This is a genomic window from uncultured Sneathiella sp., assembly GCF_963973085.1.
Taxonomy (GTDB): Bacteria; Pseudomonadota; Alphaproteobacteria; order Sneathiellales; family Sneathiellaceae; genus Sneathiella.
The window spans coordinates 567,972-625,642 of record NZ_CAXAXA010000001.1 but is presented as its reverse complement, the minus strand read 5'-3'; the positions used below and the strand labels follow the sequence as shown (position 1 = coordinate 625,642).

The following is a 57,671-nucleotide window of genomic DNA, read 5'->3' as shown; positions in this document are numbered from 1 at the left end:
AGGATAATAAGAATTCTGTTCAGTTCTTCGGTGAAAAATATGCTGTACTGAAATACGAAACGACCAACGACGTTTATGATCGTGTTCGCCGCCATCAGGATGACGCCAAGAGCCAGTATCAAGGCTTCAAACTGGCTGATAAAGGTATCGATGGTTCCCAGAAAACCCGGTAATGTCGATTTGTATCGCTGGTTTTCGCCGTCTTCTGATGACGCCATATCGCTCTCCCCCTTGAAATAATAAATAGCTGCCCGCGGTCAGATTTCCCAGACAATGCGGGCAGCTATTTTGCAGGTCGATATATTAATTCATCGCGGCCTTCAGGTCGGCTTTCATCTGATCGAGAATTGCTTTTCCGCTATCTCCGGTCATTTCGATGAATTTTTCTTCGACGGCCGATGCAGCGTCCTTGAACGGAGCGCGTTCTTCCTCAGACAGAACGACGACCTTCATATCAGGCTTGGCTTTCTTGATGTTTTCAATAGCCTCTTCTCCCAATCCTTTCTGATAAGCGAGAATATGTTCGAAGGCAGCGTCGGTTGCGGCCTGGATGGCTTTCTTGTCCTCATCACTCAGGCCGTCATAAAACTCCTTATTGGCCATGACAGCGGTCGTGAAATTATTGTGACCAGCGTAAGTGATGACTTCCGTCACTTCATACATTTTCGTTGAATCAACAAAGAACAAAGGGTTTTCCTGGCCCTGAATGATATTTGTCTGCAGAGCACCGTAGACTTCACCCCATGGCAGCGGCGTTGGCGTTGCCCCGAATGCCTTGTATGATTCAACCAGAAGCGGGTTCGTCATGACACGAAATTTCACCTCATCCAGATCTCCGGGGCTGCGGACTTCTTCCTTCGTGGTCATAACCACTTCCCCTTCCGGGAACATTGTCAGAAGTTCAAGATTCTGCTCTGCATAAAGTTCCTTGAAGTCTTCATGAATAGCTTTGCTGTCGCGGAAGAATGAACTCAGCTCTTCCGGATCAGAGGGCAGAAGATAGGGGACAAAGAAAACCTGAGCTTCGGGGATCAGGGAACCAGTGAATCCCGGCGACTGGTCCACGAATTGCAGGATGCCGGCCTGAGCCTGCTCCATAATATCTGCGGACTCACCCAACGTGCCATAAGGGTAGAGCTGGATTGTATGGTCTGTGTTCTTCTCTATCTCTTCCTTGAACTTGGTGGCATAGACACCCTGAACATCCGTGATTGCTTCCTCGAATGCATATTTCCAGTTATCCGCTTTTGCTGATGTGATACCTGCCGCAAAGACGGCCGCAACGGCGATGCCGCTCAAGTAATGACGTTTGAAAAGTTTCATTATAGATCGCTCCCTTTTCGAAGGTTTTCGAAATTTAGCCTGCTTTTTGGTTACGGGGTCGCAAGCGGTCCCGTTTTAAGTAGAACTCAAGTCGACAGAGGGGATTGCTTATTAAAAGCCTCCCCGAAATCAGCCACTGTTTGGGTAAGAATGATGCATTATTGTACTGCTCGTCAATGAAAGTATTGTAGCAGTACAATTACAAACTATGCATAAAAGGCTCCGGCGCCCGCCGCAGAAGATTGCGTATTGCTGACAGACCACGGCGAAATCTTTTCGTGTCCTGTGTTCCGGCGACCGCAATTCGGACAGCGTCTGCTTTTTGCATAGTTGGGGTCAGAAAAGGTTGTGTTGGCGCGATGGCAATACCAAGGGAGTTAGCATGGTTGACATAGGTTGTGGTGTTCCAGCCGTCCGGAAGTTCCAGCCAGAAGTGTAAGGAATGGGGGTGCCCGCGCCAGGACAGGCCAGCCATCTCTTCCTTTATGATTGTGTAGCGTTCCGCCAGTGCCTGCTGTTGCCAATGGACAAGCTCGTCGGCCGTTCCATCCTTGATCCATCGACTGGCAATTTCGGCGACGAGAGGCGTGCCCATCCAGCTGAAAGCAATTAGCCGCCCCGTTATCGCCGGTATCAGGCTATCCGGGGCGACAATATATCCTGTGCGCAGACCTGCCATCGTACATTTCGTAAAGGATGTCAGATAGATCGTCCGTTCCGGGGCAAGCGCCGCAATCGGGAGAGGACGGTCTTCAATCAAAGGCCCCCAAGCGTCATCTTCGATGATGAACACATCGTATCGACGGGCAATATCGATGAGCTGGCGCCGGCGTTCCTCCGACATCATGGTTGCCATGGGATTGGCGACGGTAGGAACGCTGAAATATACTTTTACGTTCTGATTTTTACAAGCAACTTCAAATGCTTCCGGACTAAGTCCCTGATCGTCAAATTCCAGCCCCTGAAGCCGCAGGCCGAGGTATGAGCATTGTGATATAATGAGATGATGGACAATTGATTCCGTGACAACAATATCTCCTGGCCGTGTCACAGCGGAAAGCGCGACAGCCATGCCATGTGTCACGCCGTTCGTGATAATGACGGACTCCGGTGAAATATCGAGCTGGCAACGCGACAGCCAGTCCACCCCTGCCTCTCGGTGGGATCGCAGGCCGACATTGGGTCGGCAAGCGAGATACGTATCATGATCCAGCCCTATGGAGAGGTTATTCAGGACGGCGTCCATCCTGTCGACATGTATATGGTCTATCAGCGGTCGGGAGATCGAAAGGTCGATTGTTCCATTGGTTCCCCGTTCCATCAAATAAGGTTGATGTGACGGGAGGGTTGGGGCCAGGACATATGTGCCACGTCCGACATGTCCGTCAATAAGCCCCAGTCGTTTGAGTTCATCATAGGCTTTACCGACGGTATGCACGCTGATTTCCAGTTCATGCGCCAGAGTTCGATGGGGAAGCAGTTGCGTACCGACGGGAAGCCGTCCGTCCGCGATGGCCTCCTTGAACGCTGAAACTAGACTTGTATGGAGGGGGCGAGATAGATTATCGTAACGCGGGGTCCAGATTGTCATGTTTTAATATAAGGATTTACCGTTTTTATATGCAAGACAATTCTGGGAAATCACTTCTGGCAAACTGGACATTCATATGGCGCCTCCACTAGACGAGCGGGACTTGAAAATTCTGTCTGTCCTGCAGAAAAATGGTCGAATGACCAAGACGGAGCTGGCGGCGCATGTCAATCTGTCGCCGACGCCCTGTTGGGAGCGGCTGAAAAAACTGGAACAGTCCGGGATCATCGAAGGATATAGCGCCAATATCTCCTTGAAAATCCTCGGTTCGATTTCCGTTATTTTCATGGAGGCGGAAATCAATAGCCATCGTGCGGCTGATTTTGAAAGGTTTGAAAAGGCCGTTCTGGAAATCCCCGAGATTGTTGAGTGCTGGGCCGTGGGCGGTGGCATCGACTATATTGTCAAGTTTCTTTGTGCTGACGTTGATACCTACCAGAGGCTTGTCGACAAACTGCTCAACTCCGATATTGGCCTGCGGCGCTACTATTCCTACGTCGTGACAAAGCCGGTGAAATCCAGCCAAATTCCGCCGCTGGATTTATACGAGCGTCGTGATGGAAGGTGAAACTCTCTCCTGATCTGCAGTTTTTAAGAGAAAACCTCTGCTTTGGCTGGATAATTCAAACGCACCTTCTACGTCAAAAGGAATAGTGTGAAATCTAACCTGTTGAACGATCGGAGGTGTTCTCATGGGAGCCAATGTGAAGAAAAAGGAGTTTGTCGAGGAGTTCGATCTTCTGTCGGATCCCGGCCTGGTGAGGGAATTCGCCTATATTGACGGAAAATGGTGCGCGGCGAAAAATGGGGCGACGTTAGGCGTGTATAACCCCGCATCCGGACAGCAGATTGCAACCGTCTCCAGTCTGTCCGCGACTGAAAGTGGAGAAGCGGTAGATGCCGCCGCAAAGGCATTCCCGGCTTGGTCAAGCCTTTTGCCGCAAGAACGTGCCTCCCTGATCAGCGAATGGGGACGCCTGATGATGGCGCATGAGGATGACCTTGCCGTCATCATGACCCTTGAGCAGGGCAAACCTCTCTCTGAAGCCCGGGGTGAAATCGGCTATGGTGCGTCCTTTGCGGAGTTTTTCGCCGAAGAGGCGAAGCGCGCGGATATCATCGGTGTCACCTCACATCTTCCAAATGCTGAAATTGAAGTCTGGCTGGAACCGATCGGTGTTGCGGCGCTGGTAACGCCCTGGAATTTCCCGATAGCCATGATTACGCGCAAGGCCGCGGCGGCCTTGGCGGTTGGTTGCACTGTCGTTGTCCATCCGTCCAAGGAAACACCGCTTTCCGCTCTGGCCCTTGCCGAACTTGCGCATCGTGCCGGTATTCCGCCAGGAGTGTTCAATGTTGTTATAGGGGAACCGGCTGAAATTGTCGGAACCTGGACAAAAGATCACCGCGTTCGGGCGCTGTCATTTACCGGATCAACCGAAATTGGCCGGTTGCTGTACGAGCAATGCGCGCCGACCATAAAACGTCTCAGTCTGGAGCTTGGGGGGCATGCTCCCTTCATTGTGTTCGCAGATGCGGATATTCCCAAGGCCGTTGACGAGGCTATCAAGGCGAAATTTGCGACCTCCGGTCAGGATTGCCTCGGCGCCAACCGCTTTTTTATCGAACGGCCCGTGTATGAGGAATTCTGCGCCGAATTTGTCCGCAAAACGAAGGAGCTGGTCGTTGACATTGGAATGAATGATCCGGACATCGGGCCGTTGATGAATGAAGCCGCCATCGCCAAACAGAAAAGTCATATTGAGAACGCCGTCGCCTGCGGGGCAACACTTGCCTGTGGCGGTGACGTGTTGGCCGATATGTGGCCGCTTTTCTTCGAGCCGACGGTTCTGGTAGATGTTCCGGCCAACGCTTTGATAATGCGCGAGGAAACCTTTGGTCCCGTCGCAGCAATCGCACCATTCGATAATGAAAAGGACGTTGTGGCGACTGCGAATGACACGGAATACGGCCTGATGGCCTATCTGCACACAAAAGACCCGTCCCGCATTTACCGGATGAGCCGGGCGCTGGAATTTGGCATGGTCGGTGTGAACCGGACAAAGATAACCGGCGCTCCCATTCCCTTTGGCGGGATGAAACAGTCCGGCCTCGGCCGGGAAGGGTCACGCCATGGCATCGAAGCCTTCTCAAACATCAAATATATATGCCGTGATTGGGCATAACCCCTTTTTAGTCAGGAGAGACAAATGCTTACAAATGATCAGCTCAGCCTATGGGACCGGGAGAATTTCTTCCACCCGTCAACGCATCTTGCACAGTTCGCGCGCGGGGAGGTTCCCAATCGTATCATTACTACAGGTGAGGGGGTCTATATAACAGATCGGGACGGAAACAAGCTTCTGGACGCTTTCGCGGGACTGTACTGCGTGAATGTCGGCTATGGACGCCAGGAAATCGCCGAGGCAATTGCCAAGCAGGCGAGGGAACTCGCCTATTATCATTCCTATGTCGGCCATGGTACCGAGGCCTCCATTACGCTGTCGAAAATGATCATGGACCGGGCGCCGGGGAACATGAGCAAGGTCTATTTCGGCTTGTCCGGATCCGATGCGAACGAGACCAATATCAAGCTTGTCTGGTACTATAACAACATCCTCGGACGGCCGGAAAAGAAGAAGATCATTTCACGTTGGCGCGGCTACCATGGCTCCGGGCTGATGACCGGTTCGCTGACGGGGCTTGAGCTGTTTCACAAAAAATTCGACCTTCCTCTCGCGCAGGTTATCCATACGGAAGCGCCTTACTACTTCCGCCGTGCAGACCAGACGCAGTCGGAAGAAGAATTCACGGCGCATTGCGCGGGCGAGCTTGAAAAGCTCATTCTTGCCGAAGGGCCGGAAACCATCGCTGCCTTTATCGGGGAGCCCGTGTTGGGGACTGGCGGGCTGGTGCCGCCGCCGCCCGGCTATTGGGCGGCGATTCAGGCTGTCCTGAAAAAGTATGATATTCTGTTGATCGCGGATGAGGTCGTAACCGGCTTTGGCCGTCTCGGAAGCATGTTCGGGTCCGATCATTATGGCATTGAGGCGGATATCATTACCTCGGCCAAGGGTTTGACGTCCGCTTATGCGCCACTCTCCGCCTCAATCATCTCCGATAGGGTCTGGAAAGTCCTTGAAGACGGCACGGATGAGTTCGGGGCAATCGGTCATGGCTGGACCTATTCTGCCCATCCGATCGGCGCCGCGGCGGGGGTTGCCAACCTGAAACTGATCGACGAGATGGGTCTTGTGGAAAATGCCGGCAAAGTCGGTAGCTATTTCAAGACGGCCATGACAAACGCCATCGCCAATCACGCAAATGTCGGCGATGTCCGGGGCGAAGGATTGATGCTCGCGGTTGAGTTCGTCGAGGACAAGGAGGCACGCAGCTTCTTTGACCCCTCAAAGACGATGGGCGCCAAGGTTGCCGGGGCATTGCTGAAGCGCGGCGTCATTGCCCGGGCCATGCCGCAGGGCGATATCATCGGCTTTGCACCGCCTCTTTGCCTGACCGAAGCGGAAGCCGACAAGATTGTGGGCGCGATGCAGGAAGCCGTAGAACAAGTCTTTGCTTAAGGAAGTATAGACACCGCCAGCAAGGGCGTGAAACCGGAAGATATTTGATCGGGTCTGCCCTTGCCGCATCGGCGGAACCGGCATTTACCCCCGGAATTAGAGAAAGTTTCGCTGATGGACAGACAGTCGGGTGGGTTATCTATCGTCGATCGGCTGTGCCCGGGGGTGACCCGGCCCTCTCTCGTCTGTTGACAGATGCAGCTTAATTATCGAATGTAATATAAAACAACCAAGAATGAACTTGGCTTGACGGGAGATAATCGGATTTCAAACATCTTTGTGCGCTTTAACCTCCAACTGGAGGGCATAGTAGGCGTCATGTGGTTGTTTACAGGGAGGAAGACATGAGCCGGGTTGCCTTAAGACAAGAAGATGCGGTCGCCGTTGTTTCCTTTTCCAATCCGCCGGATAACTATATGGATGGGGAAACGGAAACCGAGCTTTCCGCCGTCCTTGATGTGATTGAAGCCGACGCCTCCATTCGGGTTGTTGTTTTCACGGGCGGGGAGCCGGATGTCTTTATCCGCCATTACGATGTCGGTATCCTTCTCGATCGAAGCAAGATCATGCGGTCAAAAAAGCTGATTTTTGATCCGGCGCGCCCGGTCCCGGCCTCTCTCATCCATAAATGTTATGACCGGATAGAGACAATGCCGAAACCCTTCATCGCCGCGATAAATGGCACGGCCATGGGCGGCGGGTTTGAGCTTGCATTGGCTTGCGATATACGCCTTGTAAAAGATGGCCCGTATGATCTTGGACTACCGGAAGTGAACCTCGGTATTCTGCCAGGGGCCGGGGGGACGCAACGGATGACTCGGCTTATCGGAGAGGCCAAAGCGAAAGAACTGATGCTTTTGGGCCGGACAATGAGCCCGCGTGAGGTTAAGGATGTTGGCCTCGCCAGTCTCTGTGTGGAGGGGGATGTCCTTGCACAGGCGATGGAAATTGCACAAACGCTTGCGCGCCGGTCGCCCCGCGCGGTCGGGCATATCAAGGATCTGATAACCGGCGTTTCAGTCCGATCAGGTGAAGAAGGTTCTGCGAGGGAAAGAACCCTTTTCTGTGACCTTATGGTGGATGATCGTGCCTTCGAGGAAATGTCGGATATGGCAGAAGGGAAACGGGATATTCGTGATCCAGAGTTAATCAAGAACAAGAAGAAATACTGGCCAGATGAAAACGATTGATGATGCGCAAGTATACCTGCCCGAGCTATGGGCAACCCATGCCCGCTTTTCTCCAGACAAGGAAGCCGTTGTGTGCGGGGATGTGCGGCGCAGCTGGCGGGATTTCAATAATAACCTGAACCGTATCGCGAATGCCGTCAGGGCACATGGACTGGGACGGGGAGATAAAATCGCGGTTCTGATGGGCAATGCCGTCGAAACGCTTGAAGTGATGTATGGCATCGTCAAGGCCGGTGCCTGTGTCGTCCCGCTAAGCGGTCTTCTGACGGCAAAGCAGATTGAGGGGCTGATCAATGACAGCGATTCCAAGCTGGTTATTGCATCCGACGGAGTGCGCGAAAGGCTGGAGACGATACGCGGAAATCTCAGTAATATTCCAGAGAATGGGTTTATCTCCGCGGGATTTGACGGCGCTGGCTGGCTGTCTTTCGAACAGTTCGTAGAGAATGCCGATACCGGAACCCCTTCGGTTACTTATGCCATGTCCGATGAGTTTAACATTATCTATAGCTCGGGCACGACGGGCTTGCCAAAAGGGATCGTCCAGACGCACCGGGCGCGTCAGCACTGGTCCTACAGCAACGCCATAGAGATGCGTTTTCATGCGAATACGAGAGCATTGACGACGACGGCGCTATACTCCAACGGGACCTGGCTTATGATCCTCCCGGCGCTGTTCGTGGGCGCGACCGTGCATATCATGCCCGAATTCGGCGCGAAAGCTGTTCTAAAGACCATTCAGGATGAGGAAATCACCCACACCTTCATGGTCCCGACCCAGTTTATTCAGACCCTGGCGGATCCGGCAATGAATACCGCCGATTTGAGCAGCCTTGAATCGGTTCTTTGTGCGGGATCCCCGCTTCGTGCCGATACGAAAACCGACGTCATCAGGCGCATCACCCCCAATCTGTACGAGCTGTATGGCTATTCGGAAGGGTTTGGGTCCATGAACCGGCCGCATCAGCAGAGCGCAAAGCCCACGTCCGTCGGCACGCCCGTCATGGGTTTCGATGTCAAGATTATCGATGATGACGGGAACGAGCTTGGCGTCGATGAGGTTGGAGAAATTGCCGGTACCGGCGCCGGCATGATGAAGGAGTATCATAACCGGCCCGACGCGACGGATGCTATTGTCTGGAAGGATCATGAAGGGCGCTGTTTTCTGCGCTCTGGCGATATCGGGAAACTGGATGCGGACGGGTTTCTGTATATTCTGGATCGCAAGAAGGACATGATCATCTCTGGTGGCCTGAATATTTTTCCCGCCGATATTGAGACGATTATCGGTGAGAATGACGGGGTGCTGGATGTGACGGTGATCGGAATACCGCATGAAAAATGGGGGGAGACTCCGGTTGCCCTGGTCATCCCCAGGTCAGGCGCCACTGAACAAGCCGTACTTGACTGGTCAAACGAAAGGCTGGCGAAGCATCAGCGCATCGCAGCTGTCCGCTTCTGTGACGAGTTTCCGAGAAATGCTCTTGGCAAAGTCTTGAAGCGTGAGTTGCGGGATAGCTGGCACGCTGAAAATAAACCCTGAACGTTTTTGGCGATCCGGGATCAGGAAGTAATCCGGAGTTGCCGTTTAATGCGATAGAGCTTCTGTATCCGTCATGGGTCTGGAATCTTTACTCGCTTCAAGCTTACCTTTTTTTCGGTTGCGGGCCAGCAAGCTGTATGCCGTTGGCACGACGAACAGGGTCAGCACCGTCCCAAATGTCATACCGCCGACGATCACCCAGCCGATTTCCTGCCGGCTTTCGGCGCCCGCGCCCGATGCGAGGGCGAGGGGGATGGCGCCGGACACCATGGCGCCGGTCGTCATCAGGATCGGCCGCAGGCGCAGGGCGGCGGCCTCGACCACCGCGTCATGAATAGATTTGCCCTCGTCCTGAAGCTGATTGGCGAACTGCACAATCAGGATGCCATGTTTGCTGATCAGTCCGATGAGCGTTACCAGTCCGACCTGGCTGTAAATATTCAACGTACCGCCACTTAAATTGAGCGCGAGCAGGGCGCCGGTCATGGAAAGCGGGACAGTAAACATGATAATCAGCGGATCGACAAAGCTCTCGAACTGAGCGGCGAGCACGAGGAAGATAAAGCCGAGCGCTAGCAGGAACACGAACAGAAGGCTTGTCCCCGCGGCCTTGAACTCGCGGGATTCACCGGCGAAATCATACCGCGCTGTCGGGGGAAGAACCTGTCTTGCTGTTGCCTCCAGCGCGTCGAGACCCTCGCCAAGGGAATAGCCGGGCGCAATATTGCCGGTAATTGTCGCCGCACGAAACTGGTTAAACCGATTCAGTTCCTTTGGCGCCACCGTTTCACGCACTGAAACAAGATTGGAAAGCTGGATCGGCGTTCCATCACGGCCACGGACATAAATGTCATTCAGGTCGCTCGCCGTCCGCCGGTCGTCGGGAGCCATTTGAACAATAACGTCATATTGCTCGCCATTCTGGTTGAACCGGGTCACCTGACGACCGCCGAGCAATGTTTCAAGTGTTCGCCCGACATTCAGGACACCGGCACCTGTATCGGCAACACGCTCCCGATCGACTTCAACATCAAGCTGAGGTTTGTTGAGTCTGAGATCACTGTCAAGATTCATGAGCCCCGGATATTTTTCTGCTTCCTCAAGAAATGCCTGCACATAATCATCCAGGGTTTCATATGTCTCGGGTGTCTGGATAACGAATTCAATCGGTTTGCTGCGGGCACTCTGGCCAAAGGAGCCGGGATTATTGGCAAAGGCACGAACGCCTGTAATCTTGCTGAGTTCGGGCTGTAGGCCACGCACGATTTCCATCTGGGTACGTTCGCGCTCTTCCCATGGTGTCAGCTGGGAAAAGGAGATGAGCTCCGTCACCGCGCGGGAGCCGACAATCGCGAAGTAATGTTGCACCTCCGGTATCTTGTCGAGCAGGGATTCAAACTCTTCGGCATAGCGTGCCGTGAAATTGACGGTTGAGCCTTCTGGCGCATTTCCTGCGGTAAATATAACGCCCCGATCTTCAATCGGCGCAAGCTCGGATTTCAGTCCGGTCAACAGGAAGTAGCTCCATCCGGCGACAAGAAGAGCTACGATAACCACAACGGGTCGTATTCGAAGCGTTGCCAACAGCACTTTCTTGTAACCATTGTTCAGGGCCAGCAAGCCGCGTTCCAAGAAGTTGTAGAGCCAACCGTGCTTCTCATGAGCTTTCAGTAGCCGGGAGCACATCATTGGACTCAGTGTCAGGGCGACAAACCCGGACACCAGCACTGCTCCGGCCAATGTCAGCGCGAATTCCGTGAATAATGTGCCCGTGCGTCCGGGCGCAAAGGCGACGGGGACATATACAGCGGCCAACGTCAGTGTCATTGCGACAACGGCGCTCGATATCTCCCTGATGCCGACAATGGCGGCTTTGACCGGCGCCATGCCTTTCTCGACATGGCGATGGATATTTTCAAGCACGACAATTGCATCGTCGACCACCAGACCAATGGCCAGCACCATCGCCAGCAAGGTAAGCGTATTAATCGAGAAGCCGAGCATTTGCATGAGCGCGAAAGCCCCGATCAGTGAGACCGGTATCGTCACAAGTGGAATGATTGTCGCCCGGATCGTGCGGAGAAAGAAGAAAATCACTATGACAACAAGAGCAACCGCCTCAGAGATTGTTGTATAAACCGCCTTGATCGACCGGTCGATGAAGGTCGATTTATCGTAGGCGATCGTTACATCCATCCCATCCGGAAGGTCGCCGGTGAGGGCAGGCAGGACTTCCTGCATGGCCGTCGAAACATCCAGCGGATTAGCTGTTGCCTGCTTGACGATACCGAGGATCACTGCATTATCCCCATTAAACCGGGTGACCCGTCGTTCATCCTGCGGACCGATTTCAACGCGCGCGATGTCCTTGATCCGGATCAGGAGGCCGCCAATATCCCGGATGACAATTTTCTCAAACTGTTCCGGCGTTACCAGTCCGGTCCGGGACAGGACTGTGAATTCCCGGTCAAGGCTTTCAATGCGACCTGCTGGCACTTCGACATTCTGCTGGCGCAGGGCTTCCTCTACATCCTGTGCGGTGAGCTTGTAGGCCGCCAGCCGTGCCCGATCGAGCCAGATACGCATGGCATAGCGCCGCTCTCCGAAAATACGGACTTCCGCGACGCCTGGAATATTTTGTAACCGGTCCCGGACATATCGATCCGCATAATCGGAAATTTCAATCGGGGAGTGCCGGTCGCTGGTAAAGGCAAGATAAATAATTGATTGCGCGTCCGCCTCGACCTTGGCAATGACAGGTTCCAACACTTCCGCCGGAAGCCGGCCGCGGACGCGAGAAACGCGGTCGCGCACATCACTCGCCGAGACGTCCGGATCGACGCCTAGGCGGAATCGCACGGTTATACGGCTCTCTTCCGGCTGGCTGCTGGAACTGATGATCTCGATCCCCTCGATCCCGGCGATTGATCCCTCCAGTACCTGGGTTACCTGTGTTTCGATAATTTGCGCACTGGCGCCGGGATAGTCTGTACGAACGGAGACAATCGGTTCATCGATATTCGGATATTCGCGGACAGTAAGCTGCATGTAGGAGACGAGCCCGATCAGCATGACAATCAGGCTCATGACCGTTGAAAATACCGGCCTCCGGATGAAGAATTCGAAAATGTCCATCTCAGCTATCTGCGCCGATCTTGATAATCTCGACGCGCGTGCCGTTATTGACCTGCTGGTGACCGGCTGTCACAACGACCGCATCGCCCTCCAGCCCCTTCGTCACTTCCGCCTGACCGGAGAGGCGCTGACCCAGCTCGATCTCTGTCAGGACCGTGCGGTTATCGACAACCGTGTAGACATAATGCTTACGGTCGCGGGCGAAAATCGCGGATTCTGGGACAATAACCGAGTTGTCACGGCGATTGACGATAATCTGAACGCGGGCGAACAGGCCCGGAAAGAGAATCTGGTCCGGGTTCGGGATGCGGGCGCGAAGCCTCACGGCGCGCCCGTTTTCATCGACGATCGGATCAATGACATAGATTTCGCCCTCAAACGTCTTGCCGGGACGGGCGTCAACCGTGACCCGGATTGCCTGTCCGGGATGAAGGCTTGAAAGCGAGAGTTCCGGTACCCGGAAATCTACTTTTATCGGGTCAATATTGACAAGTTGGACAAGATGGTCTCCTGGCGTCACATAGGCCCCAATACTGACGGATCGAAGTCCGATCACGCCGGAAAAAGGGGCAGCAATCGTCGCTTTTTCAAGCCGGGCGCGCGCCAGGGACAAATTGGCTTCCGCGACCTGATTGGCAGCCACGGCCTCATCCCGGGCGCGTAATGTCCCGGTTCCCTGTTTCGCCAGTTTATTGGCCCGCTCCAGATTTGTTTTGGCAAGTGTCAGGTCCGATTGCACCTTGACCAGCTCGGCCCTTAAAATACTGTCATCCAGTTCTACAAGTGCATCTCCGGCGGTGACGTTGTCACTTTCATCAAAGCGGATTTTCTCGACCCGTCCTGCGATTTCCGATGAAATGATGACAGCCTCATTCGCTTGCAGCGTGCCGACTGCCCGAATATCTTCTATCACAGGACCTATCGTCACTTTTTCTGCTTCGACGGTGACGGTTTTCTCTGCTGTGCTATTGGCGGCATTTGCGGCAGGGGCAGCACTCATGCCCTGCTCGGTGAGGTAATAATATCCTCCGCCGATGGCGATTGCGGCAAATACCAACACCGCCCAGAATGCTTTGCTGTTCATTCAATATGTCCCGGTTTCCGGTTCTCGCAAATTGGAACCAGACAAAAGTATTTTATGTTTTCTTCGGGCAACCGTCAAATTCAATTGTTGGTGCTGAATGTTGAAGATTTACTTCCGCGAGGAAAATCGCGCCGGGCTCAAAGCAGAGATGATATTTGGCGATAACGCACTGGATTTTTCAAGGCAAAGCGCTGCGGTAAGAGAGGCGAGGGCCGGAGCCGTCTGCATACCATAGCCCCCTTGACCGGCCAGCCAGAAAAAACCGTCCGCTTTGGCATCGAAGCCGACAACCGGTGTTCGGTCGGCAACAAAACTGCGAAGGCCCGCCCAGCTTTTCTCTACACGGGTCACAGGGACTGTCACCGCCTTTTCAAAGCGGTCCAGTCCTTCGGCCATCACCATATCGTCTGGCCAGGCGTCATGGGGTTCCACCGGGTCTTCATCGGCGGGGGAAACAAACAGTTTGCCAGCTTCCGGTTTGGCATACCATTGCTCGGATGCAGTGACAAACAGGGGCCAGTTTGTAATATCATGATCCGGCGGGGACGGGAGCAGGATGGCACTGCGGCGCATCGGCGACAGGCCAACCTTCCGAACGCCAGCCATTTCCGCAACGTTATCGGCCCAGGCTCCGGCTGCATTGATCAGGATGGGGGCCTGAAAATTGCCTGCAGGGGTTTCAACAGACCAGAGACCTTTGGAAAAAGTGATATTTCTGGCTGGAGCATTCGTGATGATCTTGCCGTCGCGCTTTCGCAATAGCCGGGCATATCCTTGCAGCATTCGGTCCACATCGATATCCTGGGCGTTCCGTTCAATTGCGGCGGCAGCAATTTTTTCGCGGCGGAGGATGGGAACGAGGATTACCGCTTCGTCCGGACTTATTCTTTCCATCCCTTCCGCACCTTCAAGATAGCTTTCCAGCGCCTCAAGTTCGTCTTCATTCGCAATCATCAATTCACCGCGCGGAGACAGCAGGGAGTTTTCTGAAATCCCTGCGGGTTCTTTCAAAACAGGTTCCGCCACGGCATTGAGGGCGCGCAAGGTTGCGTTTCCATAGTTGCGGATAAAGATTGCCGCGGATCGGCCGGAGGAGTGGTATCCAATTGCCTCTTCCGTCTCCAGCACCGTCACTCTGGCGTCTGCGGAAAGTTCTGCCGCCGCGCTGATCCCGGCGATCCCGCCGCCAATCACCAGAATGTCGCTTGTCGCTGTCATTACGCCTCAAATCCGGTTAGAAAACTTGTCAGGTTCTCGCCGAGCTCCTTGGAGAGATATCCTCCTTCTTGTACCAGAAGCGTGGGAAGTTCCAATGTCGAAATGGCGTTTCCCAGTCGGGCGAAACCGGGCGTTGTGATCGACAGGCCCTGAAGCGGGTCATTTTCGTATGAGTCGAGCCCGAGCGCGATAATAACGCAATCGGCGCCAAAGGCCTGAATTCGTTCAAACGCCTTGTCGAGGGTTCTTAGATATTCATCATCGCCAGTTCCACGCGGGAGCGGAAGGTTGAGGTTATAGCCTTGCCCCGCGCCGTCGCCTCGCTCTTGAGATCCTCCCCAGAAGAAGGGGTAGAATCTGTCCGGATCGGCGTGAAGGGAGACCGTCAGCACGTCGCCCCTTTCATAGAAAATACCTTGCGTCCCATTGCCGTGATGGACATCCACATCCAGAATTGCAGGCTTTTTGCCGGCCCGCAGAAGATGCTCCGCGGCGATAGCGGAATTATTCAGGAAGCAGAATCCCCCGGCGTAATCGCTGAAAGCGTGATGGCCGGGCGGACGGCTGAGCGCGTAGGCGGCTTTCTCTCCGGCCAGCAGCACATCCGCTCCCGTCAGGGCCGTTTGTGCGGACCAATAGGCGGCTTCCCATGTCCCGGCCGCGATGGGGCAAGCGGTATCGGCCTGATGATATCCGGCCTGACCGACGGCTGACTTGGGATAATTTGCGCGCCGTCTGTCGGGATGAACATTGGGGATAACCTCTGCCGAGGCACCGTCAATCCGCCGCCAGCGCTCATAAATATTGCGAAGGAACACGAGATATTCGGCCGTGTGGATCGCTGCAATCGGCCCAGCGCCATGATCCTCGGGCGTTTGAAAACGGCATCCGGCGGCGATCGCGCCCTCTTTCAGGACTTCAATCCGCCGGGGCTGCTCCGGGTTGGGATGCGCAACGCCGCTGGACATGAAATTTTTGGGGTCGTGAGCCCATTGCCGGTCGTCGAGAATTGCTTTCATGATTTCCCTCAGTCAGTTTGGCTATAACTTGAACAGGTAAGTTTCAGGCGGCGTTAGAATGCGCAGGCAAGCCTGTTTCCGCCGCAAAGGCATCGAGGGCGGAGGTCAGGAGATCCATTATTTCCCCGACATCTTCGGCCGTCGTGATCATAGGCGGACAGACGAGAAAATGATCACCGTCATGACCGCCTCGCGTTCGCCGTGAATAGATAATCAGGCCTTTGTCATAGGCAATATCCACCAGCCTCTGAAATGCGTTCAACTCTTTCGGCAGTGGTGCCATGCTTTGGCGGTCCGATACCAGCTCGAACGCGAGAAGCAAACCCATGCCGCGCACATCGCCGATAAAAGGATAGCGAGTCATAAGCGTTTCAAGCTCGGATTTCAGCACGTTCCCGACTTTTGTGGCGTTACCGATCATCCCCTGTATTTCAATTTCCTCAATAACAGCGAGACCGGCGGCGCAGGCGAGCGGATTTCCCGCGTAGGTGTACCCGTGCTGAAACCCGCCAGCAGCCAGCACAGGTTCGACAATCGCGTCATCCGCAATCATGGCTCCGAGCGGCGCATATCCGGCGGCAAAGCCCTTGGAAATAACAAGAATATCCGGTTTGACATCCCAATGCTCCGCCGCGAAAAAACGTCCCGTCCGTCCGCCGCCGGTCATCACCTCGTCATGGATCAGTAAAATGCCGTAGCGGCTACAGATTTCCCGGATTCGCTGCATATATCCTGCGGGAGGGACCAGCGCCCCGGTCGAAGCACCACCCACCGGCTCGACAATAAAGGCGAGGACGGTTTCCGGCCCTTCCTGCAGAATACGCTCTTCCAGCATATCGGCATAATGCTGGCCGGTTTTTTCTTGGGTCATATCCAGCCCGTCGAGGTAGGCGCGGGGTGCCGGTATTTTCGGCATCTGGTGCATCATTGGATCGAACGGTGCGGTCATCGGGGCATAACCTGTAAGAGCCAGTGCGCCAAGAGTGCTGCCGTGATAACTCGGGTATCGCGAAATGATCTTGTAGCGCTGGCCCTCCCGGATCGCGAGGGCGTATTGGCGGGCCAGTTTGACGGCGCTTTCCACGGCTTCGGACCCGCCGGAGACGAAAAAGACCTTCTCAAGCCCATCGGGGGCAAGTGCGGCTGCTTTCGTCGCCAGCCGTTCGGAGGGTTCTGTCTCGAAATGAAGGCGATAGCCGAAGGTCGATTTCTCCATCTGTCGGCGCATGGCTTCCAGGACATGCGGATTCGAATGGCCGATATTGCAAACCATCGCACCGGAAGATCCGTCAAGATAGCGCTTGCCATCCACATCCCACATATAGATGCCCCGCGCCTGGGCAAGGGCAGGACGGCGCAGGCGGGTCTGATAGAATAGATTGCTTTTGGGCCGTTCGGTCATACGGTCTCTCCCGGTAGGACGACGCAGTCCACAGGGCGAACGCGGATGGAAACGGTTTCACCGACGGAGAAGGGCCTGGTCTCGATCATATTGATGGCCTGCAATTGCGTGTTTCCAACACGCAGAAAATACCGTGCGGCCTGTCCCTGATAATCGACGGTTTCGACGGTTCCCTCGGTGGCAAAGCGATCGTCCGCGGTGGCGGACTGAGGAAGCAGGTTGAGCTTTTCTGCACGGATCACGAGCTTGACTTGCTCGGCTTCATGAACGTCCCGGCTCCGGTCTTTGGGCAGGGTAATTGTGCCCATTTCTGGGACATCCAATGTCACGCTATTCTCTGAGACCCCCGTGCAACGGGCGGCCAGTATATTGGAGGTGCCCAGAAAGCGGGCAATGAATTCACTCGCCGGATTGTTGTAGACTTCCTCCGGCGGGCCCACCTGTTCGACCCGGCCTTCGGACATGACGATCACAAGATCGGACATGGCTAGGGCTTCGGATTGGTCATGGGTTACAAAAACGGTGGTGATCCCCGTCTGTTGCTGAATGCGCTTAAGCTCAATCCGCATATCCTCACGCAGGTTTGCGTCGAGAGCGGAGAGCGGTTCGTCCAGCAAGAGGACATCGGGCTCAATGATGATCGCGCGGGCGAGGGCGATCCGCTGCTGCTGACCGCCGGACAGCTGAGCGGGGTATCTGTCTCCGACATCGGGCAGTTGGACAAGTTCCAGCACATCTTTGACCCGCTTTGTGATATCCGCCTTTGAAACGTCGCGGTATTTGAGACCAAAGGCGACATTCTGAGCAATCGTCTTATGGGGAAAGAGTGCATAGTTCTGAAACACGATCCCGAGGTTGCGCTTATGAATTGGAAGATCGTTCACCCGCTCGCCGCCGATGGTGATGTCCCCTTCGGTCGGGTCAAGAAGCCCGGCAATCATGCGAAGGGTTGTCGTCTTGCCGCAGCCGGACGGTCCGAGAAGTGTGATAAAGCTTCCCTCCGGTATCTCCAGCGACATGGGATGAACGGCGGTAAAGGCCCCGAAGCGCTTGACGATATTTGTTAGGCTGACGACACTCACGAACAATCTCCTTGACTGAGAATGAAGGGCTCCCCGCCCGCCGGAGCGGATGGGGAGCGATTGGGCTTAGTAGCCTTTCTGAATACGACCGAACTGCTTCGACCATTCCTGTTCATGGTCATTCCAGTAGGTCGGATCGGCAAAGGTGAGTCCGTCCAGCGTGCCGGTTGGATCGAACGCCGGCAGTTTCGGGATTTTCTCGCCAAGATCGACTTTATTCGGGTCGAGTGCCGGCGGATAGTTCTGGCCCTCTGCGACCGCAATGGAGGTTTCCGGCGCCAGCATGAAGTTCAGAAGTTCCTCGCAGGCCTCCATGGGAGAACCCTTGATGACGAACAGGCATTCCTGCCAGCCGAACCCGTTGGGCGGATCCATATAGCCGATGTCATGCCCCTGTTCCTGAAGGGCATAGACCCGTCCGGACCAGGCTTCCGTCGCGTAGATTTCTTCTTCCGCGAGCAGGCTCATCAGTTCCGCACCGGAGCTCCAGTATTTGAGCAGCAGGTCGCGGTTCGTGCGGATGGCATCCCAGACAGCATCCATATCGGTTGCGTTGTTCGGATCCTGCCCGGTCTGCAGGGAGGCGTACCAGATCCGTGTCCGCCAGTCGCCCCAGGCACCAAGCTTTCCCTTCAGATCCTTGTCGATCAAAAGTTTCGCGCCTTTTTCCTTGGCTTCTTCGTCCGAGATATGCTTGCGGTTATAGGCAATCCCGGTCGTGCCATAGTCATAGGGAACGCAAGACAGTGTTCCGTCTGTCACCTTGCGGAACACATTCGTCAGCTTCGGAATGACATATTCAAGGTTCGGGATGTTTTTCTCGTTCAGCACACTGGTCAGGCCGAGATTATCGTACCGGGCGTAGTCGAATACGCCGGACAGATGGGCAATATTGTATTCGCCCGGCTGACTCGCCTTGATACGGGAAATATATTCATCGCCGCTGCCGAAGGTGCCGTCGACGACCTTGATCCCGGTTTTCTTTGTGTAGGGGTCAAACGCATATTTGCGGAAGGCCTCGGAAACCACACCGCCCCAGCCGTCGAAGCGGACCTGTTCCGTTGCCGCCAGGGCATGTCTTGCATAAGGTGTGGCCACCCCGTAGGCGAGACCGGCCGCCCCGATCAGGCCGAGAAAAGAGCGTCTGCTCAGGTCTCCATTATTATAGCGTTCCAGTAATCTTTCGTAGCGTTTTGAATTATCCATTTGATACCTCCTGGGTTGTAAAAAATTTCGGTACGTGTGTTACCCACCACTCTTCGTTGACATTTTCCGGACAATCGCAATTCCGATCAGTGGAAGACCGACTGTCAGGAAAATCATGACGGTGCCGAGCGCGTTGATCTCCGGCGAGATCGAGTTGCGCAGCATCGCAAAAATCTGGGTTGGAACGGTCTCGACACCCCCCGGTTTCCAGAACAGGGTGCCGGTAATGTCGTCAAAACTGATGGTAAAGGCGAACAGCATGCCGGCGAAGACGGCCGGGGCAAGCAGCGGCAAGGTGATCTGGAAGAAGGTTTGCCGCGGACTGGCGCCGAGACTCATGGCCGCCTCCTCCACGTCGCGGCGGATGTTGACCAGCCGGGCCTGAACCACAAGGACGACGAAGGGGAGCGTAAAGATTACATGTCCCATCAGAAGCAGGAAAAAGCTCTTGTTGATGGAAAGGGCATTCAGGAATAGGAGCAGGGCGACCGCCAGCACAACTTCGGGCACCAGGATCGGTGCGATCAGCAGGGTCGAGATCATATTCTGCCCCGGCACCTTGTAGCGGATAAGTGCGAGGCTGGCGAGGACGCCCAAGGTCGTCGAGATGATGGCGGTCAACGCACCCAGAAGGAGCGATGTCTCGAAGGCGCGCAAGATCGCGTCATTGTTCGCCAGCTTGACAAACCAGCGGAACGAGACGCCGGTAATCGGAAAGCTCCCGAACTGGTTCGCGTTGAAGCTGAGCAGAATGACAACGCCGATCGGGAGGAACAGGAACAGATAGACCAGAATTGTCCAGAACCGGAGGAAAAACCAGCTCATTTGCCCAATCCTTTCATTAACTGGCCCATGCCGAGGAAATGGTTATAGACAATGACCAGTGCACCCAGCACGGCGAGTAGCATCAGGGAAAGGGCCGAGCCAAGCGGCCAGTCAAGCTGGGTGATGATGGCTTCGAAGACCAGGTTTGCGAACATGGCATCGGACGGACCACCCAGAATGATAGGCGTGATATAGGTTCCCGCAGCAAGGACAAAGCAGAGCAGGCCGCCCGCCGCAAGCCCGGCGATGGAAAGCGGCAGTGTAACCTCAAGAAAGCTCTGCCACCCCGTCGCGCCGAGGGACCGGGCCGCATCTTCCAGCGTCGTATCGATCCCCTCAAGGCTGACATAGATATTCAGGATCATGAAGGGGAGCAGGAAATGCACGAGACCGAGAACAATGGTCACCTGATTATAAAGCATCTGGATCGGCTCGTCGGTAAGTCCGAGTGTTATCAACAGCGTATTGACCGCGCCGGAAACTCCCAGAATGTTGATCCATGACATGGTGCGGATGATATAGCTGATCCAGAACGGCAGCATGAGCAAGAGCAGCAGCAGGGCCTTGTTGCCCTTGGATCGCGCAATGAAATAAGCCGCCGGATAGCCGAGAATGGCGCAAACCACCGTGGTAATTGCCGCAATCTTCAGGGTGTAGAAAAGAATATCCCGGTAGAAGGGATCGGTCAGCGCTTCTTGCCAGTTATCCAGATAAAAGCCAACCTGATCCGCGCCGGTCGAGGTGCGCAGCCAGAAAGAGTAAACGACAATGAACATGAGAGGGATAATGAGCAACAGCGTGACCGCTGTCAGCGAGGGCGCCAGCAATTTCCATGGTTGCCGTGCTTCGCGCGTCTCGATTGTCATCAGGTCTCCCCATACCCTCTATAAATCTTCTGGATAAAAAGGTTACATAGCGGTTAGTATTGATCAAATAGATAATGGCAATGTTCAATATTGATGAAATTTATGGCCTATGGAAAAATCCGACCCGATAGAGCGCCTCGCCCGTGAACTGGACTGGAATCTGCTCCGGACTTTTATCGTTATTGCGAAGTCGAAAAGCTTGACGGAAGCGGCGGAGGTTCTGCGCTTGAAACAGCCGACCCTGTCGAGTGCCCTGAAACGGCTTGAAAGCAGGGTCGGCAAACGCCTGATTGACCGATCACCGGGAAAATTCCGCCTGACAACGGCAGGGCAGGTGCTGGAACGGGAGGCCATTGAAATCCATGGGGCGATCCTCCGCCTTGGTACCTTGATGCGGGAGGTAACGGATGAGGTGAGGGGGCATGTCCGGATTGCCATGGCCAGCCATGTGGTCAGTCCGCTGTTCAACGATACGCTGACGGAATTTCATGCGACCCACCCCCATGCGACCTTGTCGATTGATGTAACCGCAAGCCGTTACGCGATTGAGAACCTGACAGCGCGTCATGCGTCGCTGGCGGTTTGCCTGGTTCATGATCGCAGTCCGAAACTGCGGTATCGGCGCATGTTTCAGGAATATTTTGGTCTTTTCTGCGGCCCCTCCCATCCGTTGTTTGGTAAGGAAAATCTGACAATTGCGGATCTGGCAGGGCACTCGTCTGTTAGCTTTGTCACTGATCAGATGGACGATGCGTTGAGGCCCGTTACCCTGATGCGGGCAGAGGCCCATTTAAGTGATCGGGTGGTCGGGACGTCCGCCCATCTGGAGGAGGTGCGGCGGATGATTATCGCCGGTCTCGGGATCGGACCCTTACCCATTCATGTGGTGCGCCGTGACCTGGAGGACGGACAGCTCTGGCAGTTACCTCCCTATGAGGATTTGCGGAAGATCGACGTCTATGTAGTCTGGAACCCAAAGGTACAGCTTAACCGCGCCGAACAGGCCTTTCTGGAAGCGCTCATTGCGCGGATCGATCGAACTGATATTGGTGAGCGAACATATCGTTGAGCTTTCAAACGAGGCGAGGGAAACTGCAAAAAAGGCCGGAAGACAATCTCTGTCAACCGGCCTTTTTCAAAGGTGGTGCCTGCCTTTTTATTGTGCGGTCATTTTCTGCGAGCCGTCGAGATATTCATTTGTATAGGCGTCCGCCGGATCAAATGGTTTCTCCATACCAAAATAGGTTTCGATCAGGTCATAGGTGTTCTGGATACGCTCTCCATCGAAGAAGCCCAGCCCTTCCGTCGTCGTGGTTTTGTCAGCCATCAAGTCCTTGACCCGCGTCCATTGATCATACATTGCTTTCTCATCGAGGCCGCTGGCCGCGGCCATCAGGGCGTCAACGCAAGGCTTCGGGTCTTCGACACAGGCGCTATAAGCACGCTGGGTGACCGAAACAAACGTTGCGACAGCTTCCGGGTTTTCCTTCATGTAGGCTGTATTGACGATGAATGAGTTGCCATATGGGTTGATGCCGTATTCACTCCAGCGGAGAAACGCCAGATCATCACCAAAGGCGGCAACCTTCGCATCATGACCATTATAGAATTCACTGATAATATCAACGCGATCAGCGGCAAGGGACGGATTCTTTGCGGGTGGCGCGAGGTTGACAAAGCTGACCGAGCCATCCTCAAGGCCGACGGCTTTCGCGAAAGCCGGCCAGAGAACACGCGCCGCATCTCCCGGAGGGTTGCCGAGAGTGTGACCCGCGAAATCTTTCGGACCTTTCATACCGGAGGATTTCTTCCAGTAGAGTGTAAGGGGCGAATTCGCGTAGAGGACCATGATGGCGGTCAGGTCCGCGCCTTTGGACTTGGCAACAAATGCCGTGCCAAGTTCGGCAATGCCGAATTCAGAGGAGCCTGTCCCGACGGTCTGTGCGGCGAGACCGGACCCTTTGCCGCTGTTCGCCTTCAGGTCGAGGCCCGCATCGGCATACCAACCCTGTTCAAGTGCATAATATATGGGAGCGTGATCCGCGCCTGGTGTCCAGTTCAGGATCAGATTCGCTTCCTCTGCCCAACCGGCAGTAGCGGAAATACTCAGGAGTGCTGTGCCGGCAATCCAGGATTTTAAAAGGTTCTTCATCGCTCTCTCCTGTTGTAGAAATACATGGCGCATAGGCTAAACAGTCTTTGGAGGCCACGGGCAATCAAATATGGTTGCAATGGTCATTATCAGTTGTCAGATCGTTCAATAATGTTATCTATGTCATAATGTAAGTCAATATATATCCAACTGGTTGGTTGATTTAGAGGGAAGATGGCCAAGTTATCAACGACACAGACAGACGCATTGATGCAGACAGAGGCGTTGCCAGAGGATGAGAAGGTAGTAAAGAAGCGTGTGCCGGGGGCGACGCGCAAGAAATTGTTGGCGGCGGGGCGTAAAGAGTTTGCCAATCGGGGCCTTGAAGGTGCGCGTGTCGATGAAATCGCAAAGCGTGCGGGGGTAAATAAACAGCTTGTCTATCATCACTTTGGCAACAAGGATGAGTTGTACCGCCATGTTCTTGAAAGTATCTATTTTGAAATCCGCAAGCGGGAGCAAGGGCTGAAACTTGATACTCTCCCGCCGCTTGAGGCAATACAGAAGCTGGTTGAATTTTCTTTCGATTATACGGCTAAGAACCGTGATTTTACGGCAATGCTCATTGATGAAAATGTGCATAAAGGCCGCCATATGAAAGATATCAAGGATCTGGAACTCCTGCATTCGCCCCTTATAACCGCTATTGAGCGCATACTGAAAAGGGGAGAGAAGGAGGGCGTGTTTCGCAGCGGTCTCAACCCCGAGCAGCTTTACATGTCAATTGCAGGGCTGGGCTTTTTCTATTTCAGCAATATCTACACACTATCAGCGATCTTTGGACATAAGCTGGATACACCAGAGAATATTTCAGAGCGAAAGGCGCATGTCGTCAAGCTCATAACCGATGCGGTTGTTCGATAAGTTGCTGGTAAAAAAGGGTGTCGGAAAATGGTGAAAGAGCCGCATTTCCATTATTGACAGGCGGTATTCATCTATTTAATAATCATCCAAACAGTTGGTTGATTGTTTCCTGATTTGGATTGGGGATGCGAATGGGCGAGGCAAGTGCGAAATCGAATCCTGATAACGACATGCCGACCTTGCGGCGCCCGGTTGGTTGGTTTAGCAGGAGCTGGCCTCACTTTGTGACCAACCTGCCACGTTACTCGGTCGTTGCATTTGTCCATATAATGGTTGTTGTTCTGTGGTACGCGGTTACGGCAACAGGTCTTGTTCACAAGTTAATTCTGCCATCACCGGGCGAGACATTTGCAACGCTTGCGCAGCCGCAATACCAGTGGCTGGATAACACCATGATCACGGCATGGGAGATAGTCGCGGGATACTGCCTGGCAGTGGTTGTCGGTGTTTTGCTGGCTCTGTTGTTCTCTTGGTTCCGGAGTTTGCAGACGACCTTATTTCCCCTGTTTGTCACCTTTAGTATGATTCCAAAGATCGCCCTGGGGCCGCTACTCATTGTCTGGTTTGGCTATGGGATTGGAACGAACGTGTTTTTTGCCTTCATTCTTTCTTTCTTTCCGATCCTGATAACTTCCGGGCGTGGCCTGCGCGAAGTGGAGCCGGACCTGCTGGACTTGGTCCGCGCATTAAAAGGCACGCGCTGGCAGATATTCCGCAAAATTCAGCTTCCGGGTGCAATGCCCTATATCTTCTCATCCATGAAAGTCGGTGCCATTCTGGCGCTTGCTGGCGCGATTGTCGGAGAGTTCGTGGCGTCAAGCCAGGGGCTTGGTTATCTGATGATCCAGGTTCAGTCAACGCTGGATACGGCGGCGATGTTCATGGCGGTTTTGCTCCTGAGCGTACTGGGCATCGGCCTGTTTAGCTTTGTCACATTGCTTGAGAGTATTTTCGTGCCGAAAGATGCGCGACTGGAAGGCCAGTCATGAGTTCCGATCTTCACATGACGGAAGAGCTTGCTTTCAGGTCCGCTCATAGCCTTTCAAGCGCGTTTCGGAGCGGGGAGCTTTCCCCGGTTGACGTGACGGAGAACCTGTTTTCAAGAATTGAGCAGCTGGAACCCGTTCTGAATGCCTTTTGTGTGCTGGATCGGGATGCGGCGCTGGAAGCGGCAAGGGCGTCCGAAAGTCGATGGAAAGCGGGCCAACCATTAAGTCCCATAGACGGGATTCCGGTCTCCATCAAGGACATTATCCTGACAAAGGGCTGGCCGACTTTACGGGGGTCGCTGACGATCAGTCCGGACCAGCCGTGGAATGTTGACGGGCCCGCAGTGGCAAGATTGCGTGAAGCCGGCGCGGTCATATTCGGCAAGACAACGACGCCGGAGTTCGCCTCAAAACCAGTCACCAACAGTGCCCTGACAGGCATTACCCGCAATCCCTGGAACCCGGCACTCACTCCGGGGGGCTCCAGCGGCGGCGCGGCCGCCGCCGTTGCGTCGGGTCTCGGGCCGCTCGCCCTTGCCACAGATGCGGGCGGATCCATTCGAATTCCGGCGAGCCTGTGCGGTGTTTTTGGGCATAAGCCAAGCGGCGGGCGCGTTCCGATGTTTCCGCCAACCCCGTATGCAAGTCTTGCCGGATTCGGGCCGATAACCCGGAATGTGACCGATGCGGCGATGATGCTGAGTGTGATCTCTGGCCCCGATACACGCGATTTCGGCGCCTTGCCCTATGATCCAATCGCCTATGAGGAAATGCTGGAAGAATGTGATTTATCGGGCCTGCGCATTGCATACAGCCCGACCATGGGCTATGCGGAGGTTGACGAAGAACTCGAAGCCATTGTCAGGCGTGCTGTTGATAAACTCGCCGCCAATGGCGCACATGTTGACCATGTAGTGAAGGTTATGGATAGTCCTCTCGACTCTCTGGAGCGGCTGAAGAAGGGTTTTGCCGACTATGCCTTTCGCAATCTTGCGCCAGAAGACATGGCAAAAGTGGATCCGATGATCGCAGAGGAGATACAGGCCTCGCGCGGTGCCGATCTGACAACGCATTTTGACGCTGAAATGGAGCGGGCTGAGCTGCACCGGCAGATGGCTGAGTTCCACAAAACATACGATATTTTGCTGACCCCTGCGATCTCAGCACAAGCATTCCCTGCTGAACAGGACGCACCGGAAGGCGGCGGTCGGTATGACTGGATACCTTTTACCTCTCCGTTCAATATGACGCGTCAACCTGCGGCGAGCATTCCTTGCGGATTTTCAGTCAGCGGAATGCCGATCGGCATGCAGATCGTCGGGCCACAGTTCGCCGATTTGGCGGTTCTTCAGGCTGCGCGGCAATTTGAGAAAATCCTCCCTTGGGAAGATATCAAGCCACGATATGGAAAGCCGGGTGCCGCGATATCATGACATCCGTTGACGCGCTTACCTTCGATGATCTGACGCCCGACGATATGGAGGCGGTCCTCAATCTTTCGGGGGAAGCGGGCTGGACACAGGTAGCGGATGACTGGCGACTGATGATGGGCCTCGGCTATTGCGCCGGATTTCGCGATCCGTCGGGTGTCCCAATCGCATCCGGTGTCGCCCTGCCAATGGATGACAGATATGGCTGGGTTAGCATGGTGCTGGTCACACGGGACTGGCAGAGAAAAGGGCTGGCCACGAGAATAGTGGATAAATGCTGCGAATGGCTTGAAGAGAAGGGAATAATGCCCTTGCTCGATGCCACTCCCGATGGGCGCACCGTGTATTCGCAGATGGGCTTTCACGATTTACTGAGCATTTCCCGGTGGCGGCGAGAGGGCGGCGATTTCGGCGGCGAGGTGACGGCATCTCCCGCACGGGCAGAGGCTCTGACCTGGATTGCGGATTATGATGCGAAGGCGTTCGGGGCGCATCGTCCCTCCATTCTCGGTGATTTGATGACGCGCGGCCCAGCATTTGTTGTCGATCATGAGGCGGGATTTCTTCTTGGCCGGGAAGGGCGGGGCGTAACCCAACTCGGACCAGTGTCGGCGAATGACGAAGCGATAGCGAAAAGCCTTCTCGATACAGCTGTTGCCTCGATCTCCGGCACGATAACCATTGATGCCTTTGATGCGCAAGAGGGGTTTGCCTCTAATCTGACAACCTGTGGGTTCGCGGTGCAACGTGGCTTCACGCGAATGATACGCGGGCCGGTCAGAACGATGGGCGATCCGACCCTGGCCTATGCCGCCGCCGGGCCTGAACTTGGGTGATTGAACTGAAAGTTGAAAATGATGTCTGCGAACACGATAATTAATCTTTCCGGTATCAAGAAAATTTATCGCACCAAGGAAAAGGAAACGGTCGCTGTTTCCGACGTCAGCATGGAGATTAACGCGGGGGATTTTATATCACTTGTTGGGCCCTCCGGTTGCGGAAAATCGACGATCCTGAAAATCATCGCGGATCTGATCCCGGTCGAAGCCGGAACCATCGAAATCGGCAATGCAGAACGACCGATTGATCGCAGCCGTGACATCGGCATGGTGTTCCAGCAGGCGTTGCTGCTGAAATGGCGCAAAATTATGGATAATGTTCTGCTGCCAGCCGAAATACTTGGGCTTCCCATGAAGGAGGCACGAGGCCGAGCAAAAGACCTCCTTGAAATGGTCGGCCTGCGTGGCTTTGAGGATGTCTACCCCTATGAGCTTTCTGGTGGGATGCAGCAGCGGGCGGCCATTGCCCGCTCCCTTGTGCATGATCCCGAAATCGTTCTGATGGACGAGCCGTTCGGTGCGCTGGATGCGCTGACGCGGGAGAAAATGAATACGGAGCTTCACCAGATCTGGCGAAGGTCAGGCAAGACGGTCCTGTTTGTAACACACAGCATTCAGGAGGCGGTCTTCCTTGGTACCCATTGCGCCGTATTGACGGCAGGCCCCGCCCGCATGGCGTCCTATTTCCCCATCGAGCTTGACGTGCCGCGGCATCTTTCCATGGTCACCGAACCGGAATTCGGTATCTATACCCGCAAGATTTATGACTTGCTGGGTGTTGAATAAAACGCGCTCTGTTTGCGGTTTTATGGTGATTTGAATCACTGTTATTTAGCACCGCACTCTTCTTCCCTGTTCTGTTTAAAATTGCTTCCACCCAGCGTGACCGGGCATTCATTCGCGGCTGCCAGCTTGTCTGTTTTTCCCTCAAAGACTCCATAGCATATGACTTAAAGTCCAAAAAAACGCTAATTTCTGGTGGTTCTTCGAGTATTTTTCACACCTATATTTGACGACATAATTGCAAATTATATTGTTGACAATATTATCGGCAATACATATCGTTTTAAGAACAGGGAATAAACTCGAAAAAACGAAGCAAAAATGACCAGCAAAAATGTCACCAATTTTCGGGGCGTGGAATCCTCCTCCAAACCGCCGGTCTCCGACACGGACCGGCTAGTGGATGAGCTACGTCGACGCATTGTCACCAACCAGATGCCGCCCGGCTCCCGCATTCGCGAAAATGAACTGGCGGAAGAGTTCAACGTATCCCGGTCCCGCGTCCGCGATGCGTTCGGCATTCTGGAGGAACGCGGCCTGATCGAGCGGATTCCGAACAAGGGGGCCGTTGTCATGCGGCTGGAGGCAGACAGCTTTCTGGAGCTGTTCGATGTTCGCGAGGTGCTGGAGGGCCTGATGGTCCGGCTGGCAACACAGAATACCGAGCCTGACTACTGGGACGACCTGATTGAGCTGTTCGGGGATGATCTGGAGAAGGCCGTCGCAGAAAATGATTTTAATGCCTATATGGCGGCCATCGCGGAATTTCGTCAAAGCTGCATTGATGCCGCCGGCAGCGGGACGCTCCGCGGGTTGCTGGACGATATCTATGACCGGGTGTTGAGTATGACAAGGCGCTTGATGCTGGTGCCGGGCCGCGCCAGTGAGGGATTTCGCCAACATCGGGAAATATTGCAAGCCATGCGCGCCGGTGATGTTGAGCTTGCGGAAGACCTGAAGCGCAATAACATCCGCAGCGCCCGTCAATGGTTTCTCAAATATAACGATTTCCTCCTGTGAGAGCGGTCCGGCTATGACAGCAGATGACAACAACAAGAGGAATGGCGTGGGCCCACTGAAGGGGCTACGCGTCATTGAACTCGGATCTACAGTTGCCGGGCCGTTTTGCACAAGATTGATGGCCGACTTCGGCGCGGATGTAATCAAGGTGGAACAGCCAGAAGGCGATGCGGTGCGCTCCATGGGGACGCGCCGCGACGGGCAGTCGCTCTACGGGGCATCTATCTTCCGCAATAAGCGGCTTGTATCCATCAACATGCGACAGGAAGAAGGGCGAAAACTCGTTCGTCGCCTGTGTCTGGGCGCGGATATTGTCGTCGAGAATTTTCGTCCCGGCACGTTGGAGCGCTGGGGCCTTGGGTATGGTGATCTCAAAGAAGACAATCCTGGTCTGATTCTCGTGCGGATCAGTGGCTTCGGCCAGTCCGGCCCCTATAGTAATCGGAGCGGTTATGGCGTAGTTGGCGAGGCTGTTAGCGGTCTTCGGGAGATTACCGGAGACTCCGACCGTCCTCCGCCCCGGGTTGCCACATCTCTCACCGATTATATTACCGGTCTCTATGGCGCCTTCGGCGCGATGATGGCCGTGGTGGAGCGCCATAACACGGGCGTTGGTCAGGTAGTGGATGCGGCTCTTTATGAGTCAGCCTTCAGCTTTATGGAGCCGCATGTTCCGGCGTTTCAGCAGCTCGGCAAGGTGGCAGAGCGGGCCGGATCGAGGCTTCCCGGCAATACGCCGAACTCAATATATCCCACGCAGGACAATCGCTTCGTCGTGATCGCGGCAGCATCCGATCCGGTTTTCTATCGGCTGGCCGATGTTATCGGAAAACCGGAACTGGCCGAAGATCCAAAGTTCAAGTCAGCCGTTGCGCGGGCTGAAAATGAAGATGCGTGCGACCGCCTTGTTGGCGACTGGACGCGGACAAAATCGGTTGAGCAAATAGAAGAAGAGCTTCTGGCAGCCAATGTTCCGGCAGCGCGCATCTACAAGATGGATGATATTTTTGACGATCCGCACTTTCAAGCGCGTGACATGCTTGTCGATGTGGCGGATCCGAAACTCGGCAATGTAACGGTTGCCGGGGTAGTGCCAAAGCTGTCGGGAACACCGGGTGCGTTATGGCGTGCGGGGGCACAGTGCGGTGAGGACACATATGATGTGTTGCACGGTGAACTTAACCTCTCCCATGGCGAGATAGAACAGCTGGAAAAGAACGCGACCGTAAAAGGCGCGGCAGCATCAATCGGCTCGGAAAACAAACAAGAAGAAAATTCAGTTGGAGTGAGTAAATGAGTGAGGATGCAATCCCGGAAACCCTCGACGAACGCCTGAAGCTCCTGCGCGAGCGCGAAGAGGCGGCGCGTCAGATGGGTGGCAGGGAAAAGATCGCGCGACGTGAGGCATCGGGAGTTATGAACGCCCGGAGCCGGATAGATAAGCTCCTTGATCCCGGAACTTTTTCGGAAAACGGACTCCTGGGCGTTTCCACCGTCTTTGAAGAAGACAGGAATAGAACGCCTGCGGACGGCAAGGTTGCCGGGTTCGGCTTGATAGACGACCGGATGGTCGGTGTGGTCTCCAACGATTTCACCGTCAAGGGCGCCTCGTCCAGCATGACCAATATGAAGAAGATCGGCCATATCAAGCGCACGGCGACCGACCGCGGCTTTCCGCTGGTCTTCCTTGGCGAATCTTCCGGTGCCCGGATGCCGGATAATATGGGATCCGAAGGCATGGGCACGATGCTCGGCAATGATCCGCACCAGTATGCGCGGGAGCGAGAGACGCCATGGGTGTCGGCGGTTCTGGGGCAGTGCTTTGGTTCGTCTGCGTGGTACTCTTGTCTTTCTGATTTTACGGTTATGCGTAAAGGAGCGATTTTTGCTGTCGCCAGCCCGGCGCTGGCCTCTCTCGCCATCGGGCAGACGGTTGAACCGGAAGATTTGGGTGGTTGGAAACTCCATAGTGAAGTTACCGGCATGGTCGATCGTGTCGTCGAAACGGATGAAGAAGCGGTGGCTGAAATTCGGAAGTTTCTATCCTACATGCCCTCTCACAATGGCGAAACGCCGCCTCTCGCACCGGTGCCGGAAGGGAGCGATGAGGAGGCGGAGAAGATTACAAAGATTCTGCCGGACAGCCGCAAGCGTGGCTATGATGTGCGCAAGATCATTAACTGTATCGTCGATCTTGAAAGCTTTTTCGAGTTCAAGCCGCGCTTTGGACGGACGGCTGTTACCGGTTTGGCCCGTCTGGATGGGGGCGTCGTCGGTGTGGTGGCGAACAATCCGATGGCAAAGGCCGGTGCGCTGGATGTCGACGGATGCGAGAAGGTCACGCGCTTTCTGGTGATGTGTGATTCCTTCAATATCCCAATCGTCATGCTGGTCGATACGCCGGGGTTCGTGATCGGTATTGAGGGGGAGAAAAAGAAAGCGCCAGGAAAGATCATGAACTTCATGACGGCACTTCAAATGTGCACGGTTCCAAAACTTTCAGTGATCATGCGTAAGAGCTATGGGCAGGCATATCTCAATATGGGGGGCGGCCGGAACTCCGATTCCGTTGCCGTCTGGCCGACAGCTGAAGTCAGTTTCATGGACCCGCAATACGCAACCGAAGTTGTCACTTGGGGACGCGATGTCGGTGAAGACGAGAAACAGAGTATCCGGGACGAAATGGAGCGGAACAGCACTTATCTCGGCCTCGCCCAGATTTTTGCGGCACAAAGCGTCATCGCCCCGCAGGATACACGCAGATACCTCATTGAGGAACTCAAGATTCAGCAGTTAAGAAAAAGTCGCGGTATTGGCCGCCATAAACTGGCCAACTGGCCGACAACCTTTTGAACACCGCAAATTGGAGAGATTTGTATGACTATCACGAATGTTGCTTCCGAGGTAATTGGCTCGGTCTGGAAAGTGGAGATGAAAGTGGGCGACGCGGTGAAAACCGGCGACACCATCATGATTCTGGAATCAATGAAAATGGAAATCCCGGTTGAAGCGCCGGTTGACGGCACGCTTGCCGAGTTGAAAGTGCAACCCGAAGAATCGGTGGATGAGGACCAGGTGCTATGCACGATCGAGAGTTGAAATCTGATAATAGCAGCGCCGGTGAGGGCAAGGACGCCGGAAGTGCCATCAATGAGGAACTCCATTTCCGCCGAGTTTCCGCCCTTGAAATGGGCGGGCCCGCGGCGATTGAGCGACAACATGCCAACGGCCGACTGACGGTTCGCGAACGATTTGCGAAGCTCATTGACGAGGAAAGCCTTCGCGAGATTGGAACCCTCGGCGGTTCCGGTGAATATGACGAGAACAACAAGTTGATGCGGGTAACTCCGGCACCCTATGTGGCCGGCATGGCGCGCGTCAACGGTCGCCCTGTTGCCTTAGGCGGTGAGGACTTTACCGTGCGCGGCGGAACCACCTTTGGTGCCGCGCGGCGCAAGGGCGGGCAGGGTGGCTTTATTGAAGATCTTGCCCATTACTATAAAATTCCTCTGGTCAACCTCATTGACGGGGCCGGGGGAACGGTGACTTCGGCCAAGAAGCGCGGCTATGTTGCGTTTCCGGGCGTTCACGGCTTTGAACGTTCGGTTCAGCTTCTTGGGGAGGTCCCTGTCGTCTCCGCTGTGTTGGGAACTGCGGCCGGGGGGCCGGCGGGACGCGCAATTCTATCGCATTTTTCGATCATGGTGCGCGGAACGAGCCAGGTGTTCGCGGCGGGTCCGCCCGTTGTGAAAAGATCCCTGGGGCGCGATATCACCAAGGAGGAACTTGGCGGTGCGGCGGTGGCCGTTGACAAGGCGGGGACAATTCATAACGCGGTTGACTCAGAGGAAGAAGCATTTGAGCAGATTCGCCGCTTCCTCAGTTTCATGCCACAGAATGTATGGGAGCTGCCACCTGTTATGACGTGCAATGATCCGGTGGACCGGTGCGAACAGGCGTTGCGCGATATCGTTCCCGAAAAGCGCACTCAGCCTTATAGCATGCATGATCTCATCGAACTTGTTGTTGATAAAGGCTCGGTTTTTGAAATCCAGCCGACCAATGGGAAGTCAGTTATCACCTCTCTGGCGCGACTTGATGGTCGTCCGGTTGGGATCATCGCGAATAATCCGAAATTCTATTCCGGTGCGATGGATGCCGCCTCGGCCCATAAGCAGATACGGTTTATGGAGCTGTGCGATACATTTCACATTCCGCTGGTCTTTCTTGTAGATGTGCCCGGCTTCATGGTGGGGCTAAAGGCGGAACAGGAAGCAACCTTGCGTGAGGGAATGCGGGCAGTTTATGTGGCCGGTCAGTTGACCGTGCCAACGCTCACAGTGGTCATCCGGAAATGTTACGGTATGGCGGGAATGGCCACCTGCAACAAGAATGATATCGATCTGAAAATAAGCTGGCCGACGGGGGAATGGGGTTCCCTGCCTGTGGAAGGCGGTGTTGCCGCCGCATTCCGACGTGACATCGAGAGTGCCGACGACCCCAAAGCCAGGGAAAAAGAACTGGAAGCGGAATTGAGGGCTTATGCCTCGCCGTTTCGGACAGCAGAAGCGTTTGCGGTCGAGGAAATTATCGACCCGAGTGAAACCCGCCCGATCCTTTGTGAATTTATTGCGCTCGCAGAAGGTCGCCTCAGGGCCAATCTTGGTCCGAAAGGAAAGGCGGGCGTATCACCCTGACGGGTGCCATGCCGGTGACGGTGGAAACGAAATTACCGAAAGCGGATTAATTCTTCTAACAGGGAAGGAAATAACAATGAAAATACGTAACAGTTTCGCGGCCATCTGCGCCGTCTTTATGGTAGCCGGAGGCGCACAAGCCGCCGACCGGATTGCCTTTGGTACAACGGCGCTTAAATCAGTTCATTACACATATGCAGCTTCGGCGGCCAAAGCGATTAACGAGAAGTCAGGCGATGCCGTCGATATTACCGTTATCTCCACCGGTGGTGCCGTCGATAATCTCAAGCGGATCGGACAGGGCCAGATTAACATGGGCCTTGGAACATACGCCACGATCTATCAGGCCTATAAGGGTATCGGGAAGTTTGACGGTAATGCCATGCCGAAACTGCGTGGCCTCTGGGTTCATGCGCCGGCGCTTCAGGCATGGGTTGTGCGTGAGGATTCCGGTATCAAGTCCATCTCTGATCTGGCGGGCAAGGAGTTCACGCCCGGTCAGCGCGGTTCTGCAACGGAGCAGTTGGCGATCCAGATGCTGGAGGCTGTTGATGTGAAACCGGAACTCTACCGGGCCAGTCTGGCGGATGCCGTGGCGGCGGTGAAGGACAACCGCTCGAACGGCTATGTGAAGGCGGGTGGCACAGCGGTTCTTGACGGGACGACCCTTGAGCTGATGGCCTTCACGCCCATCCGTCTTCTCGGATTTACGGATGATGAAGTCACCAAGGTGAAGGAAAAATTCCCCTTCATCAATTTCCAAAAATACAAAAACAATGAAGTCGAGAATTTCCCGGCCTTTACATCACCTGTCCAGGTTATTGGCCAGTTCGCCCTGTCGGACAGCATGACGGACGAGCAGGTGATCGCCATCCTTGAAGGCGTTGTCGATAATCCCGGACCGCAGGTCGCGGCGTTTCCGTCGTTCGGCAAACTGGATGTGATGCAGGATTCTCTGAACCTGATTACCATTCCCCTTCACAGTGGCGCGGTGAAATTTTATCGCTCTCGTGGGCTGGATGTGCCCGAACGCCTTGTCCCGCCGGAAATGAAGTAAGAAAGCGGAAGCTGTAGATACCAGTCCGGCGCGTCACAGGCGCGCCGGGCTTCTTCATAACGCCAGATGAACGGCGGATATGACAGGCGCATATTCATCCAATAATCAGCTTAAAAAGTACGGCAGGGATAAGGCAAATGAGCGTGGGAGACGTACTAAAAGACGAAGACGAGGAACGTGGGCTTGACGCATTACCCCGGCTTTACCGCCCTGTAATGTGGACTTTATGCATGATCCTCATCGTATTTCAGCTCTATACTGCGGGCTTCGGGCAACTGCCGCCACTGTCGCAGCGGGCTGTTCATGTCGGGCTGGGTCTCGCCATTGTTTTTCTGGGTTTCGTCCGATATTACAGTTCGTCCGGTGCGCGCGTTAATTTTGCTTGCGCGATAGACATAATTTTTGCCGTTCTGGCAATTATCACGACTGTCTATATTCTGACCCAGGAAGCCAGAATTACAGAATCCTTCATTCTCACCGTCAAGCCGGTTGAGCTTGTCCTCGGCTCAATCCTGACAATACTCCTGCTCATCGCCGCATGGCGAACCACCGGACCGGCGCTTCCCGTTCTCGCGATCGTCATGCTGCTCTATACATTGTTCGGGCAGTATATCCCGGGGACATGGGGGCATCCGGGTTTTGACTTTGTCTATCTGATAGAGCATCTGTATCTTGGCACCGAGGGGATATGGGGAACGGTTACGGGCCTTTCCGCCAACCTCATTGCCATATTCATCATTTTTGGCGCTTTTCTCATGGCAACCGGCGCGGCGCAGACATTCATGGATATGGCACTGATCGCCGCCGGGCGGTTCCCGGGCGGCGCGGCCAAGGTCGCAACGGTGTCGAGTGCGCTTTTCGGTATGCTGAACGGAGCTGCCGTCGCCAATGTTGCCAGCACCGGCGCCTTCACCATTCCGGCAATGAAACGACTTGGATACAAGGCCCGCTTCGCCGGTGCGGTTGAAGCGACGGCCTCTTCCGGCGGACAGATTACACCTCCCATTATGGGGGCAGGGGCCTTCGTGATGGCGGAACTGCTCTCGGTTCCGTATCTTGATATTGTTTATGCCGCGATTATTCCGGCGTTTTTGTTTTATGCTTGTGTCTGGATGTCGATTGACGTTGAGGCCCGGCGTGAAAATATGCGTTCCTTTGATGAGAAGGATATCCCGACAAAAAAGGAAGTTCTAGCGCCGGGACGCGTTGGCCCGCTCGTTTTAACACTGGGCGTGCTGCTGACTAGCATGTTTTCCGGGAATACGCCTACTCTGGCGGCATTCTATGCAATCTGCACGAATGTCGGGTTGTATCTGCTGATCGGCCTGTTTGGCGGCAATGACCTAAAGGAGAGGATTGCAAATCTGCAAAAGGCCGTCGTCTCCGCCGCCTTTGGCATTACGGGCATTCTTGCCTTGCTGGTAACGGCGCAGATTGCTCTCTCCCTTATCGGGCTGACTGGCTCCGGTATCAAGCTGTCGGAAACAATCGTCAATATCGGGGACGGCCAGATTTTCATCGGCGTTTTGCTGTCTATGCTGGTTGCGCTGGTTCTTGGGATGGGGATGCCGACGACTGCAGCCTATCTTCTGGCGGCGGCTGTTGCCGCTCCCGCCCTTATCAGTCTGGACATTGACCCGCTGGTCGCGCATTTCGTTGTCTTTTATTCTGCCTTGCTGTCGGCCCTGACCCCGCCTGTTTGTACTGCAGTGTTCACGGCGGCGGTTATTGCGAAAACTGACTGGTGGTCTGTCTCCGTCGTTTCGATACGACTTGCCTTGATGAAGTATATGATGCCACTGTTCTTCGTGTTCAGGCCAGCAGTCTTGCTGGAAGCGAGCACCGTTGAAATCGTCTGGTCGCTTATTATGGGCCTTATTGCCTCCATGTTGATGGCAATAGGCGGCGGGCGGTTCTATCGTCAGCGGATATCCCTTCCTGTGGCTATCTTTCTGGTTGCTGTAGGGGCGGTTGTGGCGGCAAATCTGTGGTGGCTTGATGTGGTTGCGATACTTGTTCTGGCAACTGTTGTCATCACACAGAGGCGCGCTGTATGGTTAGACAAGAAAGCCCAGACAGAATAATATGGAATGGCTTCTATTCGGTCACAATAATCAGGGTCAGTTTCCTGAAAAAAGCAAAAATAAGTGAAAGAAGATTATGAAATCCGTTGAGAAATTGTTGATTGCCAATCGCGGCGAGATTGCCTGCCGTATCATCCGGAGCTGTCAGGAAATGGGAATTCCGACGGTCGCCGTTCATTCCGAAGCGGATAAGGAAGCGCTTCACGTCCGGATAGCGGATGAGGCGTATGAAATTGGCCCGGCTCCGGTGAGCGAGAGTTATCTCGATATCAAGGCGATCCTGAACGTCATGACGAAGAGCGGCGCAAATGCGGTTCATCCCGGATATGGCCTGCTCTCGGAAAATGCAGGATTTGCACGCGCGGTGCAGGACGCAGGGCATATCTGGATTGGCCCGGCGCCCGAAACGATTGACGCCATGGGTGATAAGGAGCGTGCGCGGGAACTCGCGATCAGTCTGGATGTCCCGGTCCTGCCGGGCAGCGGCCGGTTCCGTCCCGGTGATGACGGAGACCCATCGAAAATTGCGGAAACGATCGGATATCCGCTGCTGGTAAAGGCGGCGGCAGGCGGCGGCGGTATTGGGATGCGCGCGGTCAACTCTCCGGAAAAGCTGGCGGCGCAAATAGAGACGACGCAAAAGCTGGCCGAACGGACTTTTGGTGATTCTTCGATTTTTCTGGAAAGATATGTGGCCAATGCCCGTCATGTCGAAATACAGGTGTTCGGCTTTGGCAACGGGGAGGGGATTCATCTTTTTGATCGCGACTGCACCATTCAACGGCGGTTCCAGAAAATCATTGAAGAGGCACCTGCGCCCGCATTGCCGGAAGGGATTCGCGAGCGGATGCAGGAAGCGGCGCTGGTTCTGGTCCGGCATCAGTCGTATCTCGGCGCGGGAACAGTTGAATTTATCTATGATTGTGACCGGGAAGACTTCTACTTCCTCGAGATGAATACCCGCATTCAGGTTGAGCATGCCGTCACAGAGATGGTGACAGGTGCCGATCTGGTGCGCTGTCAGATCGAGGCGGCCACCGGCCAATACACCTCTGCCAGACAGGAGGATATCACGCTGTCCGGCCATGCAATCGAATGCCGTATCTATGCGGAGCGGCCAGAGAAAAAATTCATGCCCTCGCCGGGAACCCTTGAAGTTCTCAAATTTCCGCCAAATTCCGAAGGATTGCGGATTGATACCGGGGTCACGCAGGGGGACAAGATCACACCTTACTATGATCCGATGATCGCGAAAGTCATTGCCTCCGGCAAGGACCGAGCGGCCGCCATAGAAAGAATGCGCGAGGCCCTTATGGAGACCAGAATCGAGGGTCTTGGCAATAACCGTGAGTTCCTGCTTGAGGTTCTGTCGGACCCGGATTTCGAGAATGTCCGGATTACCACAAATTATATAGATAAGCTCTCCAAGTAGGAGGATTTCTCCCAATAACCTTGAGAGATTGACTTGGATCTTGGGCGGCGATTCGCGCCGGATGCCGCGCTATGTGCCTTTATCCTTAGCCTTCTGAGACAAGCCCGGACGTCGTTATTTATATATTACAATACCATAATGTTGGGAAAAAAGGGTTCTTGACAAAGCGCCTGTATTGTCCATATCTTCCCCTTAAGTATCCAGCAGGTTACTTATTCCTTCAGGGAGATATAATAATGAAACTCATCTTAACAACACTTGCCGCGCTGGCCCTGTTCGCCGTGCCAGCCAAGGCAGAAGACTATTCCTGGAAGCCTGAAAAGCCGGTTACAATTATTGTTCCATGGTCGGCGGGTGGCTCCACTGACAGCGTGACGCGCGTTCTCGCAGGCGAGCTTGAAGATGCACTCGGCCAGACAGTTGTGATCGTCAACCAGCCGGGCGCTGCGGGGTCGGTCGGCACGACCAATGCCTGGCAAGCGGAGCATGACGGCCTGACATGGGCAGCGGGCGCTGCGATTGACGCGGGTGCCTATCAGGTTCTCGGCATGCTCGACGTTCCGGCAACGGACTGGCAGATGTATTTGCATATCGCCAATGTTGCGGTCGTTGGCGCTAACCCGGACGCGGGGTACAATGATTTCGGTGATGTGCTCGCCGCGATGAAGAACGATCCCGACAGCGTGACGGTGGCAACGGCCGGTGTTACTTCCGGTGGCCATAATGCGATGGAATCGATCGCCCAGACGGCCGGCGGTAAATACCGGCATGTCAGCTACGATGGCGGCAAGCCGGCCGTTCTCTCGACTGTATCCGGCGAAACCAAAGTCACGACGCAGCTAGCTTCCGAGCAGGCCGAAATGATCCGTGCGGGCCGTCTGAAGCCACTTGCTGTGCTGGCAGACAAACCGCTGGTTATTGAAGGCTACGGCGAAATTCCGTCGATCAAGCAGTGGATTCCAGACATCAAAACGGCCAACAACTATTTTGGCATCTGGACCCCGAAGGACGTTCCGGCGAATGTTATTGAAACCATGAACGCCATTTGGGCAGACAAAATTGCCAATTCTCAGGCACTGGCAGAATATGCAGCCAACCGGGGTGCGATCCTCGATCCGTCCTCAGGTGAGGCGGCTCAGGAAGCGATCAAGCCGGCGCTGACCCAGAACGTCTTCCTGCTGTTTGACGGTGGCAAGACGGAGAATGATCCGACAAAATACGGTTTCACGCGCCCATAACGCTAGAACCTGCCACAGCGCCCTTGACGCACAACGCGTCAAGGGTACGCCATCTTTTGCCCGATTACTGCTGTCGGGACAGGGATCAGGAAAGTTAATTCATGGACGGCTTGATTTCATTTGCCAACTCTGTGGCCGCGATTCTTACGAGTTGGTCTGCCATTGATGTGGTCTGGGCGACGTTGCTCGGCATTGTCGTTGGCATGTTGCCGGGGCTGACTGCGACGCTTGGCGTTGCGCTCCTCACCACCCTGACATTCAAGATGGAAGCCGATCAGGCAATCCTGATCCTGATCTGTATGTATGTCGGCGCGATTTACGGAGGTAGCCGGAGCGCCATCCTGCTCAACATTCCGGGAACACCGGCAAATGCGGCAACGGCGCTGGACGGTTTCCCGCTCGCCCGGGCCGGTAAGGCGGGCACCGCCATGGCCATCGCAACGACCGGCTCTGTTTTCGGGGGCATGGTGGGCATGGTCGCCCTTGCCGTTATTGCGCCGATCCTCGCAGAATTTGCCTTGTCATTCGGCGCTTTTGAATTTTTCTGGCTCGCGGTTTTCGGCGTCCTCATTTCCGGTCAATTAACCTCGCTTGATGACCCGATCAAGGGCTGGATCGCGGGCTTTCTGGGCTTGTTTATCGCAACAATCGGCCAGGAAGGCATTTATGCGGTCCCGCGATTTTCCTATGGATCGACGGATCTTTCTGGCGGCATTGGGTTGCTGCCCGCGATGGTCGGCGCGTTCGGCCTTGCGGAAATCCTCACCGTTATGCGCCACGAAGCCTATGAAGCGGTGCGGGCTAAAACCGACAGCATTTGGAGCGGTATCCGAGAATCATATAAGTATAAATTCACTGCGCTCCGCTCCGGCCTCATCGGTACCCTGATGGGCTTGATCCCGGGTGTCGGGGAGGATATGGGGTCATGGGCCTCCTACGCTGCGGCGCGGCAATCATCCAAGAACAAGGAAGAATTCGGTAAAGGATCTGTCGAAGGATTGTTGGCGGCAGAAACCGGGAACAATGCCGCCGTCCCCGGCGCCCTTATTCCGGTATTGACGCTGGCAGTTCCGGGTTCCGCGCCGGCGGCTGTCCTGCTTGCGGCGATGATTATCCACGGAATACGCCCCGGCCCGCTGATCATGATTGAATCACCAGGGTTTGTTTACTCTGTTGTTGCCATGGTTTTCCTTGCAACCATCGCCATGGGGATTTTCGGACTGCTCCTGACGAGGCCATTGGTGCTTGTCCTGAAAGTGACGCGGGAACGCTTGATGCCGATTATCTTCGTTCTGTGTACGGTCGGCGCCTTTGCGATTGCGAGCCGGACATTCGATGTCTGGGTAATGCTGTTCTTCGGCGTTTTCGGCTTCATCCTGCGCGAGCTTAAGTATCCGATGGCGCCGCTTATTCTCGGGATTGTGCTCGGGGATATTCTGGACAAGAGCCTGCGGCGGGGATTGGTCCTGTCTGATGGGGACCTGACCCAATTTTTCAACCGGCCGGTCAGCATGGTGCTGTGGATTTCGGCCCTTCTGTTTATCTTGCTGACAATGCCATCGATCCGGCAGTTCGTCGGTCGTATTTTCAAGCGGAAAATAGAAGGGGGTGCTCCATGAGTTCACCTTCCATGAACAAGGCTGATTTCATTTCATCGATTGTCCTGACGCTCTTTGGTGTCGGGGTCTTGGTCGAAAGCCTTCGCTTGCCCCGACTTGAGAACCTGAATGTCAACGCCTATACCGTGCCGGGTATTGTTCCCGGGTTCCTCGGGCTGTTCCTGACGCTTGCGGGTTTGTTTATCTTGATCCGTTCGATAAAACGTGGCGGTTATAAAATGAGCCTGAATAAAGAACAGGCAGTTGGCTGGCTGGGCTCTGCCATGGTAAAGCGAACGGCCATAACCATCGCCATTACATTAGCATATGCAATCCTGCTGTTTCCACATGTGCCGTTCTGGCTTGCGACGCCGATATTTATTTTCGTCTTCGTCGTCGCAACGGAAGCGATGAAATATGGCAGGCTACCCGCTCCGGTGAGATTGCTGACAGCGCTCGTGCTCGCCGTCGTCGCCGGCCTCGTCATCAATTATGTTTTTCAGGACTTGTTTTTCGTCCGTCTGCCGGGAGGCTGATACAGAATGTTACTAAGCCTGTGCAATGAAGTATTGCGGGACTATCCGTTTCCGGACCAATGCAGGATTGCCGCTGCCTTGGGATATAAGGGGCTGGAGGTTGCGCCCTTTACGATCTCCGATGATCCGTTTTCCATTACTGACGCCGATGCGGCCGAACATCGTCGGATTGCCGCAGATCATGGAATCGAGATCACCGGTCTGCATTGGCTCCTGGTGGCGCCGGCGGGATTGTCGCTGACAACTGATGACAAGGAACTGAGAGGGAAGACCCTCTCTTTGTTGCAGCATTTGATAGAGTTATGCGCAGGGATGGGCGGCTCGGTTCTGGTCCATGGATCCCCTAAACAGCGGTTGCTTTCACAGGCAGAAACACCGGAAGCGGCGCAGGAGAATGCGACAGAGTGCCTTGAACGGATTGCCAGCTGGGCAAGGGCCGCAGGCGTCACCTATTGCCTTGAGCCCTTAAGCCGGAACCAGACGGATTTCGTCAACACGGTGGATGAGGCGGCCGTGATTGTCGATTCGATTGATTCTTCCGCCTTCAAGACGATGATTGATACGGCATCGGCGGGTCTGACCGAGGAGCAACCCATTGATGCGCTTATTCGTCAGTGGCTGCCAACCGGTCGGGTTGCCCATATTCAGGTCAATGACACGAACCAGCGGGCACCGGGGCAAGGGGAGAATAAATTCACACCGATCTTTCAGGCCCTGAAAGATGTTGGCTATAACGGAATCGTCGCTGTGGAACCGTTTGTGTATGAACCCGATGGTGTAACGACGGCGGCCGTCGCCGCCGGATATATTCACGGGATATTGGAGAATCTGAAATGAGTGCGCCGAAACTGCGCGTTATCAACAGCCGGGTTGTTGTCCGAAACGCTTTCACCCGTCTTCCGTTTCGCTTCGGCGTTGTGACGATGGAGGCCGCGCCGGTTGGCATCCTGCAGGTCGAGATTGAATTTGAAAATGGCGCGCGGGCGACAGGCGTGGCCAGTGATTTCCTTGCCTATAAATGGTTTGACAAATCGCCGGAGAAAACGCCAGCGGATAACGTGGCCGACCTGCTTCAGGCGATGCGCGATGCCCGCGCCGTTTATGCTGGGGCGGGGTATGGCACGCCATTTGATCTGTGGTTCTCTACCCGTGAAGAGATTGAGGCGAAATCGCTTGCCCGTGGCTTTAACCGGCTCGGTGCTTCTTTCGCAAGCTCGATGATGGAGCGCGCTGTTATTGATGCGATCGGGCGGCGGACGGGCCAGACATTCGATCAGATGGTGCGCGATAACTCTCTCGGGATCGACCCGGCGGCCTTGCTGCCGGAAGTGAGTTACGCCGATGTTCTTGGTGCGCTTCCGAAACAACCGCTTGAGCAGATCGCGCTACGGCATACTGTCGGGCTGGTCGATCCTATCTCCGCCGCCGACAAGGAGGCGGATGCGCCAAATGACGGCTTTCCGGTGACGCTGGAAGAATATCTTGCCGTCGATAAGGTTGATTATCTGAAGGTGAAGGTCGGTGGGCAGATCGAAGAGGATATTGACAGGCTAAGCCAGATTGCAGCGGTAGTTGCGGCGACTGGCCGCCCGATCGAGATGACCTTCGACGGGAACGAGCAATATAAAAATCTTGAAGATTTCGTTGCGCTGGTGGAAAGGATCAAGTCGACGCCCGCGCTCAAAGATCTCTGGGATTCAGTCCTCTTTATCGAACAGCCGCTGCACCGGGATGTGGCGATGGCCTCGGCGCTCCCCGTTGAAGCGATGGCCGCCATCGGCAAGCCGTTGCTTATTGATGAGGCAGATGGCTGGGCCGAGGCGTTCTTCGATGCCATCGCCCTTGGCTATGACGGCGTGAGCCACAAGAATTGTAAGGGCGTCTATCGGTCCCTGATCAACACGGGGCTCGCGGCGGTGCGAAATAATGCGATTGGCAGAAAGCAGTATTTCCTCTCGGCGGAGGATTTGACAAATCTGGCTGTGGTGCCATTGCAGGCTGATCTTGCCGTTGTTGCGACGTTGGGTATCCCGCATGTCGAGCGGAACGGCCATCATTATTTCAGTGGTCTTTCGCATCTGCCGGAGGCTGAACGCAACGCAGCGCTTGATCATCACGCGGGCTTGTATGTCAGTCACGGAGACACCGGCGCCCTCTGGATCAAGGAGGGATTCCTGGACGTACGGTCGCTGCAGGTGCCGGGTCTGGGGGTTCGTGATCATCCTGACCTAGATGACGGTATACCGGAAGAGGACTGGAGCTTTACGATGTTGGAGACAAAACCATGACAGTTATGCCCGAGCGATTTGAAAATGTGACAGAGCTTGAGGACTTCATGACCCGGCCTGTTCCCGGGCTGGCAGAAGATCTTGCCAAAGCTCCCGGGGCAATCACGATCCTCGGTATCGGCGGCAAGATGGGACCGTCGCTGGCGCGGATGGCGAAGCGGGTGGACCCGGATCGCAGAATAATCGGCGTGGCCCGCTTTTCTGACGAAACGGTTCGTCAGGACCTTGAGGATGCAGGCGTTGAAACCGTTGCCTGCGACTTGCTCGACGAAGCGGCCGTGCGGAAGTTGGAGGTAACGGAGAATGTGATCTTCATGGCGGGCATGAAGTTCGGCGCGAGCGGGAATGAACCGCTGACATGGGCGATGAACAGCCATGTCCCGGCACTGGTCGCCAGTCATTTCACGACCAGTCGCATCGTTGCTTTCTCCACTGCTTGCGTCTATCCGTTCGTGGATATTCGCCATCAGGGTGCGACCGAGGATGTCTTGCCGACGCCGCAGGGCGAGTATGCAAACTCCTGCGTCGGACGGGAGCGGATCTTCCAGTATTTTTCGGAAAAACATAATACACCCGGCCGGCTGTTCCGGCTTTCCTATGCCATCGATATGCGATATGGCGTGCTTCATGATGTAGCCCAGGCTGTGCTCAATGGGGAGCCGGTCTCCCTCGCCATGGGGCATGTGAATGTGATCTGGCAAGGGGATGCCAATGCCTGTGCCTTGCGGTGCCTCGCTCATGCCGAGACACCCATGACGCCGATCAATGTTTCAGGTCCGGAAGTAACGAGCATCCGCTCCGTTGCGGAACTGTTCGCCCGCAAATTCGATAAGCCTGCCCTGTTCGAGGGTGAGGAGGGCCAAACGGCCTGGTTGGTCAATACCAACGAGCAGCAGCATTTGTTCGGCTATCCCACTGTCCCGCTGGCCAAGCTGATTGACTGGACGGCGGACTGGGTCGCGCGCGGGCAAACAAGCCTTGGCAAGCCGACGCATTTCGAAGTCAGCGACGGGAACTACTGATCCGCCATGGGAACCCACACACCACGTACCCGTAACCCTGAACGTACCCGCAAACAGATTCTGGACGCGGCAATGGTTGAGTTTACGAATAAGGGGATTGAAGGAGCACGTACCGATGATATTGCGCGCGCCGCAGGCGTGAGCAAACGCATGTTATTCCATTATTTCAACAGCAAGGACGGGCTTTTTCAAGCAGTACTTGAGAAAATATATCTGGATATCCGGAGTGCTGAGGAGAGTCTTGATCTGGCGGGGCGCGATCCGCTTGATGCGATGACGGAGCTCTGTACTTTCAGCTTTGAATGGTTTGCCAAACATCCGGAATTCATTGCGATCCTGAACGAGGAAAACCTGCATGGTGCCGTACATGCAAAATCCAGTGATTCCGTCATGACCCTCAATATGCCGCTGGTCAATACCATCTCGAAACTGCTCAAACGCGGAGAGACCGCAGGCCAATTTCGTCCCGATGTCGACCCGGTCGAGCTCTATATCTCGATTGCCGGGGTGTCCTATCTCTACTTTTCCAACCTGCATACGCTCTCGGAAATTTTCGGCCGCGATCTTTCGTCAAAAGAGGAACTTAAAAAACGGCGGCAGCATGTCGTTGACGTCATCCTCGGATACCTCTGCCACCCTGTTTCGCAGCCGTCGGTCACAGTTGATAAATCAAGGAAAAAATCAAATGAGAATTGATGATATTCCAAAAGAAACGCTGTCGGTGTTTCGGCGCGGCGGCGTGATCCCGGCGCAGCCGCTTGCGCTTAACAGTGAGAGAAAGCTCGATCCCCGGCGGCAGCGGGCGCTCAGCCGTTATTATCTGGATGCCGGTTCGGCGGGGATTGCGGTCGGGGTGCATACGACGCAATTCGCCATTCGGGACGTCGGGCTGTATGAGCCGGTCCTGAGGCTCGCGGCGGAGGAAGCGGAAAGCTGGGTCGAGCGGACGCCTTTTATGGTTGCGGGCGTTGTCGGCAAGACGGATCAGGCGCTAAGCGAGGCAAAGATTGCGAAATCGCTCGGTTATCATGCGGTTCTTCTGGGTCTGGCCGCGCTGAATGACGCCAGCGTTGATGAACTTGTCACGCATTGCCAAAAAGTTGCCGATGTCATGCCGGTGGTGGGTTTCTACCTGCAGCATGCCGTCGGAGGACGGAATCTGCCTTACGCATTCTGGAAGCAGTTTGCGGAGATCGAGAATGTTGTCGGGATCAAGCTCGCGCCCTTTAATCGCTACAAGACCCTCGATGTGGTGCGGGGGGTTGCGGACGCCGGTGCGAAAGACCGCATTACGCTCTATACCGGCAATGATGACCATATCGTCGGCGACCTTCTGACACCCTTTCCGGTCGAGATTAATGGCCAGCCCGATACCATCAATATCGTCGGCGGGTTGCTCGGTCACTGGTCCGTCTGGACCCGCAAGGCTGTTGAACTTGTCGAGGAAATTTCTGCCCTGCGGGGACAGGAGACTATACCCGTCACATGGTGGACCCGTGATGCCGCAGTAACTGACAGTAATGGGGCCTTTTTTGATGCCGCAAATGATTATCGGGGCGTGATTGCCGGGCTGCATGAAGTATTGCGGCGGCAAGGGCTTCTGGAAGGTATCTGGTGCCTTGATCCCGCCGAAGATCTGGGGCCGGGGCAGCTTGCGGAAATTGACCGGGTTTACAAGTCATACCCTGAACTGAACGACGATGATTTTGTCCGGCAGAATCTCGACAGATGGCTGGCGGGCTGACGCCTAATTTTGTTTCGAAAAACGAAACACAACGGATTTGACTGAAAGGAATATTTGAATGGAACGCAGGATCGGTATCATCATGCATGGGGTCACGGGCAGAATGGGGATGAACCAGCATCTGATCCGCTCCATTCTGGCCATTCGTGCCGAAAAGGGCATGCCACTACCGAACGGTGACCGGCTGATGCCGGATCCCATTCTGGTCGGCCGGAATGCAGCGAAGGTGGAACATCTGGCAAAAGAGTATGGCGTTGAACGCTGGACGGACAATCTCGATGAAGCTTTGGCCAATCCCGACGATACGATTTTTTTCGATGCAGGTTCCACGCAAATGCGGGCGGAGCTTCTGAAAAAAGCCATCGCGGCGGGCAAGCATGTCTATTGCGAAAAGCCAATTGCGGAAAGCCTCGACGTGGCGCTCGATCTTGCGCGCACGGCAGAAGCGGCCGGAGTGAAAAACGGTGCAGTGCAAGACAAGCTTTGGTTGCCAGGTTTGCTTAAGCTGAAACAGGCCATCGACAATGGTGCCCTTGGCCGGATTCTCGATGTCCGAATTGATTTCGGTTACTGGGTGTTTGAAGGCGACTGGACACCGGCGCAGCGCCCCTCCTGGAACTACCGCAAGGAAGACGGCGGCGGGGTAATCCTCGATATGATGTGCCACTGGCGCTATGTCATTGACAATCTGTTCGGCGATGTCAGTTCGGTTGTCTGTCGCGGGGCCATCCATATCCCGGAGCGCTGGGATGAAAATGGCGATCGGTATGATGCCACCGCCGATGATGCGGCCTATGCGATTGTCGAGCTGAAAAACGGTGCAGTTGTCCAGATTGCCTGTAGCTGGTGCACGAGAGTCCGTCGCGATGATCTGGTGACCTTCCATGTGAACGGCACGCATGGCTCTGCTGTCGCTGGCCTGACCGACTGTCGCATCCAGTCGCGGGAGACGACGCCGAAGCCGGTCTGGAACCCCGATGAGAAGCAAAAAATGAATTTCTTCGATGACTGGCAGCTGATCCCGGAGAGGGAGCCGTTCAACAACGCCTTCAAGGCACAATGGGAGCTGTTTTTACGCCATGTTGTTCTGGACACACCGTTCCGCTGGACCCTGATGGAAGCCTGCAAGGGGGTTCAGTTTGCGGAACTCGCGCTCAAGAGTTGGGATGAGAAACGCTTTATCGACGTTCCGGAATTAGGGAAATAAGCCGATGACCAGCCTGATCCTGCCCACAGCCGAGAGGAAGACCGAACATTACAGCCTGACCGGTACGCCGGTGGAGCAGCCAAAGGCTTCCGGTACACGCAACCGCATTGCCTATGCGGCCGCCCATGTGGTTGCGGACCCCTTAGCGGATAACGATCCATGGCTCAAGCCGGCGATCGACTGGGACCGGACAATCGCCTATCGGCGGCATCTCTGGGATCTGGGGTTCGGGGTTGCCGAGGCCATGGACACGGCGCAGCGCGGCGGTGGCCTGCATTGGGCGGAAAGCCTTGAGTTGATCCGCCATGCACTGGAGGCAGCCGGGCCGGCGGATAAAATCGCTTGCGGCTGCGGGACGGATCATCTCGATCCGGCGGATGCCAAGTCCCTCGATGAGGTGATCGCGGCCTATGAAACTCAGATCGAGGCCATTGAAAAGCTCGGCGGCAAGCTCGTCCTGATGGCGAGCCGAGCGCTGACCAAGGTGGCAAAAGGACCGGAGGATTATGCAAAGGTCTATGACCGCCTGCTCTCCCAGGTGCGGGAGCCGGTGCTCATTCACTGGCTCGGCGATATGTTCGATCCGGCCTTGAAGGGATATTGGGGATCGGAAAATCTCGATACAGCCATGGATAGCTGCCTTGGCATTCTCGAAAATAATGCCGCTAAGGTGGAGGGGATTAAAATCTCCCTCCTCGACGATCAGAAGGAAATCAAGATGCGTCGTCTGCTGCCCGAAGGGGTCAGCATGTATACCGGCGATGATTTTAACTATCCGGCCCTGATCAAGGGCGATGATCAGGGATACAGCCATGCGCTGCTTGGTATTTTCGATGTGATTGCGCCGGTCGCGGCGGCGGCACTGGATCATCTTGCGGCGGAAGAGACAGCGGAATATGACCGCCTGTTCGCGCCGACGGTTCCGCTCTCGCGCCATATCTTCAAGGCGCCGACGAATTTCTACAAGACCGGGGTTGTTTTTATGGCCTATCTCAATGGTCATCAGGATCATTTCACCATGGTTGGCGGTCAGGAAAGCGCGCGATCTACCCAACATCTGGCGGAGCTTTTCCGTCTGGCCGACAAGGCCGGATTGTTCGCTGATCCGGAGGAAGCCGCAGCGCGATGTGCCGCCGTCATGAATGTGCGAGGGGTCGCGCAATGAGCAAGCCTCGCCCGATAACGGATCATTCCCGCTTGTCTATCAATACAGCCACGACGCGGGCACAGTGGAACCTGTCGCAGGCCATTGATGGTTATGCGCGCGCCGGTGTGGGCGGTATTTCCCCCTGGCGGGATCAGATCGCGGAAATGGGGCTTGCCAAGGCGGCAAAGGCCATCCGGGACGCGGAACTGACCGTGACCGGTGTCTGCCGCGGGGGTATGTTTCCCTGGACAGATGAGGTCGGCAAACTTGCCATGCTCGACGACAACCGCCGCGCCATAGAGGAGGCAGCGAACCTGCAGGCGCAATGTCTTGTGCTGGTCGTTGGCGGACTGCCGGCGGGATCGAAGGACCTTGCTGGCGCCCATGCCATGGTGGAGGAGGCGATCAATACGCTTCTGCCCGAAGCGCGCGCTGCCGGGGTGAAGATGGCCATTGAACCGCTGCATCCCATGTATGTGGCGGATCGCGCCTGTGTGAATACAATGCGTCACGCCCTTGATATCTGTGACCGTGCAGGGGAGGGGATCGGCGTTGCGGTCGATGTCTATCATGTCTGGTGGGATACCGAATTGCAAAGCCAGATCCAGCGCGCGGGGAAGGAACGGCTGCTGGCGTTTCATGTGTGTGACTGGCTGGTGCCGACGCGTGATTTGCTCATGGACCGGGGGATGATGGGCGACGGCGTGATCGATATTCCCCTGCTGCGCGGCTGGGTCGAGGCAGCGGGGTATGACGGATTTCATGAGGTAGAGATTTTCTCTGAACTCGATTGGTGGAAACGTGATCCGGACGAGGTCGTTGGGGTCTGCAAGGAACGCTCCCTGACCGTTGTCTGATCTTGCGATGAACCCTATTCCGGGTCAGTCGCGTACCCGCCGGCATATGCGGGAAACTCAATGAGAATCAATTCAATTTTTAAATAAAGAATAGACCGCAACTCATTGAGTAATAGTAAAAATGGAGAGGCGGGAGGCAACCCGCCTCTGATGTTACATGCGTTCGATAATGATCGCCGGGGCCATGCCCCCGGCGGCGCACATGGTGACCAGGCCGCGTTTCTTGTCCTGCCGCTCCAGCTCGTCGAGCAAGGTGCCGATCAGGATGGACCCTGTGGCGCCGATCGGATGGCCGAGCGCCATCGCACCGCCATTGACATTCACCTTGTCGCGATCGAGTCTCAAGTCCCTGATGAACTTCTCGGCGACGACAGCGAAGGCCTCGTTAATTTCCCAAAGATCAATATCATCCGGCGTTAATCCAGCCTTGGCGAGCACCTTTTTTGCCGCCGGAACCGGTGCGTTCAGCATCAGCGTCGGGCAATCCCCCATATTCGCCGTTGCCACGATCCGGGCGCGGGGCTTGAGGTTATGCTTCTTTGCATAATCGGGAGACGCCAGCAACAGCGCGCCTGCGCCATCGACGACGCCTGAGGAATTCCCCGCATGATGCACATGGTCAAATTCCTTGATCTCAGGATATTTGCGGGTGATCAGGCTGCCATAGGTATTTCCGGCTTCGTCAACGACGACATCGCGGAACATGCTGAAGACGGTTTTGAGCCCGGCGAGGCTTTCCATGGTGGTTCCGGCGCGCGGGAACTCCTCCCGGTCGAGGGCGATGGACCCGTCCTTGTTTTTTACCGGAATGATCGACTTATCGAACCGGCCTTCCTCGATGGCTTTGGCTGCACGTTTCTGGCTTTCCACGGCGAGTTCATCGACCGCCTTACGATCAATGCCTTCCAGTGTAGCAATGGCGTCGGCGCAAACCCCCTGCTGTGACTGCGGATGGCTTTCGCGAAGGTCGAGATTGCCGCCATCCAGCATCGACGGCGTGTTGGGGTCCGCGATAGACGCGGTATAGCTCATCATCTCGGTGCCGCCTGCAATGACGAGATCCTCCATGCCGGACATAACCTGCGCGGCCGCAAGATTGACAGTGGTGATACCTGAGCCGCAAAAGCGATCCAATGTCATGCCGGAAGCCTTGATGTCATAGCCGGCGGAAAGAGCGGCCATCCGGCCAAGGTCATAGCCCTGTTTGCCAACCTGTGTCGAGGTGCCCCAGATGATGTCATCCACATCAGCTGTATTGAAATCATTCCGCTCGGCAAGGGCAGCAAGGACTGTTGCGCCGAGATGCTGGGGATGCAGATGGGCGAGTGAGCCTTTGCCCACCTTGCCAATACCGCGAGGTGTGCGGCACGTGTCAATAATGTAAGCGTCAGTCATGGTTTTTTCCTTATTTATTATTGCGTTACTGTTTATCTGGGGGCCATCCGGATGGCGCCGTCGAGGCGGACATCTTCGCCGTTGAAGTATCCGTTGCGGCACATTTCAAACGCGAGAGAGGCATATTCCTCCGGCTTTCCAAGCCGGGACGGATTCGGGACCTGAGCGGCCAAGGCAGCCTTGACCTTCTCCGGCGCACCCTGGAGAAGCGGCGTATCAAAGATGCCCGGCAGGATGGTGTTTACGCGGATCAGCTCCTGCGCGAGGTCGCGGGCGATGGGAAGGGTCATACCGACAACCCCGCCTTTAGACGCCGAGTAGGAGGCCTGCCCGACCTGTCCATCCTCTGCAGCGACCGAGGCCGTGTTGATGATCACGCCGCGTTCCCCATCGATGGGATCGAGGGTCATCATACCCGCCGCCGATTTGGCAATACAGCGGAAGGTGCCGATCAGATTGATCTGGATAATCAGTTCGAACTTATCGAGCGGAAAATGTCGGATCTCGCCGGTTTCCCGGTCGCGGCTTGCTGTTTTCACCGCGTTGCCAGTTCCCGCGCAATTTACCAGAATCCGTTCCTGCCCGAGTTTCGAGCGGAGTTCCGCAAAGCCGGCGTCAACTTCTTCTTCAGAGGTGACGTTTACCTTGGCGAACGCACCGCCGAGTTCCTTTGCGACGGCCTTGCCCTGTTCCTCATTAAGATCGAAAATGCCGACTTTTACGCCTGCCGACGCCAGTTTTCGCGCTGTGGCGGCCCCGAGGCCCGACGCGCCGCCAGTGATAATTGCGGTTGTTCCTTCAAGGTTCATTTTTGTTATCTCTCCATTGTTTTTTGCTTAATTTAGGCAGAGCAGGCCTATAAAGATAGGGAAAAATTAAACGGGCGGTGTGTCTCATTTCAGGGGAGGGTGCGATTGAAAAATCCAGCTTATTAATAATAATTCGCAAAAAGGCGATTGACTCTTTTCCGCGCTATTGATAATCATTACTAGAAAGTAGCCAGTATATTGTAATTTCACGTAAAAAGAATGGTCCCGGGAAAGTTGGAAAAACAATCCAGTCGTAAACATAGCAAGCGCGTCATTACGCTTGTTGACGACGCCCTGCAAAGCAGCGATCTGTTCACACAGGGCCCGGAATTGACGATTATTCACAACAGTGAAGCATACAAATTGCGGCTTACTGGAAACGGAAAGCTGATTTTAACAAAGTAAGCCATTAGCCAGCCACCCAGTCACCCGGACTTTTCCGGTAGCCAGGCAGCAAGCAAACGCGATCTCAACATTTAAGAAAGTTTGTTGCCATGCGTCAAATGCTGCCGCTTGCCTGTATGGGCGTGCTCCTCTCAAGTACATTTCTTACGCCTGTAGTATCTGCCCAGGAGACTAGAGGAGCGCCTTCCACATCGCTGGATGCCGTGACCGTCTATGCAACCCGTAGCCCGCAGTCGGCATTCGAGGTGCCGGCTATGACATCGAATGTGGATACGGATGCTCCCGGCAACGCAATGGCGGGGGACGTCGGGGATCTTTTGGAATTCACGCCAGGCGTGGAAGTGACCGACGGACCGCGCCGCAATGGTCAAACGGTCTCGATCCGCGGATTTGATGACGAAGCCATTATCACGTTGATGGATGGCCGTCGGCAGAATTTTGAAGCGGCGCATGACGGTCGGTTCTTTATCGACCCGTCGCTGCTGAAGAGTGTCGAGATCGTCAAGGGGTCTTCCTCGGCGATTTATGGCGGCGGTGCCATTGGCGGGGTCGTTGCGTTCGAGACGAAGGATGCCGCGGATATGCTGCTGCCAGACGAAACCTGGGGCGTTTACACCTCGGCGGGTTATCGCACGGCGAGCAAGGAATATTCGCCGGTCGTTTCGGTCTACGGTCGGACGGGCTCTCTCGATATTATCGGGATGGCGGCGGTTCGAAACTCCGGGGATATCAAGCAGGGCGACGGCAATGAGCTGATCTCGGAAGACAACCTGCTCTCGGGCACCTTCAAGGTCGGCTACAGCGTGGATGATTTCAATACCGTCAAGTTCATTTATCAGGGCCTTCATAATGACGGAACGGAACCGAACAACGGGGGCGGTGCGATTACCACGTCAAACCCGATCGTCGAGAAAACCGTCAACGACAATCAATATGCCGTCAAATATGAATTTGATAACCCGTCAAACAGCTGGCTGAAGCCGAAGCTACATCTTTATTACAATGACACACGCGTGCGTGAGGAGGATGTGACCGGGACGAACGCCGGACGTGTACAGACACGCGATTTGAGCACCATCGGCTTTACGGCGGACAACCAGATGTCCATCGATATCAGTGAAACGCAGAACCACATCATATCGTACGGTTTCGAGATTTATCACGACGAGCAGGAGGGGACGACGACAAATGCCGGTACACGCCCGGGCGTGCCCAACGCCGATGCGACGAATTACGGGTTTTATGTTCAGGATGAAATCGCGCTGGATACAAATGCCGGCCGCTTCCTGATTATCCCGGCGGCCCGGTTCGATTCCTACCGCAGCAGTGACGACGCCGGGAATTCGCAGAGTGAGCATCAGGTTTCCCCGAAGATCTCGATGAGCTATCTTCCGAATGATAATCTCATGTTTTTTGGTAGTCTCGCCCAGGCGTTCCGGGCGCCGAACCTGACGGAAATCTATGCGTCGGGCATGCATTTCCCGGGTGCTTTTCCTTTTCCGCCGGACAATTTCTTCGTCCCCAATCCCGATCTTCGTCCTGAAACAGTTACGACCTTTGAACTCGGTGCGGGTCTCAAGTTCAATGACGTGATGGCGGAGAATGACCGGATACAGGTCAAGGGCTCCTGGTTTATCAGTGAAGGCAATGACTTCATTTCCCAGGAGGTGGATATTTTTGCGGGTACAACGGAAAATGTTAATATTCCCAACGCCCGCCTGACAGGCTTTGAAGTAGATGGCACCTATCAGCTTCATCCGGTCACCGCGAAACTCGGCCTTTCCTATGTCGAGGCGGAGAATGAGGATACCGGTGAGTATCTTTCAAATAATGTCCCGCTGACCCTCGTCGCGGATCTGGCCTACAGTGCAACGTCGATCGAGAGTATTTTTGGTGTGAGAGGGCGCTTTGCCGCCGCCAATGACAAGGTCGGCAGTGCGAATACTCCGACGCCGGGTTACTCCGTCTATGACGTCTATTATCGCTGGCTGCCAAGTGGCCCCGGTCTCGATACGCTGACCGTTGATCTTGGTGTCTCCAACATTTTTGACAAGGCTTATTCGACGGCATTCGCCACTCTCCTTGAAGAAGGGCGGAGCTATAACGTGAGGGTTGCCTATAAATGGTAGCAGCAACGGCAGACGCGTTTTCGGAAGATCAGGGGAAGAGATGGCTTTTCTATCTCACCCTGTCCGTCTGCGCGAATGTTTTTCTGATGTCTCTGGTTCAGCTGAACACGCGTCCGGACACGGTATTTGAAATTCCGGTGATGGAAGTAAACCTCATGACAATATCCCGGCCGACACCTATGACGCCACCGGAAGAAGTTGTGAAGGCGGTGCAGCCACCGCCGCCGCCGCCGCGTCAGGCGCCCCGCATCAAGCCCGTTGTAACGACACCATATGCCGCCCGGAAAATCGCCGTCGTTCCCGAGGTTTCGCCATCTCGGGTTCAGACTGCTGAGAAGGCGCCAGCGAAGGCTGTACCACTGCCCAAGGCAAAGCCTCCTGAAGCCAAGATAACGGAGGTTGCCGCCAAAACGGTTGAGAAGATAGTAGCCAAGCCAATCCCGAAAGCGATGAAGCCGCCGGAGCAGCGCCCCGTCCCCGAGATTGCAAAGAAACCGGTGACGGAACCCGTTCTCGAACCGGCGAAGAAGCTGGTCGCGGTTGCGCCAGCCGTCGGCCAGAACGAGGGCGAGGACGACTCGACGGTTATTCATAAGGCTCGCTACCGTCATCAGGTGCCGCCATCCTACCCGCGCCGGGCGCTGGATTTGGGGCAGCAGGGAACAGTAACGCTGCACGCCGAAGTATTGCCGAGCGGCGATCCGCGTGAGTTGAAAATCGCCAAATCATCCGGCCACCGCCTCCTCGACATGGCGGCATTGGCGGCCGTTAAAAAATGGAAGTTTGAACCGACGAGCGTGAACGGAAGCGCAATTGTCAGCTGGGTTCGGGTTCCCGTGAATTTTGTCATCCACTAATGGACAGGAAAGACCAATGAATGAATCAACATCCGTCAGGGCGCAGCTGTCGCCAGAGGAAATCAGGGCTGAATATGAGCGGCTCACCAAAAGCGAGGGGTTGAGGGCACGAAATGCTGCACAGGAAATCGGAATTTCGGAAGGGGAGTTGCTGGCGTCCCGCGTTGGCACGGAAGTTGTCCGTCTCGCCGATGAGCCCGAGGCGATCCTGAAAGAGATTGCCTCGCTTGGCGAGGTGATGGCGCTGACCCGGAACGAGCATTGCGTGCATGAACGCAAGGGTGTCTATGAGAATGCCAGCTTTTTCAGCCACGGTCCGATGAAAACCGGCCTGTTCGTTAATCCGGATATCGATCTGCGCCTGTTCATGGGGCAGTGGAAATACGGCTTCGCTGTCACGGAAGCCACTAAAGCCGGAACCCGCAAGAGCCTGCAGTTCTTCAATGCGGCGGGACTGGCAATTCACAAGATATATCTGACCAACAAATCCAAAGAGGCCGCCTATGATGATCTGGTTGCAAAGTATCGCCATGCTGAACAGAACCCGTCTGTTGAAGTTGAAAGCGCGGCGCCAAAAGCGTCGGACCGACCGGATTCGGAGATTGACTGGGAAGGATTCCGTGCCGGCTGGGAAAAGCTGAAAGACACGCACGCTTTTTTCCCGCTACTTCGGAAATTCAAGGTCGGCCGCGTTCAGGCATTCCGCAATATCGGGAATGACTTCGCCGTCGAGATCGAGAATGTCGCAGCCCGCCGCCTGCTTGAACTCGCCGCCGAGAGTGAATGCGAGATCATGGTCTTTGTCGGCAGCCCCGGCTGCATCCAGATTCACACCGGCCCGGTCAAGAAGCTGGTTGAACATGGCCAGTGGTACAATGTGCTCGATCCGAAGTTTAACCTGCATCTCGATGAATCCGGTATCAGCCATAGCTGGGTGACGAAGAAGCCGACGGAAGACGGGATTGTTACCGCTGTTGAGGTTTTCGATGAGAATGACGAACTGATCGCAACCTTCTTCGGCAAGCGCAAACCCGGTCAGCCGGAACTGGAACTCTGGCGTAAAATTGTCGGCCAACTGCCGGTGAAGGAGGTAACGAATGTTGCCTGAAGGGCTTCCGGCGTTTGATTTCGCGGAGCAGTTCGCGCAGCTTGGGATCATGGCATGGCCGCTCGCGGCTTGCTCTATCGTGGCGCTGGCGATCGGCATAGAGCGGGCGGTCTTCGTCATGAAAGCCACCGCCACCGCCAATGCCCGGTATGAGCATCTCGCGGAATATCTGGGGGAGATCAAGGTGCAGCCAAAGCCCGTCCGCGATGAAATGGTCGGCGTCATGCTCAATGACTTGCAGCGGCCCTATTACAGCGGGATCAAGTCGCTGCGTCTGATCGGCATGATCAGCCCGATTTTCGGATTACTCGGGACTATTCTTGGTATCATTGCGGCCTTCAAGGTGATCTCCGTTCAGACCGGCCCGGTATCGCCTGCGTTGATTGCGGACGGCCTGTGGGAGGCGATGCTGACCACGGCTGTCGGCCTGCTGATCGCTCTTCCAGCATTGTTGATGGCGCATTTCTTCAGTTCGTTCAGCGAGCGGCAGTTGGGGCGGTTTTGCCTTGATCTCAATCGCCTGTCTCTCTCCTTTGAACTGGCGAAGACCGAAAATAAGTCGGAGATTGTCGAGTTCGCGTCCGAGGTACGCCGCAAATGATTACGCTTCAGTCGGAAGATCCGCATGGCGGCACGCTTCGGGACCTCGCGCCGGACCTTACGCCGATGCTGGATATCCTGTTCATCCTGCTGGTCTTTTTCCTGCTGACGGTCGGGACGGTGTTCAAGTCTCTCGATCTCAAGCTTCCGTCGGCGGTGGAGGAAGAGCTGACACAGCTCAACGAACCTCGGCATATCATGCTTGAAATCCGGGAAGGCTCCTATGCCCTCGACGGCGAGCAGATGGACAATTTTATTGAGCTTAAAACCGCTCTTCGGGCGACCCTCGCGGAGAAACCCGATTACGAACTGATTGTCG

50 protein-coding genes and 1 pseudogene (2 of these 51 cut by a window edge) are annotated in these 57,671 nt (G+C 55.2%); 36 read left to right on the top strand and 15 right to left on the bottom strand.

Annotation, left to right across the window (positions count from 1 at the left end; all coding sequences use genetic code 11):
- From AACZ19_RS02925 to AACZ19_RS02915, 3 genes are all read right to left on the bottom strand, one after another.
- Window positions 1-218: the 5' end (the start) of a TRAP transporter small permease gene (locus tag AACZ19_RS02925; protein ID WP_339630960.1), read on the bottom strand. The gene continues 367 nt to the left of window position 1, outside the view; the window shows 218 of its 585 coding nt (coding positions 1-218); its start codon is at window positions 216-218; its stop codon lies beyond the left edge, outside the window.
- An 85-nt stretch (window positions 219-303) separates the two neighbouring features.
- The gene (dctP, locus tag AACZ19_RS02920; RefSeq protein ID WP_339630958.1) at window positions 304-1,323 is read right to left on the bottom strand and encodes a TRAP transporter substrate-binding protein DctP; all 1,020 of its coding nucleotides are present in this window, start codon (window positions 1,321-1,323) and stop codon (window positions 304-306) included.
- Window positions 1,324-1,522: 199 nt separating this feature from the next.
- Window positions 1,523-2,914 carry a PLP-dependent aminotransferase family protein gene (locus tag AACZ19_RS02915; RefSeq protein ID WP_339630956.1) on the bottom strand — a complete coding sequence of 464 codons (1,392 nt, stop codon included), beginning with the start codon at window positions 2,912-2,914 and terminating at the stop codon, window positions 1,523-1,525.
- Window positions 2,915-2,990: 76 nt separating this feature from the next.
- Between AACZ19_RS02915 and AACZ19_RS02910 the strand changes: the two genes are divergently transcribed.
- From AACZ19_RS02910 to AACZ19_RS02890, 5 genes are all read left to right on the top strand, one after another.
- Window positions 2,991-3,482 (top strand): Lrp/AsnC family transcriptional regulator, encoded by a 492-nt coding sequence (locus AACZ19_RS02910; RefSeq protein ID WP_339630955.1) that lies wholly within the window; start codon window positions 2,991-2,993, stop codon window positions 3,480-3,482.
- A 124-nt stretch (window positions 3,483-3,606) separates the two neighbouring features.
- Complete coding sequence (locus AACZ19_RS02905) at window positions 3,607-5,100, top strand: NAD-dependent succinate-semialdehyde dehydrogenase (protein WP_339630954.1); 1,494 nt, start codon at window positions 3,607-3,609, stop codon at window positions 5,098-5,100.
- Window positions 5,101-5,124: 24 nt separating this feature from the next.
- Window positions 5,125-6,495 (top strand): aspartate aminotransferase family protein, encoded by a 1,371-nt coding sequence (locus tag AACZ19_RS02900; RefSeq protein WP_339630952.1) that lies wholly within the window; start codon window positions 5,125-5,127, stop codon window positions 6,493-6,495.
- Between the two features lie 344 nt (window positions 6,496-6,839).
- Window positions 6,840-7,685, top strand: coding sequence for an enoyl-CoA hydratase-related protein (locus AACZ19_RS02895; protein ID WP_339630950.1), 846 nt, complete (start codon window positions 6,840-6,842; stop codon window positions 7,683-7,685).
- Window positions 7,672-9,228, top strand: coding sequence for an AMP-binding protein (locus AACZ19_RS02890; RefSeq protein ID WP_339630948.1), 1,557 nt, complete (start codon window positions 7,672-7,674; stop codon window positions 9,226-9,228). Before AACZ19_RS02895 ends, AACZ19_RS02890 begins: the two co-directional genes overlap by 14 nt.
- A 45-nt stretch (window positions 9,229-9,273) precedes the next feature.
- Here the strand turns inward: AACZ19_RS02890 and AACZ19_RS02885 are convergent, their stop codons facing one another.
- The 9 genes from AACZ19_RS02885 to AACZ19_RS02845 all read right to left on the bottom strand — a co-directional run bounded on the left by AACZ19_RS02885 (window position 9,274) and on the right by AACZ19_RS02845 (window position 21,065).
- Window positions 9,274-12,363: an efflux RND transporter permease subunit gene (locus AACZ19_RS02885; RefSeq protein ID WP_339630946.1), complete on the bottom strand. Its 3,090-nt coding sequence runs from the start codon at window positions 12,361-12,363 to the stop codon at window positions 9,274-9,276.
- 1 nt (window position 12,364) lies between these two features.
- Window positions 12,365-13,447 carry an efflux RND transporter periplasmic adaptor subunit gene (locus AACZ19_RS02880; RefSeq protein WP_339630944.1) on the bottom strand — a complete coding sequence of 361 codons (1,083 nt, stop codon included), beginning with the start codon at window positions 13,445-13,447 and terminating at the stop codon, window positions 12,365-12,367.
- Between the two features lie 108 nt (window positions 13,448-13,555).
- A complete protein-coding gene (locus AACZ19_RS02875; RefSeq protein WP_339630942.1) occupies window positions 13,556-14,665 on the bottom strand; it encodes an FAD-binding oxidoreductase in 1,110 nt (369 codons plus the stop codon).
- Entirely contained in the window at window positions 14,665-15,684 is a 1,020-nt protein-coding gene (locus AACZ19_RS02870) for a histone deacetylase family protein (protein ID WP_339630940.1), read from the bottom strand. The genes AACZ19_RS02875 and AACZ19_RS02870 overlap by 1 nt, the downstream gene beginning before the upstream one ends.
- A 43-nt stretch (window positions 15,685-15,727) precedes the next feature.
- Window positions 15,728-17,086 (bottom strand): aspartate aminotransferase family protein, encoded by a 1,359-nt coding sequence (locus tag AACZ19_RS02865; protein WP_339630937.1) that lies wholly within the window; start codon window positions 17,084-17,086, stop codon window positions 15,728-15,730.
- Window positions 17,083-18,168, bottom strand: coding sequence for an ABC transporter ATP-binding protein (locus AACZ19_RS02860; protein WP_339630936.1), 1,086 nt, complete (start codon window positions 18,166-18,168; stop codon window positions 17,083-17,085). The genes AACZ19_RS02865 and AACZ19_RS02860 overlap by 4 nt, the downstream gene beginning before the upstream one ends.
- Window positions 18,169-18,234: 66 nt before the next feature.
- Entirely contained in the window at window positions 18,235-19,374 is a 1,140-nt protein-coding gene (locus tag AACZ19_RS02855) for an extracellular solute-binding protein (protein ID WP_339630934.1), read from the bottom strand.
- Between the two features lie 39 nt (window positions 19,375-19,413).
- Complete coding sequence (locus AACZ19_RS02850; RefSeq protein ID WP_339630932.1) at window positions 19,414-20,199, bottom strand: ABC transporter permease; 786 nt, start codon at window positions 20,197-20,199, stop codon at window positions 19,414-19,416.
- Window positions 20,196-21,065 (bottom strand): ABC transporter permease, encoded by an 870-nt coding sequence (locus tag AACZ19_RS02845; RefSeq protein WP_339630930.1) that lies wholly within the window; start codon window positions 21,063-21,065, stop codon window positions 20,196-20,198. Before AACZ19_RS02845 ends, AACZ19_RS02850 begins: the two co-directional genes overlap by 4 nt.
- Window positions 21,066-21,174: 109 nt before the next feature.
- Here AACZ19_RS02845 and AACZ19_RS02840 point away from each other — a divergent pair, with 109 nt between their 5' ends.
- On the top strand, window positions 21,175-22,134 hold the full coding sequence (locus AACZ19_RS02840; protein WP_339630928.1) for a LysR family transcriptional regulator: 960 nt from the start codon (window positions 21,175-21,177) through the stop codon (window positions 22,132-22,134).
- Window positions 22,135-22,221: 87 nt separating this feature from the next.
- On the opposite strand, the gene AACZ19_RS02835 is transcribed toward AACZ19_RS02840, so the two are convergent.
- Window positions 22,222-23,217, bottom strand: coding sequence for an ABC transporter substrate-binding protein (locus AACZ19_RS02835; RefSeq protein ID WP_339630926.1), 996 nt, complete (start codon window positions 23,215-23,217; stop codon window positions 22,222-22,224).
- Between the two features lie 174 nt (window positions 23,218-23,391).
- On the opposite strand from AACZ19_RS02835, the gene AACZ19_RS02830 reads away from it, so the two are divergent.
- The 24 genes from AACZ19_RS02830 (at window position 23,392) to AACZ19_RS02715 (ending at window position 50,049) form a co-directional block, all read left to right on the top strand.
- Entirely contained in the window at window positions 23,392-24,081 is a 690-nt protein-coding gene (locus AACZ19_RS02830) for a TetR/AcrR family transcriptional regulator (protein WP_339630924.1), read from the top strand.
- Between the two features lie 131 nt (window positions 24,082-24,212).
- A complete protein-coding gene (locus AACZ19_RS02825; protein ID WP_339630923.1) occupies window positions 24,213-25,070 on the top strand; it encodes an ABC transporter permease in 858 nt (285 codons plus the stop codon).
- A complete protein-coding gene (locus AACZ19_RS02820; RefSeq protein ID WP_339630921.1) occupies window positions 25,067-26,503 on the top strand; it encodes an amidase in 1,437 nt (478 codons plus the stop codon). Before AACZ19_RS02825 ends, AACZ19_RS02820 begins: the two co-directional genes overlap by 4 nt.
- Window positions 26,500-27,336 (top strand): GNAT family N-acetyltransferase, encoded by an 837-nt coding sequence (locus tag AACZ19_RS02815; RefSeq protein ID WP_339630919.1) that lies wholly within the window; start codon window positions 26,500-26,502, stop codon window positions 27,334-27,336. Before AACZ19_RS02820 ends, AACZ19_RS02815 begins: the two co-directional genes overlap by 4 nt.
- Before the next feature lie 18 nt (window positions 27,337-27,354).
- Window positions 27,355-28,125, top strand: a complete 771-nt coding sequence (locus tag AACZ19_RS02810) for an ABC transporter ATP-binding protein (RefSeq protein ID WP_339630917.1) — start codon at window positions 27,355-27,357, stop codon at window positions 28,123-28,125.
- Between the two features lie 318 nt (window positions 28,126-28,443).
- Window positions 28,444-29,142, top strand: a complete 699-nt coding sequence (locus AACZ19_RS02805) for a GntR family transcriptional regulator (RefSeq protein ID WP_339630915.1) — start codon at window positions 28,444-28,446, stop codon at window positions 29,140-29,142.
- Between the two features lie 13 nt (window positions 29,143-29,155).
- Window positions 29,156-30,439 (top strand): CoA transferase, encoded by a 1,284-nt coding sequence (locus tag AACZ19_RS02800; RefSeq protein WP_339630914.1) that lies wholly within the window; start codon window positions 29,156-29,158, stop codon window positions 30,437-30,439.
- Entirely contained in the window at window positions 30,436-31,995 is a 1,560-nt protein-coding gene (locus AACZ19_RS02795; protein WP_339630912.1) for a carboxyl transferase domain-containing protein, read from the top strand. Before AACZ19_RS02800 ends, AACZ19_RS02795 begins: the two co-directional genes overlap by 4 nt.
- 24 nt (window positions 31,996-32,019) lie before the next feature.
- On the top strand, window positions 32,020-32,241 hold the full coding sequence (locus AACZ19_RS02790) for an acetyl-CoA carboxylase biotin carboxyl carrier protein subunit (RefSeq protein WP_162858404.1): 222 nt from the start codon (window positions 32,020-32,022) through the stop codon (window positions 32,239-32,241).
- Window positions 32,238-33,839 (top strand): carboxyl transferase domain-containing protein, encoded by a 1,602-nt coding sequence (locus AACZ19_RS02785; RefSeq protein ID WP_339630911.1) that lies wholly within the window; start codon window positions 32,238-32,240, stop codon window positions 33,837-33,839. Before AACZ19_RS02790 ends, AACZ19_RS02785 begins: the two co-directional genes overlap by 4 nt.
- A 76-nt stretch (window positions 33,840-33,915) precedes the next feature.
- On the top strand, window positions 33,916-34,896 hold the full coding sequence (locus tag AACZ19_RS02780) for a TAXI family TRAP transporter solute-binding subunit (protein WP_339630909.1): 981 nt from the start codon (window positions 33,916-33,918) through the stop codon (window positions 34,894-34,896).
- Between the two features lie 137 nt (window positions 34,897-35,033).
- Window positions 35,034-36,980 (top strand): TRAP transporter fused permease subunit, encoded by a 1,947-nt coding sequence (locus AACZ19_RS02775; protein ID WP_339630907.1) that lies wholly within the window; start codon window positions 35,034-35,036, stop codon window positions 36,978-36,980.
- A 76-nt stretch (window positions 36,981-37,056) separates the two neighbouring features.
- Entirely contained in the window at window positions 37,057-38,412 is a 1,356-nt protein-coding gene (locus AACZ19_RS02770) for a biotin carboxylase N-terminal domain-containing protein (RefSeq protein WP_339630905.1), read from the top strand.
- 236 nt (window positions 38,413-38,648) lie between these two features.
- Window positions 38,649-39,650: a tripartite tricarboxylate transporter substrate binding protein gene (locus tag AACZ19_RS02765; protein ID WP_339630903.1), complete on the top strand. Its 1,002-nt coding sequence runs from the start codon at window positions 38,649-38,651 to the stop codon at window positions 39,648-39,650.
- A 101-nt stretch (window positions 39,651-39,751) separates the two neighbouring features.
- Window positions 39,752-41,269 (top strand): tripartite tricarboxylate transporter permease, encoded by a 1,518-nt coding sequence (locus tag AACZ19_RS02760; protein WP_339630901.1) that lies wholly within the window; start codon window positions 39,752-39,754, stop codon window positions 41,267-41,269.
- On the top strand, window positions 41,266-41,784 hold the full coding sequence (locus AACZ19_RS02755; RefSeq protein ID WP_339630899.1) for a tripartite tricarboxylate transporter TctB family protein: 519 nt from the start codon (window positions 41,266-41,268) through the stop codon (window positions 41,782-41,784). The genes AACZ19_RS02760 and AACZ19_RS02755 overlap by 4 nt, the downstream gene beginning before the upstream one ends.
- Window positions 41,785-41,790: 6 nt before the next feature.
- On the top strand, window positions 41,791-42,621 hold the full coding sequence (locus AACZ19_RS02750; RefSeq protein WP_339630897.1) for a sugar phosphate isomerase/epimerase family protein: 831 nt from the start codon (window positions 41,791-41,793) through the stop codon (window positions 42,619-42,621).
- Window positions 42,618-44,072 carry a hypothetical protein gene (locus AACZ19_RS02745; protein ID WP_339630895.1) on the top strand — a complete coding sequence of 485 codons (1,455 nt, stop codon included), beginning with the start codon at window positions 42,618-42,620 and terminating at the stop codon, window positions 44,070-44,072. The genes AACZ19_RS02750 and AACZ19_RS02745 overlap by 4 nt, the downstream gene beginning before the upstream one ends.
- Entirely contained in the window at window positions 44,069-45,094 is a 1,026-nt protein-coding gene (locus AACZ19_RS02740; RefSeq protein ID WP_339630893.1) for an NAD-dependent epimerase/dehydratase family protein, read from the top strand. Before AACZ19_RS02745 ends, AACZ19_RS02740 begins: the two co-directional genes overlap by 4 nt.
- A gap of 6 nt (window positions 45,095-45,100) precedes the next feature.
- The gene (locus AACZ19_RS02735; protein ID WP_339630891.1) at window positions 45,101-45,790 is read left to right on the top strand and encodes a TetR/AcrR family transcriptional regulator; all 690 of its coding nucleotides are present in this window, start codon (window positions 45,101-45,103) and stop codon (window positions 45,788-45,790) included.
- Window positions 45,780-46,838: a dihydrodipicolinate synthase family protein gene (locus AACZ19_RS02730; RefSeq protein ID WP_339630889.1), complete on the top strand. Its 1,059-nt coding sequence runs from the start codon at window positions 45,780-45,782 to the stop codon at window positions 46,836-46,838. Before AACZ19_RS02735 ends, AACZ19_RS02730 begins: the two co-directional genes overlap by 11 nt.
- Before the next feature lie 58 nt (window positions 46,839-46,896).
- A complete protein-coding gene (locus AACZ19_RS02725) occupies window positions 46,897-48,045 on the top strand; it encodes a Gfo/Idh/MocA family oxidoreductase (protein WP_339630887.1) in 1,149 nt (382 codons plus the stop codon).
- Window positions 48,046-48,049: 4 nt separating this feature from the next.
- Window positions 48,050-49,210, top strand: coding sequence for a dihydrodipicolinate synthase family protein (locus AACZ19_RS02720; protein ID WP_339630885.1), 1,161 nt, complete (start codon window positions 48,050-48,052; stop codon window positions 49,208-49,210).
- Entirely contained in the window at window positions 49,207-50,049 is an 843-nt protein-coding gene (locus AACZ19_RS02715; protein WP_339630883.1) for a sugar phosphate isomerase/epimerase family protein, read from the top strand. The genes AACZ19_RS02720 and AACZ19_RS02715 overlap by 4 nt, the downstream gene beginning before the upstream one ends.
- A gap of 153 nt (window positions 50,050-50,202) precedes the next feature.
- Here AACZ19_RS02715 and AACZ19_RS02710 read toward each other — a convergent pair whose 3' ends face one another.
- Both AACZ19_RS02710 and AACZ19_RS02705 read right to left on the bottom strand, forming a co-directional pair.
- Window positions 50,203-51,444 carry an acetyl-CoA C-acetyltransferase gene (locus AACZ19_RS02710; protein ID WP_339630881.1) on the bottom strand — a complete coding sequence of 414 codons (1,242 nt, stop codon included), beginning with the start codon at window positions 51,442-51,444 and terminating at the stop codon, window positions 50,203-50,205.
- 32 nt (window positions 51,445-51,476) lie between these two features.
- A complete protein-coding gene (locus AACZ19_RS02705) occupies window positions 51,477-52,253 on the bottom strand; it encodes an SDR family NAD(P)-dependent oxidoreductase (RefSeq protein WP_339630879.1) in 777 nt (258 codons plus the stop codon).
- Window positions 52,254-52,547: 294 nt separating this feature from the next.
- On the opposite strand from AACZ19_RS02705, the pseudogene hemP reads away from it, so the two are divergent.
- From hemP to AACZ19_RS02675, 6 genes and pseudogenes are all read left to right on the top strand, one after another.
- Window positions 52,548-52,658, top strand: a pseudogene (hemP, locus tag AACZ19_RS02700) (hemin uptake protein HemP); the annotation flags it as partial.
- An 89-nt stretch (window positions 52,659-52,747) separates the two neighbouring features.
- Entirely contained in the window at window positions 52,748-54,787 is a 2,040-nt protein-coding gene (locus AACZ19_RS02695) for a TonB-dependent hemoglobin/transferrin/lactoferrin family receptor (RefSeq protein ID WP_339630877.1), read from the top strand.
- Window positions 54,781-55,644 (top strand): energy transducer TonB, encoded by an 864-nt coding sequence (locus tag AACZ19_RS02690; RefSeq protein WP_339630874.1) that lies wholly within the window; start codon window positions 54,781-54,783, stop codon window positions 55,642-55,644. The genes AACZ19_RS02695 and AACZ19_RS02690 overlap by 7 nt, the downstream gene beginning before the upstream one ends.
- A gap of 16 nt (window positions 55,645-55,660) precedes the next feature.
- Window positions 55,661-56,752: a ChuX/HutX family heme-like substrate-binding protein gene (locus tag AACZ19_RS02685; RefSeq protein WP_339630872.1), complete on the top strand. Its 1,092-nt coding sequence runs from the start codon at window positions 55,661-55,663 to the stop codon at window positions 56,750-56,752.
- The gene (locus AACZ19_RS02680) at window positions 56,742-57,353 is read left to right on the top strand and encodes a MotA/TolQ/ExbB proton channel family protein (RefSeq protein WP_339630870.1); all 612 of its coding nucleotides are present in this window, start codon (window positions 56,742-56,744) and stop codon (window positions 57,351-57,353) included. The genes AACZ19_RS02685 and AACZ19_RS02680 overlap by 11 nt, the downstream gene beginning before the upstream one ends.
- Window positions 57,350-57,671, top strand: the 5' portion of a protein-coding gene (locus AACZ19_RS02675; protein WP_339630869.1) for a biopolymer transporter ExbD. The gene runs 110 nt beyond the window's last position; the window shows 322 of its 432 coding nt (coding positions 1-322); its start codon is at window positions 57,350-57,352; its stop codon lies off the right edge, out of view. The genes AACZ19_RS02680 and AACZ19_RS02675 overlap by 4 nt, the downstream gene beginning before the upstream one ends.

Coding starts and splice junctions, on each gene's coding strand:
- AACZ19_RS02830 (WP_339630924.1), top strand. CDS start 23,392: ATGGCCAAGTTATCAACGACACAGACAGACGCATTGATGCAGACAGAG.
- AACZ19_RS02800 (WP_339630914.1), top strand. CDS start 29,156: ATGACAGCAGATGACAACAACAAGAGGAATGGCGTGGGCCCACTGAAG.
- AACZ19_RS02695 (WP_339630877.1), top strand. CDS start 52,748: ATGCGTCAAATGCTGCCGCTTGCCTGTATGGGCGTGCTCCTCTCAAGT.
- AACZ19_RS02810 (WP_339630917.1), top strand. CDS start 27,355: ATGATGTCTGCGAACACGATAATTAATCTTTCCGGTATCAAGAAAATT.
- AACZ19_RS02780 (WP_339630909.1), top strand. CDS start 33,916: ATGAAAATACGTAACAGTTTCGCGGCCATCTGCGCCGTCTTTATGGTA.
- AACZ19_RS02875 (WP_339630942.1), bottom strand. CDS start 14,665: ATGACAGCGACAAGCGACATTCTGGTGATTGGCGGCGGGATCGCCGGG.
- AACZ19_RS02885 (WP_339630946.1), bottom strand. CDS start 12,363: ATGGACATTTTCGAATTCTTCATCCGGAGGCCGGTATTTTCAACGGTC.
- AACZ19_RS02760 (WP_339630901.1), top strand. CDS start 39,752: ATGGACGGCTTGATTTCATTTGCCAACTCTGTGGCCGCGATTCTTACG.
- AACZ19_RS02770 (WP_339630905.1), top strand. CDS start 37,057: ATGAAATCCGTTGAGAAATTGTTGATTGCCAATCGCGGCGAGATTGCC.
- AACZ19_RS02790 (WP_162858404.1), top strand. CDS start 32,020: ATGACTATCACGAATGTTGCTTCCGAGGTAATTGGCTCGGTCTGGAAA.
- AACZ19_RS02685 (WP_339630872.1), top strand. CDS start 55,661: ATGAATGAATCAACATCCGTCAGGGCGCAGCTGTCGCCAGAGGAAATC.
- AACZ19_RS02745 (WP_339630895.1), top strand. CDS start 42,618: ATGAGTGCGCCGAAACTGCGCGTTATCAACAGCCGGGTTGTTGTCCGA.
- AACZ19_RS02870 (WP_339630940.1), bottom strand. CDS start 15,684: ATGAAAGCAATTCTCGACGACCGGCAATGGGCTCACGACCCCAAAAAT.
- AACZ19_RS02735 (WP_339630891.1), top strand. CDS start 45,101: ATGGGAACCCACACACCACGTACCCGTAACCCTGAACGTACCCGCAAA.
- AACZ19_RS02775 (WP_339630907.1), top strand. CDS start 35,034: ATGAGCGTGGGAGACGTACTAAAAGACGAAGACGAGGAACGTGGGCTT.
- AACZ19_RS02715 (WP_339630883.1), top strand. CDS start 49,207: ATGAGCAAGCCTCGCCCGATAACGGATCATTCCCGCTTGTCTATCAAT.
- AACZ19_RS02795 (WP_339630912.1), top strand. CDS start 30,436: ATGAGTGAGGATGCAATCCCGGAAACCCTCGACGAACGCCTGAAGCTC.
- AACZ19_RS02815 (WP_339630919.1), top strand. CDS start 26,500: ATGACATCCGTTGACGCGCTTACCTTCGATGATCTGACGCCCGACGAT.
- AACZ19_RS02740 (WP_339630893.1), top strand. CDS start 44,069: ATGACAGTTATGCCCGAGCGATTTGAAAATGTGACAGAGCTTGAGGAC.
- AACZ19_RS02890 (WP_339630948.1), top strand. CDS start 7,672: ATGAAAACGATTGATGATGCGCAAGTATACCTGCCCGAGCTATGGGCA.
- AACZ19_RS02895 (WP_339630950.1), top strand. CDS start 6,840: ATGAGCCGGGTTGCCTTAAGACAAGAAGATGCGGTCGCCGTTGTTTCC.
- AACZ19_RS02710 (WP_339630881.1), bottom strand. CDS start 51,444: ATGACTGACGCTTACATTATTGACACGTGCCGCACACCTCGCGGTATT.
- AACZ19_RS02865 (WP_339630937.1), bottom strand. CDS start 17,086: ATGACCGAACGGCCCAAAAGCAATCTATTCTATCAGACCCGCCTGCGC.
- AACZ19_RS02900 (WP_339630952.1), top strand. CDS start 5,125: ATGCTTACAAATGATCAGCTCAGCCTATGGGACCGGGAGAATTTCTTC.
- AACZ19_RS02915 (WP_339630956.1), bottom strand. CDS start 2,914: ATGACAATCTGGACCCCGCGTTACGATAATCTATCTCGCCCCCTCCAT.
- AACZ19_RS02705 (WP_339630879.1), bottom strand. CDS start 52,253: ATGAACCTTGAAGGAACAACCGCAATTATCACTGGCGGCGCGTCGGGC.
- AACZ19_RS02855 (WP_339630934.1), bottom strand. CDS start 19,374: ATGGATAATTCAAAACGCTACGAAAGATTACTGGAACGCTATAATAAT.
- AACZ19_RS02905 (WP_339630954.1), top strand. CDS start 3,607: ATGGGAGCCAATGTGAAGAAAAAGGAGTTTGTCGAGGAGTTCGATCTT.
- AACZ19_RS02820 (WP_339630921.1), top strand. CDS start 25,067: ATGAGTTCCGATCTTCACATGACGGAAGAGCTTGCTTTCAGGTCCGCT.
- AACZ19_RS02845 (WP_339630930.1), bottom strand. CDS start 21,065: ATGACAATCGAGACGCGCGAAGCACGGCAACCATGGAAATTGCTGGCG.
- dctP (WP_339630958.1), bottom strand. CDS start 1,323: ATGAAACTTTTCAAACGTCATTACTTGAGCGGCATCGCCGTTGCGGCC.
- AACZ19_RS02750 (WP_339630897.1), top strand. CDS start 41,791: ATGTTACTAAGCCTGTGCAATGAAGTATTGCGGGACTATCCGTTTCCG.
- AACZ19_RS02910 (WP_339630955.1), top strand. CDS start 2,991: ATGGCGCCTCCACTAGACGAGCGGGACTTGAAAATTCTGTCTGTCCTG.
- AACZ19_RS02690 (WP_339630874.1), top strand. CDS start 54,781: ATGGTAGCAGCAACGGCAGACGCGTTTTCGGAAGATCAGGGGAAGAGA.
- AACZ19_RS02755 (WP_339630899.1), top strand. CDS start 41,266: ATGAGTTCACCTTCCATGAACAAGGCTGATTTCATTTCATCGATTGTC.
- AACZ19_RS02720 (WP_339630885.1), top strand. CDS start 48,050: ATGACCAGCCTGATCCTGCCCACAGCCGAGAGGAAGACCGAACATTAC.
- AACZ19_RS02730 (WP_339630889.1), top strand. CDS start 45,780: ATGAGAATTGATGATATTCCAAAAGAAACGCTGTCGGTGTTTCGGCGC.
- AACZ19_RS02725 (WP_339630887.1), top strand. CDS start 46,897: ATGGAACGCAGGATCGGTATCATCATGCATGGGGTCACGGGCAGAATG.
- AACZ19_RS02825 (WP_339630923.1), top strand. CDS start 24,213: ATGGGCGAGGCAAGTGCGAAATCGAATCCTGATAACGACATGCCGACC.
- AACZ19_RS02840 (WP_339630928.1), top strand. CDS start 21,175: ATGGAAAAATCCGACCCGATAGAGCGCCTCGCCCGTGAACTGGACTGG.
- AACZ19_RS02805 (WP_339630915.1), top strand. CDS start 28,444: ATGACCAGCAAAAATGTCACCAATTTTCGGGGCGTGGAATCCTCCTCC.
- AACZ19_RS02680 (WP_339630870.1), top strand. CDS start 56,742: ATGTTGCCTGAAGGGCTTCCGGCGTTTGATTTCGCGGAGCAGTTCGCG.
- AACZ19_RS02835 (WP_339630926.1), bottom strand. CDS start 23,217: ATGAAGAACCTTTTAAAATCCTGGATTGCCGGCACAGCACTCCTGAGT.
- AACZ19_RS02880 (WP_339630944.1), bottom strand. CDS start 13,447: ATGAACAGCAAAGCATTCTGGGCGGTGTTGGTATTTGCCGCAATCGCC.
- AACZ19_RS02850 (WP_339630932.1), bottom strand. CDS start 20,199: ATGAGCTGGTTTTTCCTCCGGTTCTGGACAATTCTGGTCTATCTGTTC.
- AACZ19_RS02765 (WP_339630903.1), top strand. CDS start 38,649: ATGAAACTCATCTTAACAACACTTGCCGCGCTGGCCCTGTTCGCCGTG.